This window comes from Alteromonas sp. ASW11-130 (assembly GCF_026183735.1).
Taxonomy (GTDB): Bacteria; Pseudomonadota; Gammaproteobacteria; order Enterobacterales; family Alteromonadaceae; genus Alteromonas.
Genome location: NZ_JAPFRE010000023.1, coordinates 1 through 57,671, shown reverse-complemented (window position 1 = coordinate 57,671; position 57,671 = coordinate 1). Strand labels below are relative to the sequence as shown.

The window sequence follows — 57,671 nt, the reverse complement described above, 5'->3', positions numbered from 1 at the left end:
GAGCCGGGGGCTAATGAAGATTTTACCCAGGGTTTGCGCATCAAACCTTTACGCTTAGCGTTACGGGCAATCAACCCCGCGGCAATGACATTTCGTGGGTTACTGGTGTTTGTACAGCTGGTGATAGCAGCAATAATCACCGCACCATCAGGCATTTTTCCTTCTTCCTGCTCGACTTGCTTGCTTATTCCCTTACTACTTAAGTCACTGGTGGACAAGCGTGCGTGAGGGTTAGAAGGACCGGCCATATTACGGCCAACACTTGATAGATCAAACGTCAGTACGCGCTCGTATTCAGCAGATTTCATATCCTCTGCCCATAACCCGGTTTGTTTAGCGTAGCGCTCTACTAATGCCACTTGCTTATCTTCGCGACCCGTTAACTTCAGATAATCAATGGTCTGTTCGTCAATATAGAACATCGCTGCCGTGGCACCATATTCAGGCGTCATGTTAGAGATTGTCGCCCGATCACCCAATGTCAGATGAGATGCACCTTCACCATAAAACTCGAGATAAGCAGAGACTACACGCTCTTTACGCAAGAATTCAGTTAGCGCCAATACAATATCGGTTGCGGTGATGCCTGGCTGGGGCTTACCGGTTAACTCCACTCCTACAATATCAGGTAAGCGCAAGTAGGAAGCGCGACCTAGCATTACACTTTCGGCTTCCAGACCACCCACACCCACTGCAATTACGCCTAATGCATCCACATGGGGGGTATGGCTGTCTGTCCCCACTAATGTGTCAGGGAAGGCGACCCCATCTCTGGCATGCACCACCGGTGACATCTTTTCCAGGTTAATCTGATGCATGATGCCGTTACCCGGGCCAATCACATCGACGTTTTTAAATGCAGTTTTAGTCCAGTTGATAAAATGGAAACGATCATCATTACGACGATCTTCAATAGCACGGTTCTTATCGAACGCGTCTTTTTCGAACCCTGCGTGTTCAACTGCTAACGAGTGATCCACAATAAGTTGCGTCGGCACAACAGGATTAACTTTAGATGGGTCGCCGCCTTTCGCAGCAATAGCATCGCGAAGGCCAGCCAAATCCACAAAAGCGGTTTGCCCTAAAATATCGTGGCATACTACGCGAGAAGGAAACCACGGAAAATCCAGGTCCCGCTTACGATAAATAATTTGTTTTAATGAGTCGCTAAGCGCTGCAGGATCACACTTTCTCACCAGGTTTTCGGCAAGCACTTTAGCAGTATAGGGGAGTTTGTCGTATGAACCGGGTTCAATGTCTTCCACAGCTTCGCGGGTATCGAAGTAATCCAGTGATGCACCGGGGAGCGGTTTGCGGTAATCGGTGTTCATGATGATATCCTGTTTCGAATGAGAAGAAGGCCAGATTAATGAGTCTGGCCTTGAGGTCTTGGCGTATTTAGATAAGGCTAGTCACGATCAGCAATGGGCGTAACCGAACGCAAATCTTCACCTGTGTATTCTGCCGAAGGGCGGATAATACGGTTATCTGCACGTTGTTCCATTACGTGCGCTGCCCAGCCTGTTAAGCGCGACATTACGAATATAGGTGTAAATAACTTGGTCGGGATACCCATGAAGTTGTAAGCAGATGCATGGAAGAAATCGGCGTTACAGAACAATTTCTTTTCACGCCACATAACTTCTTCACAGCGAACCGATACAGGGTAAAGCACCTCATCCCCAACATCTTTAGCTAGCTTTTCAGACCATTGTTTGATGATTTCATTACGGGGGTCCGATTCAGAATAAATCGCATGACCAAATCCCATAATTTTTTCTTTACGAGCGAGCATGCCCATCATCTCTTCTTCTGCATGGTCAGGCGAGGTGAATTTTTCAATCATATCCATCGCCGCTTCGTTTGCACCACCGTGAAGCGGTCCGCGTAATGAACCTATAGCGCCTGTTACGCAAGAATGCATGTCGGATAATGTAGACGCACATACACGCGCAGTAAAAGTCGACGCGTTAAATTCATGCTCGGCGTAAAGGATTAAAGACACGTGCATGACCTGTTCGTGTAACTCACTTGGCCTCTCGCCGTGAAGCATGTGTAAGAAGTGCGAACCGATCGAATCATTGTCGGTTTCAACATCAATGCGCACTCCATCATGTGAAAAACGATACCAATAACAAATGATACTTGGGAAACAAGCCAGCATTCGGTCAGTGACATCCTGTTGTTGTTCAAAGCTGGTTTCAGTTTCTAAGTTACCCAACATAGAGCAGCCGGTGCGTAACACGTCCATTGGGTGGGCATCTTTAGGAATACGTTCTAAAACGTCTTTTAATTCCTGGGGTAAGCCACGTAGCTTCTGTAGCGTTGTTTTATAAGCATCCAATTCTTGCTGATTAGGCAATTTACCTTTTAAAATCAGGTAGGCAACTTCTTCGAACTGGCATTTATCTGCCAAATCCTTTATGTCGTACCCGCGGTAAGTCAGACCAGAGCCTGTTTGTCCAACAGTAGAAAGTGCAGTTTTTCCCGCTACCTGGCCGCGCAATCCGGCACCGCTAAGTTGTTTTGCCATGAGTTAATCTCCGATTAATATTTTGTAGAGTTCTTTAGCTGCGCCGTTTTCATTGGCACAGTATTATTATTCTTTTTTATTTGTTCTTACCTTGCGCAAACAATCTATCCAATTTCTTTTCGTAGTCGTGGTAACCCAGATAATCGTACAGCTCCATACGCGTTTGCATCATATCGGTAACAGCTTTTTGATCACCTTTTTCAAGGATAGATGTGTATACCATTTCTGCTGCTTTGTTCATTGCGCGAAAGGCACTAAGTGGGTACAAGACCATCGCCACGCCCCATTCGCCCAATTCTTTTTTATTCCATAACTCTGTTTTACCGAATTCGGTGATGTTCGCGAGGATAGGCACATCCAATGCTTCTGCAAAAGCACGGTAGTGTTCTTCGGTTTGTACCGCCTCTGCAAAGATACCGTCCGCACCTGCGGCGACATACGCTTGCGCACGCTCGATAGCAGCATCAAGGCCTTCTTGGGCAAAAGCATCAGTCCGCGCCATGATGAAAAAGTCTGGATCTGTGCGGGCATCTACCGCTGCTTTAATGCGGTCAACCATTTCATCGGTCGAAACAATTTCTTTATTCGGACGATGACCACAGCGCTTCTGGGCCACCTGGTCTTCCATATGCACTGCTGCGGCGCCTGCTTTTTCCATATCTTTGATAGTTTTAGCGATGTTAAACGCGCCTCCCCAACCGGTATCGATATCCACCAATAGAGGAAGATCACAGGCGGAAGTAATTCGCTGAACATCCGCTATTACATCGTTCAAAGACGTCATACCTAAGTCAGGAAGCCCGTAAGACGCATTTGCCACTCCGCCACCGGAAAGATAAATGGCCTGATGGCCAATTTGTTTCGCCATAATGGCCGTATAAGCGTTAATGGTGCCTACTATTTGAAGCGGTGTGTTGTCAGCCAAAGCCTGACGGAATTTCTTACCTGGGCTCATTTCATTGTCCTTATAGGTTTGAATGATTGAGAAGTTTAGTTTGAATATTATTTTTTGAGTAAAGTATGTGACGTCGCATAAGAATTTCAGCCAGTTCTTCGTCCCGATTAGCAATGGCTTTTACAATATGCAAATGTTCGTCAAATGCAGTAGTCACACGGGGTCCTGCCATGCCTAACTGAACGCGGTACATACGTACCAGATGATAAAGGCCATTAACCAGTACCGAAATTAGATGCTGGTTCTTACTACCTTGAATAATGCGGTAATGAAAATCTACATCACCGGCTTCCTGATAATAAGACTCGCCAGCTTGCACTTGTTTATCAAAATGCGCATCAAGTAATTGCTGGAGGTTTTGAACTTCCGTATCAGTCATATTTTTAGCCGCCAGCCGAGCGGCCATACCTTCCAGTGATTCTCTCACCTGATATAACTGCTCTAACCCTTCTGGGGAAAGCGTAACGACTCGTGCGCCAACATTAGCTTTTCGTTCCACCAAATGACACGCCATCAGTCGATTTATGGCTTCCCGGATTACTGCACGGCTTACAGAATAGTTTGTCGACAGTTCAACTTCACTCAGTTTGGTGCCTGCGGCGATACGCCCTTCAACAATATCATTGCGCAGCTGTATATAGGTTTTATCGGCACTGGTAATGACTGTTTCGCTGGTAAAGTCCATAAATGACGTCAACAATAAGCTAAACTTTGTCGACAATATAAAGAAGGGTGGGCACTATGTCAAATTAAGGAATCATGCTTGTTTAAAAGTTAAAATCACCTTTTAACCATTTTAAATAGTCAAGTTGGCAGAAGGGCTATTGTTGAATTAGATGTAAATTGTCGACAAGCGGGGCTGGATAATGACGAAATTTCCAGCCCGTCTGCTTTATTGTAATATCTGGAACGCCCTGACTACCCGTGTTACGCCAGTGATGTTGCGCGCAATATCCACCGCTGATGTGGCTTCCTGGTTATTGACTCGACCAAGTAGAAATACTTCACTGTCTTCTACTACCACCTTTACCTGAAGTGCGGGAATGCGCTCGTCGGCCAACAATTGTGCGCGAACTTTAGAAGCAAGCCAGATATCATTCGCTTGAGTGGTAGCGGCAATGGGTTCACCAACACGAATTTGATTGTGGATTTTACTGATTGAATCTACTTTCTTTGCAGCGCGTAAGGCGTCTTCTATAAGCGAAGCTGAAGGCGCTTGACCTGTTAATAAAGCAACCCCGTTATACACATTCACCTGAAGATTCGTTAGTTCCTTTAACGCGTCATTTTGTGACCAGTTGAAAGCAACTTTGCCTTCAGACGTCTGATCGTCCAGTTGAGTGCCCACTGTACGTCTATCAGTTGCGACTTTCGCCGCTACTCCCGCTGCGCCTACGGCCACTACTGCGCATCCTTGAATAGATACAATCGATAGTATTACTGTGCATAGCGCAACTAGACGTTTGGCCCCTTTTTTTATCATCATTATTCCTCGTGGTCGGCGGGAAACAGGCTATCGTCTATACATTCGCATAAGTTATGGATAACAAGCAAGTGCACTTCCTGAATGCGTGCAGTGCGGTTAGAAGGCACCCGTATTTCGACATCATGGTCGTTCAAAAACCCCGCCATCTCGCCGCCATCTTTACCGGTTAGTGCTACGATAGTCATGTCGCGGGAAAGCGCTGCTTCCATTGCTGCAATTACATTACGAGAGTTACCGCTGGTCGAGATAGCCAGTAAAATGTCACCCGGTTGGCCTAAAGCTCTTACCTGCTTGGCAAATATTTCATCATAGCTGTAGTCATTGGCAATTGAAGTTAAGGTAGAGGTGTCAGTTGAGAGAGCTATGGCCGGTAAGCTAGGACGATCACGTTCGTATCGGTTTAGCATTTCAGATGAAAAATGCTGAGCGTCCCCAGCAGAACCACCATTTCCACAGCTTAGTATTTTATTACCTCGAATGAGGGCTTCAACCATCATAGTCGCTGCTTTTTCTATCGCTTCAGGTAACATTTCTGAAGCCGCTATTTTGGTTTGGATGCTTTCGGTGAAATTTGCTTTAATATTTTCAATCATAATTTTGTCTTGTTTATTTCTAACTTTTCACGCTGCTAAGATTGTGAGTTTAGCACTCTACATTCTGAAGCCAGTCAAGGTGTGTTGAGTTTACAGCGATAACATCTATTCGCATAGGGGTACTGGCTGGATTAAGACCCTGCCTAATTAAATATTGTTCAAAGGTAAGCCTGATTTTTGCTAACTTTGCTGATGTGACAAATTCCATGGCATTACCGTATAGGGTAGAGCGACGAAATTTAACCTCTACCGCTACCCAGTAAGCCTTATCTTTCATAACTAGGTCGAGTTCACCGTACCGACTATGAATATTCGCTGCCACAAATGTAAGCCCTTGGTTCTGTAAGTACAATCTGGCTTTATCTTCCGCGTTATCGCCTATCTGCTTCGTTTTAATCACTTGGCCTGCTTAAACAATGTCACTTTTTGATTGTTTATCCATGCCTGGGGAAGCGTTCTAATAATTTCGCCTTGCTCATTCATTGTAAGCTCCCCAGTCAAGCCTGAGACGGCTACCTGAGGCAGTAGGGCCATACTCGCTAAATTAGGCAACAGTTGGAATGCATCAATGCCAAATGCGAATAGTCTTGATTCCTGTGTGCTGCGATCTTGCCAAAAATTACTAATTTCTTCTTGCATCCTCTTTCGGGGATTATTCGGAAGCATCCATGGCATGTCCAAAAAGCGAACATTTTGTAAATCTCGCCATTGATTCTTTGTGCTGTCGTATTCCATTGAGCGTGAGGTGGCGTATACGGGCACTGTTTTCCCGTAAAATGGACTAATACTGGCCTCAATTATGGGATTTAACAACTCAGTTTGTTCAGGGGAGGCAAAGGCGACGATAGCATCTATGTCTTCACGGTTACGCGGCATATTGTACAATTCTTCGTTTACCATATAACGAATTTGATTAATACGCTTCTCACTTTGAGCCACACCCAGCGCCTGGGTAACGCTATCTCTCAGGGAGTTGTTATCGGTGTAAGTGACCTTAGTTAAACTAATTTTATTGCGACCCTTCCGTAACGCATTGAGTTCCTCCCAGCGGCTACTAAACGACATTAACATCCGCTGATAGATACTACTGTCTGAAGTGATAACTACGGGCGCTCGATAACCATTGAAAAATATCAAGTCTGCTAGCTGAGCGGCTTCGTCTTCTGGTGCAAGAGCGAAGTAAGCCGTTGCATGAGAACCGACATGTTGACGCGCACTATCTGTCGTTATTGCTGACCGAGTAAGGTCGTTTGTTAAACCTTCGGTGGAAAGCGGCATCGCGGTTTTATCTAGATCAATACGATTAAGTGCCAACATATTTGTGGATGGAGGCAGTTTTCCTTGTAGTGATTCTATTGTTTCTTTGATTAACGGCCCGATAACCCAGCGGCTTTCGCCTATCGCGTCGACCAAGTCGATAGCCGATTTACCGACGGTGTCTACAAAGTGTAAGGTTGGAACATTTCGGCGATTGGAATAGTTGGCGGTGTGCTCAAAATACGCGGCGACAATACCTTCTTTCACTGCGTTACCTGTTGCTTCAAGTCTTCCACTTAACGGAAGTAATACCACAATATTATCGGGCGCAGGCGGTGATATCTGTGTAGCCTTAGTGACTGCTTCTGGCCAATAATCTATAAGAGGGTGACCACGGAATACTCGTTTAAATTGCGTGATATCTTTACTGAGTTTTTTGGGTTGCAGCCCATAAGAAGCAACTAAGTCACGCAATGCAATATAGGGTCGTAATTTGGGAAACTCTTGTTGGGCTTTTTCCAGTTGTTCTTTCGGGATGCGGTTGGTCCACTCCCATATTTTCGCTACAGTGTCCTGAGTCGCCGCTTGGGAATGGATAAGCGCATTAGCTGCCGCTGCCCAATCCTGTAATCGAAGATAAAGCTCAGTTTGCAGTTGACGTTGTTGTTGACGAACCGTCTCATCATTCGAAAGGGGAGAAACTAGCGTTATCAGTTCGCTGGCCGAAGCCTCACTACTATTCATATAAAGTTGCGCGATTAACAAATTAGCGCGTTCGCTCAATTTGTCAGACAAGCTCCCACGCTCAATAGTTTTTAATAATACCTGCGCTTTTAATGCATCTAATTGATTGATATACATAGCCACCGCGTCAAGCAGTAGCGCATCCCGCTTCTCTTTATTTTGCTCATTTTGCCAGACCATTTTGGCTTGCTCTATGAGCTCTTCAGGCGTAAATGTGGCGTTAACCTGCTCCACTGGAGAGATGACCTCGGGAGCCACCTTTTTCACCTGCTGTACGGGAGAACTTGAACAGGCAGCTAATAAAACCAGCATAGCGCTGATGACGGCAGGTTTTATCGACGTTACTATACGGGGTAAATGCACTCAGGGGTCCTTGCGTTTTTACGTATCGATGCCAAGTTTAACGATTCCAGCCAGAAAAGCTATGGTCGCCACCGATAACTGTACCATCTTTGTCGTAATTACTGGTTGATTACAATGTATGATCCAATTAACTAACTGAAATAAGGTTACTATGTCAGCATCTGCTACCCTTTATATTGTTCCTACACCAATTGGTAATTTGCAGGATATCTCACAGCGTGCGCTGGATACGTTAAGAGAAGTCGATTGGATTGCAGCTGAAGATACCCGGCATACCCATAAATTATTGCAACACTTTGCTATTAACGCGCGTACTCTCTCCTTGCATGAGCACAACGAGGATAAACGGGCAGCAATGCTGTGTCAGCGTTTATTAGACGGTGAGTCCGTTGCGTTAGTGAGTGATGCTGGCACGCCCCTAATCAGCGACCCGGGATTCATTTTAGTAAGAAAATGTCGAGAAGAAGGAATAGTGGTGACGGCATTGCCTGGTCCTTGCGCTGCAATAACTGCTCTAAGCGCATCAGGCCTACCCACCGACAAATTTGTATTTGAAGGCTTTTTACCTGTCAAAATGTTGGCAAGAGAACAAGCGCTGGAAAACTTACAAAAGCGAACAGCCACATCGGTTTTTTACGAAGCCCCTCGTCGTATTGCGGAAACTATTGAGGTAGTAGAAAAAGTTTTAGGTACAAGCCGCCAGATCGTACTAGCCAAGGAAATTAGTAAAACATTTGAAACCTATATAAGTGGAAACGTAGAGAAAGTACGTGACTATCTAAGCCAGGACCCGGCCCATCAGAAAGGAGAATTCGTTCTGATAATCGCTGGCTGCGATGCAACGCCCTCGGAAATCCCTCCGGAGGCGCTTAAACTACTTACTTTGTTACAAACAGAGTTGCCGCTTAAAAAAGCCGCCGCCATTGTGGCCCAACAATATGATTTGAAAAAGAACCGCCTTTATCAAATTGGGCTGGAAATGAACGAACATTGACAAAATGCGTATTGTTTACCAAACCACTGATGGGAGACGATATGACAGTTTCAACGCTAAAAATTGATATTCAGGATGGCCGCTGGACCGTGGATATCTTTTCTCAAGGACAAGATAGCGGACAGTATGAATTAATATATCCGCAGCGCGAAGCTCAGGTAGAGCTTAGTGAAAATAACATGTACGGGTTCAATTACAGTATTTCAGCACCGAAGGGTACGCGTTACGCTATTTATCTAGATGAAAAACGCTTGATTGAAGGTGAGGTGAATGAATCTCAAGTTGCCAGAGGAAATAGTGTAATTTAACTGATAGTGGCCTTTGGTAGTTACGTTAGTCCAATCCGCGATAGTGATCGGTTAGTTACGAAAAAAGTTAAACCTCTAGCCAACGCGGATAACTGGGGTATTACGTTGGCTTTTCACCCCAACGTAATATTCAATAGAGGCTAGCTTTTTGACCGTCGGGCCAGATTTTTTTGTAACCTAAGCTTCCGCTAAAGTGCATCCGGCGGCTGGACGGTGATTACTATCGTGAAGTTTTGATCAGGACAACCGCGATTTAAAATCTTCATAGCTAAAACGACGTACTACATCAACCGACCCATCTGTGCGTAAAATAGCGATAGCAGGATGTTCTACGCCGTTGAAGAAGGTTGTTTTCACCATGGTGTAGTGCATCATATCTTCAAACTGCAAACGATCACCTATTGTAAGGGGGTCATCGAATGAATAGTTGTCAATAACATCCCCAGCTAAACAGGAATTTCCACCAAGTTTATACGTATGTGCTTTCACCCCTTCTTCACCACTGTGCATTACCGTTGGACGATATGGCATTTCCAACACATCAGGCATGTGCGCGGTGGCGGAAATATCCAGAATAGCAATAGACCCTTGGTTATCCACAATATCTACCACTTCAGCGATTAATGGTCCTGTATCCCAAGCTACAGCTGAACCGGGCTCCAAAATTACATCTAAGTGTGGGTAACGATCTTTAAAACTTTTCAGCGTTTTAATTAAATGCTCAACGTTATAACCCTTTTTAGTCATAAGATGGCCACCGCCTAAGTTTAGCCATTTTAGCTGCGGTAGCCATTTAGCGAAACGCTGCTCTATAGCACTAAGTGTTCTTTCGGTAGCAAAAGAATCGCACTCGCACAAATTGTGACAATGAAATCCTTCAATACCAGCCAGATCAAGGCCCTCCAACTCACTGGCGCGAATGCCCAAGCGCGAGCCTGGGGCAGCCGGATCATATAGAGGGGTGTTGGCTTCTTGATGTTCTGGATTTATACGTAAACCTACTGACAATTCACTTACATCAGCCTGATAGCGCTGCCACTGGCCAATACTGTTGAATGAAATATGGTTGACTAGATTCTTTAACGCCGCAATGTCCGTTGGTTTATAGGCAGGTGCATAAGCGTGCACCTCTTTTCCCATTTCACTGGCTAACTTGGCCTCCCACACAGAACTAGCTGTAGCCCCGTGAAGATACGGTTTTATAATGTCGAAACTAGACCACATGGAAAAACCTTTTAAGGCCAAAATGATACGCACACCAGAATCATTCTGTACACGTTTCATTAATTCCAGGTTACGAACAAGTTTTTCCTCCTCCAACACATAGCATGGAGAAGGAATATCAGAGCGTTTAGTTAAATCAGACAACCGAGCTACTCCACTTTTTACTTTTTACTTTTTACTTTTTACTAAATGGGCTTTGGTCACATTCAAGAACGTGCCAGGGTAAGCCATGCTCATTGAGCATTTCCATGAACGGATCAGGGTCAAATTGCTCCATATTCCATACCCCTGATTTTTTCCAGGTGCCATTGAGCATCAACGCAGCACCTATCATTGCCGGTACGCCTGTAGTGTAAGAAACGGCCTGTGCACCCACTTCTTCATTGCACTTGGCATGTTCGCAGTTATTGTAGATAAAAATGGTTTTTTCTTTGCCGTCTTTAATCCCAGTAATATATGTGCCTATACACGTCATGCCCGTGTAACCTTCAGCTAAGGAGCCTGGGTTAGGTAGTACGGCTTTAAGGAATTCAAGAGGAACAATTTTTTGTCCTTGGAATTCAACGGGCTCAATGCTGGTCATGCCAATACCTTCAAGCACACGCAAGTGATTTAGGTAAGCGTCACCAAATGTCATCCAGAAACGCGCGCGCTTCAAAGTGGGGAAGTGCTTAACCAGCGATTCAAGCTCTTCATGAAACATCAAGTATGAGGCACGTACCCCAATGTTTTGATAGTCCAAATCTTCTCTAACACTTAGTGGGTCGGTTTCTTTCCATTCACCGTTTTCCCAGAAGCGACCACGCTGAGTGATTTCGCGGATATTAATTTCTGGATTAAAGTTAGTGGCAAAAGCCTGACCGTGGTCGCCGCCATTACAGTCGACGATATCTAGATAATGGATCTCGTCAAAGTAGTGTTTTGCCGCATAGGCGGTATACACATTAGTGACGCCTGGATCGAAGCCACTGCCAAGCAATGCCATAATGCCGGCATCCTTAAATTTGTCCTGATACGCCCATTGCCAGGAGTATTCAAATTTCGCTACATCTTTGGGCTCGTAATTAGCAGTATCCAGATAGTCAGTACCGGTGGCCAAACAGGCATCCATAATTGGAAGATCCTGGTAAGGTAGGGCGAGGTTAATCACCAAATCAGGCTTAACTTCGTTGATGAGCTTTTCTACTTCACTCGCATTATCAGCGTCGACAGCGAATACGGCTTTAACTCGATCAGCACCTACTTCTTTTTGCAATGCTTCACATTTAGAGACTGTGCGGCTTGCCAGGTAGATTTCATCAAAATGTTGCGGCAAACGCGCACATTTTTTAACAGTTACGGCGGCCACACCGCCAGCTCCGATAATTAATACTCGAGACATAATTGTCCTTCCCAGGGCATTTAGAATTAGCGCTGAATGCTAGCAGACAATCCGCATTTGGCAAACTAAGTTACATTATTTTTAGATGATTACGCGGGGGCGTAACGATTCCAGCCAAAAAATAAACAAATCTATCCGTGGATGGGAGGCGATAAAACAATGCGTTGACCAATTCGGAAAAATGGATAAAGCAGGATCGTTTCTTCGTCATCAGGGGGGGATGCGTTAATGGCAATGGCATCAACTCTTTTTTTATTTTGAGTTTGTACCGTGACTGCATAGACAAGCACACTGTAACTATCCGTATGGGTAGTCGTGTCTATTATCCGCCATTGTAATTGTTCAATTAATTGTTTTTCGCTTTCTATTTGTACGCTTTCATCAGAAAATAGACAGCCCACACGGCCTGCTTCATAAACGGCCGCGAAAGGGTAGAGCACCTTAGTGTGAGGTAAAATCATTTCGCACAAACGCAAACTGCGACCCACCAAAATTTGTAATGGCCTGGGCAAGTCATCAGGACAATGGATCAAGGTGGCGGCCCTCCTTTAAATGGATCTCACGGAAGAGAGCGGCAGCTATAAAAAGCGCCAATCTAAATGGTTGAACAATTATCGTACAAATTTAGTACGCATATCGGATACGGTACTATTGCTAAAGTTTGAACGACCTTAGCGCTAATACAGATCACAAAATAATGCAATGTTGATGCATCTTAATTTTTAGTGGCAAAACGATTAATCTCGTGCACCTTGCAAACCGCCTGTATGAACTATCAGAATCTTAGCGCCTGAACGGAAGTAGTTGTCTTCAATAAGCTTTTTGGCAGCATAAAACAACTTTCCTGTATATACGGGTTCAATTAACAGCGTATTATTTTGAGCGAAGGTTTGACAAAATTGGGTTAACTCAGGAGAACGTTTTGCGTATCCGCCGTGATGATAGTCGTGGTTTATGCTCCAGTTGGTTGCCGATGAGGGTAATAGGCGTTCAACTTCCGTTTCCAGGTATCCTTTACCTTTCAATACTGCAATTCCCAGGGCGTGTTGGGAAATACTGAGCTTGGGAATAAGGCCAGCTAGCGTGGCACCCGATCCTACGGGTACTAAAACGTAATCAGGCTTAAAAGTAAGTTCCTCAATAATTTCGCCCACACCTTTCAATGCACTTAACTGTTTCCCTCCTTCCGGAATTATTTCGGCATCGGGATAACGTAATTTGATATTCAGAAGGTATTCGCTCGACTCCCGAAGCTGGTACTCTTTTTTACTCACAAACAGTAATTCACTATTCCACGATAATAGATCTTTAATCATGGGCGTGGGAGAGGCGGAATAATCACCTCTAATTATTGCGGTAAAAGGGATGCCTAATTCGTTACAAACAAAGCTTAGTGCATGTAAATGATTAGAATAGCCTCCGCCAAAGCTAACTACGCGTGAGGTGTGTTTGGGTAACTCATCTATTGCATATTTAAGCTTCCGCCATTTGTTACCCGAGATGACGGGGTGAATTAAGTCGTCTCGTTTAACAAAAAGGTTTAACTTATCCGCATGTTTCCAATTTGGTTGAAAAGGCTCACACGGTGAAGGGATTGAAAGCGCTAGTTTTTCTTCGATCATGCGTTTAACTTTGCTCACTTTGTAGATTTTGGTTATCGCACTGATTTGCATTAATGATTGTACACTTATGATCAGAGCAAAGCAGTATTGAGTATCTTCTCATATAGGAGCTTTCTATGAAGAAATCTACATTGATCATATGCAGCGCGATTTCATGTTTCGCAGCAGGCTCGGCGAACATAACTGAACAGGAACTCGCACTCGTCCCCAATGCCAAATTAGTCGGAAAAGGTACGTTAAATTATCTATTTTGGGATATTTACGACGCTTTTCTCTATGCTTCTGAAGGGACGTTTCAATATGACAAACCCTTTGCGTTAACCCTTGTCTACCGAAGAGATTTTGAAGGCAAAGAGATTGCAAAGCGCTCTATAGAAGAAATGGTTGAACAACATCTTTGCCAGTCTCCTCATTTTAAAAAATGGGAAAGTAATATGGCTAGTATCTTTCCCGACGTTTATGAGGGGGATGTGCTAACAGGCGTGCGAGGAGAAGAGGGGGATACCCGATTTTATTATAATGGCAACGAAATCGCTGAGGTAAGTGATCAGGCGTTTACCCAGTGCTTCTTTGCCATTTGGCTAGATGAAAAAACCTCAGAGCCAAAATTGCGACAACAGCTATTAGGGGCATCCAATGAATAAGGCTTTTCTGTGCGTGTTGTTGGCTCTTACTCTGTTGATAGAGGGGTGTGGTAGTTCGATGGAAGGTGAGCAATACGAAAAAATGGGGCCAGAACTTGACCTGTTCACCTTTTTTAATTCCAACGTCAAAGCGTGGGGCATTGTGCAAAATCGCTCAGGCAACGTTGTTCAACGTTTTACTGTAGATATAAAGGGAAGTGTACGCGATACCGAGTTGGTTCTAGAAGAGTCGTTTACCTATCACCAGGGGAAAGGCCCAACAAGTCGCACGTGGCGCATAAAAAAAATCAGTGAAGATAAATTTACGGGTAAAGCAAACGATATTCCCGGGGATGCAATAGGAACATCCCACGGAAATGCCTTCCATTTTACGTATCAAATGGATTTACCAGTTGAGGATGACACTTACAACGTTGTGTTTGATGATTGGTTTTTTGCTATAGATGATCAAACTCTAATTAACCGCTCCTATATTAGAAAGTTTGGCCTGGTCATGGCTGAAGTGACCATCTTTATGCGGCAACGCGATTAATGGTTTTTCGTGCTAATTTTTGGTAGTGTGATCGTAACACCTAAGCCTGTTTTCTGCATTTTTGGGTTATCTATAAACCATAAATTACCGTCGTGAAGTTTGGCTACCGCCCTTACCAGCGATAAACCTAACCCATTCCCTGACGAGGTGCGACTTTCTTCCGCCCGGTAAAAACGTCTTTCCAAATGGACGAATTGGTCACTAGACACGCCTGGCCCAGAGTCGTTAACGCTAATTCCGACGCAACGTTTATATTCTTTTACTACCACACTAATAGTAGAGTTGGCGCCAGCGTATTTAATACAATTATCAATAATGTTTGCGATGGCTTGAAAAATAAGATCTCTGTCTCCAATGATAACAACGGGATCAACATCCACCTCAATATTCATTTTCTTTTGTTCGGCTATGGGCTGATACAACGAAAGTACATCATTGACAATCACATCTAATTGCACGCGCTTAAATGCTCTTCGCTGATGTTGGGTTTCAATATCACCTATGCGCAGAAGACCATTAAACATTGCAAGCAGGCTATCAGTCTCTTGCAGACTCTTCTTCCGCAGATCGGGTTCTGGTATTTTTTCAAGGGTTGTGCGCAATCGGGAAAGGGGGGTACGCAAATCGTGAGCTATATTGTCAGTGACCGATTTGATATTGGTAAAAGACTCATCGATTTTCGTCAACATTCTATTGAACACAATAGCAAGTCGACTTAAGTCATCCCAATGGCTGTCCACATGAAGTCGGCGTTTAAGGTTACCTGTCTTCATTATATTATCTGCGGTTAACGCCATTCTATTTATTCGATTTACCACGTACCAAGCCACAAAATAGCTTAATACAACAATTGCTAATAAAAAGCCGATAAACACCCAGCTAAAGTAGCTGCCCATCCATTGCGCAGAATACAAGTGTTGGACATCTCGGGCGAGAAATAAAATGCGGTCTTTATTGAATTTTCTGATAGTTACCAAAAAGTGCTTAGAACGGGGGTTAAATTTCTCTGCATAGTTTTCAGAAATTAATTGGTTTAGACGTTTACTGACTTGAAAAATACTTCGTTGTTGCTTGACTTCAGGCCACTTTGAGAGGTTGCCCGCCAAAGGTTGAAGATTTTTATCGAACAGGCCAATCAGCGTGCGATTTTTCATCACGTTCACTTTGATTGAAACAGCCTGCTCCAATGCATCTTGACCGCCAAACCGATAGATGGAACCAAAAGTGAATTGTTCGTTTTCCAAAGCCGCATAGGCTTCTTTGACAAACACTTCATCATTCGCCAACGTCCAAAAATACAGTATGAAGATGACTGCCGCTACTGATAGGGCAGTCATTATTGCGCCTATCCTGAAGCTGGAGCTTCGGGTAAAGGCACTAATTGCACTCACGTTATAGCGTCCGAAATCCTATAGCCAGTTCCACGAACTGTTTCAATAAGCGGGACATTAAAGGTTTTATCCACCTTTTGACGCAATCGACTGATATGAACATCTATTACGTTGGTTTGTGGGTCAAAATGGTAATTCCAGACGTGCTCCAATAGCATACTGCGTGTTACCACGTGACCGCGATTTCGTAACAAACACTCAAGCAGTTGGAATTCTTTCGCTTGTAACTCTATTTCTTGCTCGCCTCTGGTTACGCGACGGTGAACAAGGTCGAGAGTTAGATCTCCCACCTGTAAGGTAGTTGTATCATGATGTTCACTACGGCCTGCCAAGCCTTCAGCCCGGGCGAGTAATTCTTCAAATGCAAAAGGTTTCGTGAGGTAATCACTTGCGCCTGCACGTAACCCCTGCACTCTGTCTTCCACTTGACTCTTAGCACTAAGCACTAATACCGGGGTGTTGTTACCCTGACCTCGAATAATATTAAGAATATCCATTCCATCAATTACAGGTAGCATGACATCAAGAATGATTAGGTCATAGTCATTAACTTGTGCCTCATGTAAGCCTGCGTCACCCGAATATCTTACTTCACAGCGGTGACCGGCCTCTTCGAATCCATGCTGGATATGTTCAGCGACAGTTTGGTCGTCTTCAATGAGCAGCGTTTTCATTAAACGATAATCCTTTGGAAAAAAAGCTTCAGCTATTGCTTCCTTTAGTACTGTTAAAAACCCATGACCCGATCACTTAAGTATTAAAAAGGTTTAATTATTTCACCCACCTCATAAATTTGAGTGATTTTTTTTATTATTGTATAAACCATAGTGACGACTAATAAGGGAGTTTTTTTACCTCAATAAATATACTGAGCCCCATGTGATAGTGTTCACACCGTAAGTGAATTGGTATCGAATTCAGCATGATAATGGAAAGGATGTATTCAATCATCCTGGCTAAGTAACCAGGTTTTACCTCTATATTTTCAATATATCCTACAAATATGCCATAGCGTCTCTACCTCATTTTTCCAATGGCATTTTTAATGCCTCATGGTATGACGTGATTTTCCATAAAATTAGTACACGTAGGCGTGCGTCGCTGGTTTTATACTGATTCCCGTTAAGGGTTATCTGCTAATAGATAGAGGAATAAATAGCGCAGTCGCTTTGATACTAATTGGCTTAATTCATTGGAGAAGGTAAGGATCTCACAACTCTGCTCACTATGACCAAGATAATGTAAAACGAGATAACTGCCCGACTAAGTAGGCATGCAACCCTGCACCAAAAGGCGATGGAGAAGAACCAGTTGATAATACTCTCGTGGGCTCGAGGCACTAGCCCTTTATAATAACGTCAAATAGATACTTTCCCCGAGCCCCACGCTTGAAGGTTGCAAAATAGACATGACCTGTAACGACTGAGCGTCTTGTCTTGGTTGGGGGCTTTCCGCTGAGCCCGTCCGGTTTTGATGGAGCGGAAGGCACGCTTAACGAACATTAAGATAAAATAGGCGCAACCATACATAAAAATGAATTTAAACTTTTATTACCCTTCTTGCCGGCGGGGAAAACGCATCGATTCGTTATAGGGGGTAAAGTTTTGCACTTCTCCATTGGCCGTGAGGGCTTGAATTTCTTTCCAATAAGCAGGTGACATTAAATCACCATGTAAACGTTTTAGCAGGTTTTTTAAATGCCTTTTGCCTACAATAAAATGTTCGAATTGCTCAGGGAAAACATCATTGGGCGCCACTGAAAGAGTGTCTATGGCAAAGGGATCGTCAGAGGTTGGCAGTTCTCTGAAGTTACGTTCGTGCATTAAACATATTTCATCGTAATCATAAAAAATGACACGACCATGCCGAGTAATACCAAAATTTTTATGCAGCATATCACCCGGAAATATGTTCGCTTTGGCGATCTGTTTGATACATAAACCTAACTCATTTACAGCGTGTTCAATTTTTTCAGGTGACGTTTCCTGATCAAGGTAAATGTTGAGTGGCGTCATTTTTCGTTCAATGTACAAATGGCGTATGATCAATTCATCTTCGGTTATCGCTATACTGGAAGCGCATGTTTGTTGCAGCTCTTCAAGTAGCGTGGGCGATATACGAGCTAATGGAAAACGAAAATTTACGTATTCATGGGTATCTGCCATTCGACCTACACGATCAGACATTTTGACTAAGCGATAACAATCTTTCACATGTTCTCGGGTAATCTTTTTACTTTCCGGAAATTCATCTTTAATAATCTTAAACACGACACCGTATGAAGGAAGATGGAAAACCATCATTACCAGCCCGCGTATGCCGGGAGCAGCCTCAAATAGATCGTCAGTTTGAGAAAGGTGGGCAAGGTAATTGCGGTAAAAGTCTGTCTTACCGTGCTTAAAATGCCCCAAAGCCATATAAAGCTCAAACGCTTTTTTATTCGGCAATAACTCATGCAAGAATGCTACGATTTCCGCAGGATTTTGCGTATCGGCCATAAAGTAGCTACGGGCAAAACCAAAAATGACACTTAGGTCTTTTCGGTCGGTCAGCAACGCGTCAACAAAGAGCTCCTGCTTTTCATTTGTTTGCATTGCTACCACAAAAGGAAGCGTCTCATCAGGCATGCAAATTCTTCCAATAAGATACGCAGCCTTTCCTCTATAAAATACCGGCTTTAGTAATTCTACCGTATGCACTCTCGCTAACTGCTTTCTATCAAGCCGTTTACGTAATGCTTTTTCCAATTGCCATTTGTCACGAGGGAGGTCTTCAAAAGGGATATTGAAACGATAAACGTTGAATATCGTATCGTACATTTTTGCTACGGTGGTTGTAGTGTCGAAGCTATTAATAACATGATGCCGATCTTTACCCGCTAAAAAGCACTGACTTGGATACACATACATTAAGCTGTCATCAATCTTCTGATGACGAAAAATCCTACCGATTACAGAATTATAAAACGTTTCGGCAAGCTCAAACTGCGGATGTCCTTCAAGTAACAGAGTAAATCGTAGCTTCATCTCCTGCCAGAACTGATCGTTTTTTTGGTGCACAGCCACCTGATGATAGATTTCTGCTACGGTGTCTGAAACACTTAAATCATATAGTGAAATGCGCTCTTTGGATGCATCCAGCGATTGTTGCCAAAGCCCTTTTTCGAAGCGTTCCTGGGCCCCCTTGGTGATGCGTGTAAACCAACGATAATTTTTGTCAAAGTGATGAATGATTTGATAAGCAACTTGTTTAGCTGAAATCGCAGTAGACATGTGTTATTTGTTATTCCCTTGTTCCAAGCGTTTACCATATCACAGGATGAAGGTGCATCCAGTGCAAAAAACCGTTGCAATCATGCATGATTGAGGTAATTTACCCTCTTCTCCATATAACTATAATCGCAAGATAAAAGTTGAGTTTTTATCTGCTCTGTCGTTTAAACAGGAAGTCATGTGAGTTTTAAAGTATTAATTTGCGATGATTCATCATTGGCACGGAAGCTAGCTAAACGGAGTTTACCCGAGGGTTTTGCCGCCGAAGTATATCAGGCCAGTAATGGCGCAGAGGCGATATCAGTTATTGACGAACATGGCATTGAAGTAATGTTGCTTGATTTAACTATGCCCGTACTCGATGGAGTAGGTGTACTGGAAGAACTCCGGCGTCGAATGCTGGATGTGTTTGTTGTGGTGGTGTCAGGTGATATTCAACCACTTATGCGAGACCGCGTCATGCAACTGGGTGCGCTGGACTTTATACCCAAACCCATTAATGCAGGCCAGCTACAACCTATTTTACGAAAGTTCGGGTTGTATTAGCGTGCACCTCGAAATAGCGGTCGTCCAATAATATGCGCAAATCTGACGGCAATGGAGTGAAATCCTTGCCCGAAGAGAGAAAGAGAAACGCATATACCGCGCGTTACTTTAGTTCGAAAGGTCGATGCATACCTTCGTCACGGCGGGTGGGGTAGAGCGTATTCTTTCTCGGCGTGGTTTGTACGCTATTACGAATTGGTATTCGTGGGCATAAGATAAACTTCTCTTACATTATTACGCTGTTCAGCTTCAATCGCGTAGGCCACGGCATCGGCGACATCTTCAGGTTGCAATTTATCTTCTTTTGGCTCATCAAAAAAGGGTGTATTAACCATCCCTGGACAGATAGTGGTACAACGTCCACCCCATTCCGCCATTTCTTCTGCTAAATTACGCCCAAACCCATAGGCGAACCATTTACTCGCCCCGTATATCGAACCTTTTATAGTCGCTCTACCCGCCGCTGAACTAGTAAGGATGAAATGACCATGGTTTTTCCTTAAGTGTGGAAGACTATATTTGGCGGTGTAGAGCAAGGCGTTAATATTGACATCTAACATCGACTGCCACTCTTCAATATCACCGTCCTCGGTACCAGCAGATGAAACCCCTTTGCCGGCATTAGCGAATACACAATCCAATTTCCCCAATGCTTCTGCCGCCTCATTGATAACCTGTTCAATGGCACCGGGGTCAGTAGCATCGGCCGGATAAATATTACAATTTTCGCTGCCCAGCTCTTCTTGTAGTGCCTTTAATTTATCTTCACTGCGAGCTGTAAGGGCAACCTTATGCCCGTGGGCCACGAGTTTCTTCGCTGTCGCAGCGCCAATACCACTGGATGCGCCTGTTATCAGAATAGTTTTTTGATTCATGAGCATTCCTATAAGTAAGTCCTTACAGTGTGTTCTGTTTCTGGCTGCTACTAGATCACTCCAACGAAAAATCAACGCTACGTATTAATAAAGTTAAATTTACTTAATGATAAAAGCGAAGGCAGAGTCTGTAGTTTTACTTTTACTTACCGATAAATTAACTGTTCGTTAACGGGTTTTCGCTCTTAGCCAACTAATTTATTTTTGCAGGATGCATCTCATCATGAGTTTTATGCAGTTTTAAGCTCATTAAGTTTTTATGTTTCACATTAATTTAATTTGAAGCAGTCGTAATGACAGAAATGGGATAGGTATGTTTAAAAAACTTCAATCGTTTACGTTAATTTCTGTGGGTCTTCTTGGCGCATCCGTTTCAACCGCAGCGCATTCTTCCAATAGTGAAGTCAATGACGCCCAAAACTTCAGTTTATTATTAAAAAATTCATTATCGGGTGCTATCAGTGCGAAAGCTGAAGAGCGTTATATCGTAGAATTTCACGCCCACAACGACGACGCGGATAACTATGCGGTTGCCAAAAAGAATGGCAAAGCCTTTAGCGAAAAAGTTGCGAAATCCGCTATTGCTGCGGTAAAAGGTAAGTCGCTGAAAGTGCTTAAAAAACAGAAAATGGTAGTGGCCAAATTAGACAAAAAAGCCGTAACCGAATTACTCAAAAACCGTGAGGTTAAGCGCGTATCGATTGACGCAAAACGTGAACTTATGGCCCAGTCAACGCCGTACGGTTATAACATGGTCGAAGCGAATCAATTAGTACAAAGCGATACCAGCGCACGAAAAGTATGCGTTATCGATACAGGTATTAATCGAGGACATAGTGATCTTCCTGATACCAATAACGGTTTAACAGGCATTAGCAATAACCCGGCGGTAGGGAATTGGTACACCGACGGGCATGGCCATGGTACTCATGTAGCCGGTACCATTAGTGCGCTTGATAATAGCTTTGGGATGGTAGGAGTTTATCCGGGGGTGAGTCTGCATGTCGTTAAAATTTTCGACGACAACGGCGGCTGGACCTATGCTTCAGATCTGATAGGTGCAATCAGTCAATGTCAGGATGCCGGTGCAAATGTTGTTAATATGAGTCTAGGTGGCAGCTATTCCTCGGCCGCGGAACGTGACGCTATGCAGGCATTTGAAAATGACGGCATGTTATTAGTCGCTGCGGCGGGCAACGCAGGTACTAGCGCTAAATCCTACCCAGCCTCATATGATGCGGTTATGTCAGTGGCGGCGGTGGAATCCAATGGCAACCGAGCGAGTTATTCGCAATATAATAATCAAGTGGAGATCGCTGCGCCCGGTTCGTCGGTGTTATCGACTTATCCGCTCGATAGATATGCAAACATGAGTGGTACATCGATGGCAACGCCGCATGTATCTGGTGCAGCCGCACTATTGTGGAGTTTTTATCCTCAGTGTACAAATTCAGAAATTCGCCAGGCGCTTACTGCTACCGCGTTGGATAAAGGTAGTGTAGGTAAAGACGACTATTATGGTTACGGTATTGTCAAAGCTAAACAAGCCTATGACTATCTTGCAATTAATGGTTGTGCAGCAAATGCACCAACCGCGCCAGAGGAACCTGAAAAGCCTGTCAGTACTTTTACAGAAGTTCATGAAGATATCTCTTTGAGTAAGAGAGGGTGGGTCTGGATGTCATGGAATGTCCCTGCGGGTACCGAAAGTATCAACGTTCGTACAGAAGGCGGAACGGGTGATCTGAAATTATTGGTAAGATATGAAAACGCACCCACGCTGTCGATTTATGATTGTATGTCATCGAACCCGGGAAATTCCGAAGAATGCACGATCAATAATCCTGCAGAAGGTAAATGGGTAGTAGGTCTTCGTGGTTGGAAGCCATTTAGCGGCGTCACGTTAACCTATACGCAGAATTAGTGCGCAGCGTTAAATAAACGAGGTCTCCTCTATTGAGGGGATTTTGTTTAGAGAAGCATAAATTGGTATTGTTGAATAAAAAATATCAAAAATAATCGAAATGCCAGTTGACATATAGACGTCTATACGGCAGATTGAAGGCATGAAAACAATAATTCGCACCACCGGCATGATGATGATTACCACCTCACAGAGGGCGGTTGCTGGTTAGTGTACGTATCAAAAGTTAACCAAAAACCCGCTCAAAAAGGAGCGGGTTTTTTTTTAGTTGCCATAGAGTCAGGGGAAAGGAGTAACAAATGAAAGTGTTGAAGTTTGGTGGCTCGTCTTTAGCCGATGCGCAAAAGTATTTGCGAGTAATGTCCATCAGCGTGGCAACGCATCAAACCGAGGGTGCGGCGGTGGTTTTATCTGCACCCAAAGGGGTGACCAATGCGCTGGCCTCATTGTCCGAACAAGCTGCAAAAGGTGAAGATTATCAGCCATTACTTTCGCTTTTCAAAGATACGGTCAATGGCATCGCCAGTGAGCTTAAGGCTGAACTCACTCTGTTTGATTACGATAAAGTCAATCGCTTTATCCGTGCTCAGTTAGATCAACTTACACAACAGCTGGAAGGTATTAAGTTGCTAAGGTGTGTACCTGATCCGGTGGCAGCGTGCATCCTTTCGTTTGGAGAATACATTAGCGTTACTTTGTTCACGGCGATGCTGGAGGCGTCGAACGTTAGCAATAGGTTACTGGATCCAAAAGACTTTATTTTAGCTGAAGGCGACTACTTAGATAGCATAGCGGATGTAGCGATGAGTAAAGCGCGCTTTTCTGATATCCCGGTAAACGGAAGCTACCTGCTCGTGATGCCTGGATTTGTGGCGGCGAATGAGCAAGGCGAAAAAGTCACATTGGGGCGAAATGGTTCAGATTATTCCGCAGCAGTGCTCGCTGCCTGTATAGACGCAAAATGCTGCGAAATCTGGACAGATGTTGATGGAGTATACAACGCCGACCCTAATCAGGTAGAAGGTGCCGTTTTACTCGATAAACTTACCTACCAGGAAGCGATGGAGCTTTCCTATTTTGGCGCCAAGGTACTTCATCCTAAAACAATAGGTCCCATAGCCCAACACCATATTCCGTGTTTAATTCGCAATACGTTAAACCCTGAGGCTCCGGGAACACTCATTTCTAATGAAGCGAGTGAAGTATGGACATCGGTTAAAGGTATATCGCAACTTGATGATGTAACCATGTTCAACGTGGCAGGGCCCGGCCTGAAAGGTATGGTTGGCATGGCCAGTCGCATATTCGAAGTCATGTCGAATGCGAATATTTCAATCAGCCTTATAACGCAATCCAGTTCTGAATACAGCATCAGTTTTTGTATCCACACTAAAGATGCCACCAAAGCCCAAAATTTATTAGAAGAGTCGTTTGCACTAGAACTTCAGAATCAACTGTTGGAACCTATCGAAGTGCGGCGGGATCTGGCTATAGTTACCTTGGTCGGGGACGGAATGAAACAAACAAAAGGCTTAGCCGCACGTTTTTTTAACGCGCTAGCGCAAGCTCGCGTCAACAATATTGCTATTGCGCAAGGCTCTTCAGAACGTTCTATTTCTACTGTTATTGAAGGTAATAAAGCGAAAAAAGCGGTACGGGTGGTACATCAGAATTTTTTTTCCAAAGGTCACAGCATTGACGTCTTCCTGGTAGGTTGCGGGAATGTCGGCAAAGAGCTTTTAAGCCAGATCGCTCGCCAGCAGCCAGCATTGGCGGATCGTAATATTAAACTTAAGGTTTACGGAATAGCCAATAGTAAAAAGCTTTTGTTAGACAGTAATGGTATTAACATTACCAATGATTGGCCTGGAAAGTTGAGAGATGCAAAAGATTCATTCAGCATTGACGTACTGCGTGACTTCGTCAACCTTAATAGCCTCGTTAATCCAGTCATCGTGGATTGTACAAGTAACGCGAGTGTTGCATCACAATACGTTGCCATGATGGAACAAGGCTTTCATGTTGTCACCCCCAATAAAAAAGCGAATACCGATACCTTGGCTTATTATCGTCAGCTCAGAGAAACAGCGCTTAACACCAGCCGTCAGTATCTCTATGAAACAACGGTCGGCGCTGGCTTACCTGTAATCGATAATTTACAAAAGTTATTCAGCGCGGGCGACACCTTACACCGTTTTGAGGGGATCCTGTCTGGTAGTTTGTCTTATGTTTTCGGTAAGCTGGAAGAAGGCATGACCCTCTCAAAAGCCACGCGTCTGGCCAAAGAAAATGGCTATACGGAACCGGACCCAAGAGACGACCTTAGCGGTATGGATGTCGCGCGGAAATTACTGATTATGGCGCGGGAAGCCGATCTTGAGTTAGAGTTGTCCGATATTGAGATTGAATCGGTGTTGCCACCGGGCTTTGGTGACAACAAATCTATTGATGAATTCATGGATACCCTAAGTGAACTAGATGAATCTTTTTCGGATCGGGTGGCAAGTGCGTCCAGTGAGCAAAAAGTTTTACGTTATATTGGCAGTATTGAGGGTAAAACGTGTAAGGTAAGCATCCTGGCAGTACCGCAAGACCATCCGTTGGCTGCCATTAAGGATGGCGAAAATGCATTAGCAATCAGTAGTGATTATTACCAACCGATGCCTTATGTAATTCGAGGCTATGGTGCAGGTGGAACGGTCACCGCTGCGGGCGTTTTCGCTGATATATTAAGGACTATGCCATGGAAGCAAACAAACCATTGATATGGCTAAGAGGTTAAATGAAAAGAATAACAGCGTATGCGCCCGCCTCAATAGGCAATGTCAGTTTAGGATTTGACGTATTGGGCGCTGCACTCGCGCCAGTGGATGGAAGCAAAATAGGCGACGAGGTGGAAATTAAATCTACCTCGGGGCCTGAGTTGTTTAACTTGTCAGTAGCCGGGGAATTTGCAGATAAATTACCTTCAAATCCCCGCCGAAATATCGTTTTTCAATGTTATCGGCGGTTTATACAAAGTGTTCAAAATAACAAAATCAACGAAACACCCATCCATTTTACCTTAAAGAAAAACTTGCCCATTGGCAGTGGGCTAGGTTCAAGCGCCAGTTCAATAGTAGCTGCACTGACAGCACTGAATGCATACTTTGACAATCCGCTTTCAGAAAATCAGCTATTAACCATGATGGGTGAAATGGAAGGGGAGATTAGCGGCAGTATTCATTACGATAATGTGGCTCCTAGTTTTTTAGGAGGGATTACGCTCATGACCGGCCTGAAAGATAAAGTTGCCGTCAAACTGCCAGTAATTTCAGAATGGTACTGGGTTATTTGCTACGCGGGTATCGTGGTATCCACGGCAGCGGCCCGAAAAATTCTTCCAACCTCATTCTCTATGCAAGACACCATAACCTTTGGTCGACAACTGGCTGTTTTTGTTGAGGCCCTGCACGCTCAAGATGCCAAACTGGCTAGCTCTGTTATCCATGATGTTATCGCAGAGCCACACCGTAAACGTCTTCTGCCTGGCTTTGATGAGGTGAAAAAGGGGTGTATTTCATTAGGCGCCAGCGCATTTGGCATTTCTGGCTCGGGTCCCACCGTTTTTGCGGTATGCGAAAGCCTTCCATTAGCACAGCAGGTTGAAAAATTACTTGCGCAACGATATATCCAGACTGATAAAGGGTTTACCAAAATCTGCACAATCGAAGAACACGGCACCACGGTAAGCGGTAAGCTGTAAAAAGTAAAAAGTAAAAAGTAAAAAGTAAAAAGCTAACCGTTGCACTATAACAAAAATGTATTTAGAGGTTGCGAAGTGAAATTAGTAAATTTAAAAGATTCAACAGACACAGCAACATTTGCCCAAGCTGTGAAACGCGGACTCGGTAAAAATCAGGGCTTATATTTTCCCACCAACATTCCAGTGCTGAAGAATATTGATAAAGTACTGGCAATGCCATTTGTTGAAAGAAGTTCCTTTATTTTGTCGACCCTGCTAGAGGAAGAGTTGGCTGATACAATTAGTGAAATTGTTCAACAAGCTTTTACTTTCCCAGCTCCCGTGGTCGAGCTAAATGATAAAATTTCAATATTAGAGCTATTTCATGGCCCAACTCTGGCGTTTAAAGATTTCGGCGGACGTTTTATGGCGCAATGTTTATCGCGTCTAACCAACAACGAGCCTGTGACCATTCTTACTGCTACATCGGGTGACACGGGGGCCGCCGTAGCCCACGCCTTTCACGGGTTGGAAAATATTAATGTGGTAATTTTGTTTCCGAAAGGAAAAATCAGTCCGCTTCAGGAAAAATTATTCACTACCTTAGGGGATAATATTCATACGGTGGCTATTGAGGGCGATTTTGATGCCTGCCAAAAACTGGTTAAAACGGCATTCGACGATCCTGATGTACGTGAGGGACTACATCTAAACTCCGCAAACTCCATAAACATCAGCCGTCTGTTGGCTCAAGTGTGTTATTACTTCGAAGCCCTAAGCCAAATTCCTGCTGAAAAGCGCGACCAATTGGTCGTTTCTGTTCCAAGTGGTAACTTTGGTAACCTTACCGCAGGTATAATTGCTAAAGCCATGGGCTTGCCTGTTAAACGTTTTATCGCGGCCACAAACGTAAACGATACGGTACCACGCTATCTGCAAAGTGGCACCTGGGAGCCAAAAACAACTGTAGCGACGATATCAAACGCAATGGATGTCAGTCAGCCTAACAACTGGCCTAGAATTGAAGCGTTAATAGAAAAAGGATACGTAGAAAAATCTATCCTGCACGGCTATTGTGTGGATGAAGATTATACCCAGATAGCCCTTCGTCAGCTGGCACACCAGGGGTACACTAGCGAACCTCATGCGGCGGTAGCGTATCGCGCGTTAATAAATAACTTAGGCGAGGGTGAAACAGGCTTGTTTTTAGGTACGGCGCATCCGGCTAAATTTCGCGAGACAGTTGAAAACGTGCTCGGTCAGCCAATTAGTTTGCCGCAAGCGCTTTCTGATGTCGCGACTAAAGACAGCTTAGCTGGAACATTGCCCAGCGATTACGAGGCATTAAAACAGCATATGTTAGGATTACTTAAACCTTAATGAACTGGGACACAGCATTAGCACAGGAAAAGCAAGAACCTTACTTTCAGCATATTATTCGTTCAGTCAGTGCACAGCGTCAGGCTGGAAAGGTGATTTATCCGCCAGCCGACGAGGTATTTTATGCGCTTTCCATTACCCCGTTAGACACGGTAAAAGTGGTGATTTTGGGACAAGATCCTTACCACGGTCCGGGACAAGCCCATGGGTTAAGCTTCTCCGTACAAAAGGGCGTTGCTTTTCCGCCTTCATTAAGGAATATGTTTAAAGAGCTGCAAACGGATATACCCGACTTCCAGGTTCCTTCACATGGCAATTTGACCTCATGGGCAGAACAAGGTGTATTACTACTTAATACGGTGTTAACCGTCGAACAGGGCAAGGCGCATAGTCATGCTAAACTTGGTTGGGAGCAATTCACCGATAGAGTTATACAGGTGCTTAACACGCAAACCCATAACACGGTATTTATGTTATGGGGTAGCCACGCACAAAAGAAGGGTAAAGATATCGACGCGACTAAGCACTTAGTGTTAGCTGCACCCCATCCGTCACCGCTTTCGGCACATCGTGGTTTTTTTGGCTGCAAGCACTTTAGCCAAGCCAATGCGTACCTGCAATGCCACGGTAAAAAACCTATTGAATGGCAACTGGAACGCTGAGGCCCGCCAGGCCGCCACTTTCTGGTTTCTATAAAGACAAAAAAGCTATCACGCAGTGATAGCTTTTTGCTAATTATCTTTCCAGGGCTTCTAGCTCATACTCGAATTCACAATCGTATTCGGCAAGTTCTTTTTCGAGTCTGAACCTATCTTGAAGTGCTTCTATTTCTCGCCACTTCCTCTTTTTACTTTTCGTTTTAGCAGGGCTGGTTTCAATATCAAGTAATGCAAATAAATCTGACTTATCCACATGGATCTCCTTCAATTATACCACTTACAACAAGTGTCAGAGTGAGTAGATATATCCCTCTGGGCAAATTTGTATCACAGCTGAGAAAAAAATAAAACATAAATGTTTACTTTTTATTAACAAATCGTGGCAACAAAATGACAAGTGTTTGGTGAAGGCGTGCATTTGCCAGACGGACTGGCGAATGCACCAAGCAGTAGATTGCTCTATTTGGGGGCGTTAGCGTGTTTAAAACGTGCAATTAATTGTTGTGTAGATGCATCGAAATTAGCCCCTTCGGTACGACCGGTAATCCCCGCCAACACCTTATTTCCCAATACTTTGCCTAGTTCCACGCCCCACTGATCAAACGAATTAAGCTGCCACACCACGCCTTGCACAAACACTTTGTGTTCATACATAGCAATCAGTGCGCCAAGTGTATGCGGGGTTAACGCATCGAATAGAATAGTATTACTGGGCTTATTACCGGGCATGGTTTTGTGATGAGCCAAACGAACTTGCTCAGCTTCACCCAAACCTTTATCGGTGAGGTCTTCAAAGCACTCCTCATAGGTTTTACCTTGCATTAATGCTTGCGCCTGACCAAAACAGTTCGAAGCCAACATCGCATGGTGAGTATCATCCTGATTAGGTACGTTTAATGGCAAGATAAAGTCAGCTGGGATAATGCCATGTCCTTGATGGATAAGTTGGTGGAAGCTGTGTTGACCATTTGTGCCTTCACTCCCCCATATAATAGGCCCGGTTGGATAGGTGACCCTTTCGCCCTGTTGCGTAACCATTTTCCCATTACTTTCCATATCCAATTGCTGAACATAAGCGGGTAGACCGCGCAAATAATGGTAGTAGGGCAGTAGAACGTGCGATTGTGCACCAAAAAAATTGCGATACCACACCCCCAACACCGCTAAGATGACTGGAAGGTTTCGCTCATTGGGGGCGGTGGCAAAATGCCTGTCCATTGCATGTGCGCCTTCCAATAACTGTTTGAAATTAGCAAACCCTAATGCAAGTGCAATAGGTAACCCAATCGCCGACCATAACGAATAGCGTCCGCCGACCCAATCCCACATAGGGAAGATATTTTCTTCTGCAATACCAAATTTTACTGCCGCCGATACGTTAGAAGAAACCGCCACAAAGTGCTTAGCCACATCTTCCTGAGAACCGCCCTCAGCTAAGAACCAGTTCTTTGCTGACTGCGTATTTTGCAAGGTTTCCTGGGTGGTGAATGACTTGGAGGACATCACCACCAGTGTTTCGGCGTGATCGAGCCCACTTAACACATCGTGAATATGACACCCATCTACATTCGCAACAAAATGAACGTGAATGCCGTTATGTCGATAGGGTTTAAGTGCTTCGGTCATTATTTTGGGGCCAAGAAAGGACCCGCCAATACCGATACTTACAACATGCTTAATAGCTTTGCCAGTATAGCCCGTATGCGCTCCGCTATGCACCGATTGGGTAAAGCTTTCAACTTTTTCCAATGTAGCTTTCACTTCAGGCATAACATCTTTGCCATTTACCAATATGGGTGTATCGGAAAAGTTACGTAATGCGGTATGCAATACCGCTCTACCCTCGGTAGTATTAATCGCCTCTCCAGCAAACATACTTTTGCGTTGCTCTTCCAGACCTTGGGCATCAGCCAATGAGAAAAGCGTTTGCATAACTTCATCAGTCACACGGTTCTTTGAAAAGTCCAGATAAAGTCCACAACTTTCCACCTGCATGCGTGCTGCACGATCGCTATCCTCGGCAAACCAGTCACGCATATGCTGTTCGCCGATAGAGGAGGCAAGTTTTTCAAGGTGGTGCCATTGGGGTAGTGCGGTTAATTCAGTCATAATCCTTTCCAACTTGTATGGCTAAATTCCAAGTTTCTCTTTTAACATTGATTCAAGCTTCACCTGATCGGCCGCGAAATTACGGATACCTTCAGCTAGTTTTTCAGTAGCCATTGCATCTTCATTCATTTCCCAGCGGAATGCTGCTTCGCTCAGCTTATTGCCAGGCACATCAGTGGCACCGTTATCTTTTAACACTGCTTCTATTTCACCCGGTTGGTTGGCCAGTTCTTCTAATAACTGCGGGCTAATCGTCAAGCGATCACAGCCAGCCAGCGCCTGAATTTCACCGATGTTACGGAAACTTGCGCCCATCACGACAGTTTTGTAGCCGTTAGCCTTATAAAAGTCATAAATTTTCGCCACCGATACCACGCCAGGATCTTCCTCAGGCGTGTATTCTTTCTTATCGGTATTTTGTTTGTACCAATCAAGAATTCGACCTACGAATGGAGAAATAAGGAATACACCTGCTTCCGCGCATGCACGGGCCTGTGCGAAACTGAACAACAAGGTAAGGTTACAATTAATGCCTTTTTGTTCCAGTGCTTCAGCAGCCCGAATGCCCTCCCAAGTGGATGCTACTTTAATAAGAATGCGTGATTTATCAATGCCTTCATCGCTATACAGTTGCACTAACCGTTCGGCTTTCTCAATGGTGGCCTGCGTGTTAAAAGACAAACGTGCATCCACTTCGGTTGAAATACGTCCTGGAATTAATGCTGAAATTTCTTTACCAATCATAACCGCAAGTTTGTCGGCAGCGTCAGTCAATTGCTGGTTATCGTCTTTTGATTGTAATTTTGCCCAGGCTACGGCATCGTCAATCAAACCGCTGTATTGAGGTAAGGATGCAGCCTTCAATAGTAGCGAAGGATTAGTAGTAGCATCAACAGGTTGATACTTTTTGATGGCCTCAATGTCGCCGGTGTCGGCAACGACAGTTGTAATTTCACGTAATGATGCTAGCTGATTGCTCATTCTTTCTCTCTGTCAAAAATTAATTGGTATCTGCTGACTTACTTCAACAAACGAATGAAATCCTGATGGTTTTTTTAACAAACACGTAAGGTATTACAGGGTAGGTTGTAAGACGGATTGCATCAGGTTTAACATTTGTTCTTTATAGCAGAGATGGCGCTATTTTTATACCCTTAGGCAATGGCGTGATATGATATCAACGTATTAATTATTTCAAAATCGAGCAAATTTAAAAATTTCAGGAGAATAGATGTTAGTCGTTGTTTCGCCAGCTAAAAATTTGGATTACGAATCAAATGTTCCAGTCACTCAGTATACCCAGCCTGAAATGATGGAACATACACAGAAGCTGGTGGAGGTATGTAGAGAATTATCCCCTGCTGATTTAGCCTCACTAATGAGCATTAGCGACAAGCTGGCCACCTTGAACGCTAATCGGTTCAGCAATTTTACGCTCCCATTTACCATTGAGAATGCTAAACAAGCGCTGTTCGCTTTTAACGGGGACGTGTATACAGGGCTAGATGCCTATTCATTAGATGACGACACAATTCATTACGCGCAGTCACATCTGCGTATTCTGTCAGGGTTGTATGGATTGCTAAAACCCTTGGACCTGATGCAGCCTTATAGATTAGAAATGGGGACGAAGCTAAATACCCCCGCTGGCCCAGACTTATATACCTATTGGGGCGATGCGATCACCCACAAAGTGAATGAAGCGATGCAGGCGCAAGGAGATAACATTCTGATTAATTTGGCTTCAAACGAGTATTTCCGTGCCGTCAAAAAGTCGAAAATTGAAGGTATGATTATTACGCCAGTGTTTAAAGATAAAAAGAACGGGCAATACAAAACTATAAGTTTTTTCGCCAAAAAAGCTCGGGGTATGATGGCGCGATATATTTTACAAAACCAGGTAAGCGATGTGGATGCCCTTAAATCTTTTGCGGATCAAGGCTATGCTTATAGTGAAGAACAAAGCAGTGCAACCCAACTTGTGTTTCTTCGAGAGGAACAATAAACCTGAGGACGGCTAAATGTATACACTTTACGGTTATCCCAATACTCGCTCCCTGCGTGTGGCATGGACTTTGGAGGAATTGAACATTCCGTACGAGTATCAATTAGTCGACCTGAGAAGAGGCGCACATTTAAGTGACGATTTTGCCGCACTTTCTCCTACCGCAAAAGTGCCTCTTCTAAAAACCCCCGAGGGGTTATTATCTGAATCAGCTGCCATAGTAACGTATCTGGCGGATAAACATGGCGCCGGTACGTTAATTCCTGAATCGGGCTCGTTTGCCCGAGGTCACTTTTCACAAATGTTATTTTTCTTAGTGGCAGAGTTAGAGCAACCCTTGTGGAACAAAGCTAAGCATACGTTCATTTTGCCCGAACAATATCGACTTAAAGATATGGCGGACTGTGCAAAGTTCGAATTTGAAAAAGCGTTAAAAGCCTTTTGTAGCCTATTAGAAAATAATGAATATATTGCAGGTGATTATTTTACGGTGGCAGATATTGTTGCTGGCCATATTTTATCCTGGGCAAAAAGTGAGGGAATGAATTTAACTTACGATCACGTACAAAGCTATGCAAAGCGCGTGGTAAAGCGACCTGCGTATAGCCGCGCGTGGGAACGAGAAAATACTTACTTAGCGGGTTAAAACAATACCCATAGCTACGCAGAAGTCTCCGGGATGGCCTAAATCATGCGTACTTTTGGTCGCTTTTTTGTCTCACGCAGCTCGGTGATTGAAGTGTAATTGATTTTTTCATCATTAGTTCTCAGAAAGTCAGCTTGAGGGGGAGCGAAAGTCACCCGTCCAAGTGATTGGTTTAGTAATTTGGAAATGACCGACTGAGGAAAACTTGTAGAAATAATCACTTTGATATCATTGGGTTGGAGCTTTTGCATTCGCTGGTTAAGTTGCTTTTTGAGATCAGCTACTCGTGGACCAAACGCCTCTTTATTACCCATGAAAAAAGGTTGACCGCTGTTCACCTTATTCACTGGATGCGCAAAAACCTGAAAAGTTTGTTCCCAATCGATGAGCTCGAGCATATCGTTCTTTTGGACCCACTCATTATCGATTGCAATGACCTGTGCATTTACCGTGTCATCGTCTAGATTCAAACTTGAGAATGAGCCAGCTAATAACGAAAACAACGGCGCTAGCGCCTCTTCGTCAATCGAATACCAAAAACGTAATGATGTGGTACTTGCACCTGCTCGCCGTTCACCTCCATATTTCGCTAGCAACTGGTTTATTGCCGCTGGGTTTGCATCAATATTGCCGAGGTTGAATATGTGCTCATAGAGGTGAGCAAGCCCTTGTTGGTTGGCATTATAAAGATGTCCAGCTTTGATATAGACGGCTACAGACGCCGGAGCTGATGCAGGTGAATGTAGCCTTGTAACAGGTATCTTATTATGAAGCTGAAAGGTTATCGGTTCCTGGCCAAAACTGAATAACGTACAGGCTAACGTTGTTATGGTAAACAGTATTTTTATCCCTAAATTATTGCTCGCCACTTTTCGTCCTTTTTGGTTATCGATACCTTTCTTTCGAGCGCGACTTACCGGATTAGCCGCAAAACTTCCTCTTCTTGCGAGGTTGTCACCGTCAGTACGTCAGTCCCGGTAATCTGAATGGCAACATCTACGTACTGATTGTTGTACCCATCAAACATAGAACCCGTCCATCGATTACGCTGCATAGGATCTTTTTGAATATGTTTAATAAGATTCAGACCCGTTGAGTCGGCAGTGTCGTGCTTGTATATAGTGGCTGATTTATTCGTCATGTCGAACTTAATCACTGCTGGCTTCTCGGCATGCGACCATAAGCCGGCGATAGTCGGTTCGCTAGAGTGTTTTTCTATTCGTTCGAGTAGCAATGCCAACTCTTTTAATACAAGTTCAGGTTCGTCTTTTTGTACATAGTGACTACCCTTAGTGGTTGCTATATAACGCCCCTGTGGAAAGGTCGATACCCATGCATGTTGAAGCTCGCCCCAGCGCTTTCTGGCTTCGTCTGTGTGAAAAATATACTTCGGTTCTTCGACTTGCTGTGTACTGGCTATTAGCGTAACAGGGATATCACCAATATCATCAAAATCCTTCGCCTCTTTTTTACTCCAGACCGCATCCAAAAAACAATGGCCATTAATAAGCGTGTAATCTTTTTGCTTTATTCTTTCGATTTCAGCTGGACCATTGACAGGGTCAATGTCAATGACCATCTCCACGTCCTTCGGATTTTCTGGGTCGACAAGTAACATACCTAGTACATTCTCAGGGTAGGTGGCGGCATAATTTCTGGCCGTGGCACCGCCCAGAGAGTGCCCGATATATACAAACGGCATATCGACATCCAGACGTTTAAGAACCTGCTGTACTTCATCCACAAGATCCTTACTGGAACGGTTACTCTCACACATTTCAGAGTTACCTTCGCCAAGGCGGGAAAAGCGGATTGCGGTTATTTCATCTGGCAAGTCATGCCACAATGAGTCCCAGCCCGCCATACCGGTCAAAGCGCCGGCATCAAATAACACCCAGGTATCACCCTCACCCTTGATCTCAAATTCGAGGTGTTTACCGTCAATAACTAACGATTGATTAGCAAATGAACTTGTAGAAAAGAGTGTAAAGAAAATAACAGCAACCGCTTTTAACATGAAAAATAGTCTTTTTAAACAGAATGTTAAGTTACAAGAACCATAGCATAATCGGAGACTTGTTACTATCTACAAGAGTTTTTTGAGGGGGGGAATGTAACCGTCTTGCGCTAAATCTACGTTTGGTATGTCCAGAGGGAACAATATGGCGATGCTCACATGAAATTAAACTTCTTACTGAAGAAGGTAAACAGCGACGTATCGGGGCAGCCAATAAAAATGGGCGTCAGATCTCGACTGCCTTCTTATTCGACGTATTGGCATGAACAGTTGTTGATTCTGAATATGGGCCTATCAAGCATAACCTGTGCTGATGCTCTATTCGATAGTGATTTATCGCGCAGATTTTTGTTATCAATATGGTCGACAAGGTAGGTATGTGCGCCGCTACACTTTGTCCGACTCCCCCTTACTCGCGTAAGCGTGTAAAGAGTAGAAAAGTCCTCCGGCTGGGTGAGTACACGCCATGATAAGTTGGTGTGAAAGTGAATTAAAAAGGAAGTGGAGGACAGGGTTATTGTTTTTAACCCAATCCTCGTTGCAATCCATTGTGTTCGATAGATTGCTTAGTCGGGGTTTCTATATTAAGGCGTTTAATCTAGATAGATTTTTTGCTGAAACTTAAGTTGTTTGCTGTCATTACCTGATTGAATATTAATGACAAAACGGTAGGTTTCAGCATCGTTCACGGCCAAAGTGGCAAGATAGTAAATGGAGTCTCCCTCTTTTACTTTTCTGAATTTCAGTTCTTTTGCCGTACCTATCAGGTTGGTGGCTTTACCAGACAGTGCAACATCCAGCGCTTTTTTACTATCCTTATCCAGCACCGCAATATTAACTAAGGCGTTATATCGGCTACGTACGAGCCCATAATTACGGGCGACCTCGGGGGTGAAGAATGTGCTGTTTACAACCATGTAGTGCACTTCATAATCATCCAAGATTTGCTTTTGTTCAGCGTGAGCCAATCTCACGTTGAACAACACAAATACAATTGTGATGAACGAAAACGCTCTACAGAATCGTTGGGCAAAAAGTGTCATAAATACCTCAATATAAACCAAAGGTATCTTGAATCAGAAGCTGCAAAAACTGCAAGGCAACAATCGCGACAAGAACCGACAAATCTAACCCTCCTATAGGAGGTATCACCTTTCGGATGGGGGCAAGGAAGGGCTCTGTTAATTGATGTAACACATATTCTATAGGATTCTGACCCTGCGACACCCAACTTAAGATTGCGCGAATGATCAGTACCCAGAACATGAGTGACAAGGCTTCTTTAATAACATCAAAAAACGCAAATAAGATAAACCCGACCACGTGGATCGCGCCGCTTCCAAATACAAATGACAAGGTCGCGACTTTGATAAAAGATACGAGCAAAGCCAGCACAAAAGTGGCAGTGTCGAACCGTCCTATAGAAGGAATAATCCGTCTTAGTGGTCCAACAATAGGATGGGTGGCCTTAACTACAAATTGGCTTAAAGGGTTATAAAAATCGGCACGCACCAATTGCAGCCATAACCGTAAAATAACCACCATCAAATACAAATTAAACAATGTACTGATGAGAAATACCGAAGCGTTCATTTCAATAAACTTCCTGAAAATTATTAAAGTTGTTTTGCCATTTCGTCAGCACGGGCGACGGCTGCTTGCATTGCTTTTGATATAATACTTTCCAATCCATTATCAATAAGTGTATTCACCGCAGCAGCAGTCGTTCCACCTTTTGATGTGACCTGGGCACGTAGCTCGCTCAGTTCTAATGCTGGGTTTTGACACACCATTTCCGCGGCGCCTAACATGGCTTGTTGTACCATTTGTCTTGCGTCGTCTTTGTTAAACCCCATGCGCATGGATTCTTCCTGCATAGCTTGCAAGAACAGGAAAAAATACGCCGGGCTGCTGCCCGCCGCCGCGATTACCCCATTAATATCATCTTCTTTATCAACCCAAATGGTCTCGCCCACGCTGCCCATCACATCGTCAACGTAATGTCTGTTGGCTTCACTCACATTGTCATCTGCATACATTCCAGACATACCTTTGCCCAGCAAGCTAGGTGTGTTTGGCATAATACGTACAACAGGGTACTCACCACCTAACATTTCCTGTAGGCGAGCCACCTTCAGACCCGCCGCGATAGACAGAAACAATTTGCCTTCAAGCGCATTATTTTTCTGAAGGTCGGCACACATCTCGCCCATAATTTGTGGCTTAACGGCAAGTACAATCGCATCAGCAAACTGACAGGCATCATCGTTGGACTGGGTAATTTTGATGCCAAAATCGTGTTCAAGCTTTTCCAGTTTTGGCATGCTAGGATTGCTTGCCATAATATGATCAGCAGGGTAACCAGAGTTGATCAAGCCGCTGATGATACTGCGTGTCATATTGCCTGCACCGATAAATGTCAATTTTTTGTGTTGCATGAAAACCCTTTTTGGTTACTAACTCGTCTTAAATGATTTGCATGATGGCGATAATGAAATAATAAGGTAATAAGGTAATAAGGTAATAAAAAATTAGTTACGCGCGCCAAATATAGCCGTCCCAATTCGTACCATCGTCGAACCATGCTTAATTGCCGCTTCAACATCATCGCTCATACCTACGGACAGGGTATCAAAATTGCTCAGCTTTGTACGATATTCACTGAATAATTCCGCCAACGCCCCAAGCGTTTGTTCCTGCTCCTCGGTCTTCATTTCGGCTTTAGGAATCGCCATCAGCCCTCGTAAAGTTAGATGGGGGAGGGAGTTCACAATTTCAATAAGTTCAGGTAGGTCTTTAGGTTGTACACCTGATTTTGAATCTTCATCGTTGATGTTAACTTGTATACAACAATTCAAAGAAGGCAAGGTGGTAGGACGTTGATCGTTCAACCTACGCGCAATTTTGGCTCGGTCAATTGATTGGACCCAATGAAAATTTTCAGCGACTAATTTCGTTTTATTCGACTGGATAGGGCCAATCATATGCCACTCAATGTCAGTAAGATGTTGAAGTTGATTAATCTTTTCAATGCCTTCCTGCACATAATTTTCGCCAAATAAACGGTGTCCGGCTTCATACGCTTGGTTGATATCAGATACCGGTTTTGTCTTGCTAACGGCTAGTAATCTAACCGAGTTTCGGGGACGATTAGCACTATCAGTGGCCTGTTCGATCCGTACATAGGCGGATTTCAGCCGTTCTGCTATTGTTTGCATTAGTCACCATTCGTTTTGGGGAGATAGCCGTGGATATTACCGAACTTTTAGCTTTCAGTGTAAAAAATAAAGCCTCCGATCTGCACTTATCAGCTGGCTTGCCTCCGATTATTCGAGTTGACGGCGAGATGCGCCGCTTAAATGTTCCAGAACTTGACCACAAACAAGTTCACGCGCTGGTTTATGAAATCATGAATGATCGTCAGCGTAAAGAGTACGAGGAAAACTTAGAAACCGATTTTTCTTTTGAAGTGAAAGACTTATCGCGTTTTCGAGTGAACGCGTTCGTACAAAATCGTGGCGCGGCGGCTGTACTACGTACTATTCCAAGCCAGGTGTTAACATTAGATGAACTGGGCGCGCCTTCGATTTTTAAAGACATTATTAACCAGCCGACTGGATTAGTTCTGGTAACAGGGGCTACGGGCTCGGGTAAAAGTACCACCCTCGCTGCCATGGTTGATCATATCAATTCGTATAAACGAGAACATATTCTTACAATTGAAGATCCAATCGAATTCGTGCACGAAAATAAGCTGAGCATTCTGAACCAACGTGAAGTGCATCGTGATACCTTAAGTTTTTCAAATGCGTTGCGCTCGGCGTTACGCGAAGACCCCGACGTGATATTGGTGGGCGAGCTACGCGACCTTGAAACCATTCGCTTAGCGATGTCAGCAGCTGAAACGGGTCATTTGGTGTTCGGTACGCTGCATACCAACTCTGCACCGAAAACGATAGACCGTATTATTGACGTGTTCCCGGCAGAAGAAAAAGCCATGGTGCGTTCTATGCTTTCTGAGTCGTTACGTGCAGTCATCTCGCAAACGTTACTTAAAAAAGTCGGCGGGGGGCGAGTCGCCGCGCACGAAATTATGGTGGGAATACCAGCAATTCGTAATCTTATTCGTGAAGATAAAGTGCCGCAAATGTACTCTGTTATCCAAACCGGACAGGCCCATGGCATGCAGACGATGGATCAATGTCTGCAAAGACTGGTGGCTATGGGTGTGATTACGCATCAGGACGCTGCGGCTAAATCGATAGATAAAGCTAAAATGGGCTAACGTTAAGGAGTAACCATGCTGGACTCTTATTTAGAAAAAATGGTGGAAACCTCTGCTTCAGATTTATTTGTTACCGCAGGCTTTCCGGTGAGCGCCAAAGTGAATGGTAAAATGACCCCATTCAGTGACGAGCCTTTGTCTGATGCAGAAGCGCTGCAACTGGTGCATGAAGCAATGGACGATACGCAACAAAACACCTTCCATGCCAGCAAAGAGTGTAATTTTGCTATAGCGCGGGAAGGGGTAGGGCGTTTTCGTTGTAGTGCCTTCTGGCAACGGGATAATGCCGGTATGGTGGTACGTCGAATCGTTACGCAAATCCCCCAGGCCGATTCGCTGGGATTACCGCCAGTATTGAAAGATATCATCATGGCAAAGCGCGGGTTAGTTTTGTTCGTAGGGGGGACAGGTACCGGTAAATCTACCTCTCTGGCAGCATTAATTGGGCATCGAAATGAGCATTCTCATGGGCACATACTGACTATCGAAGACCCCATAGAATTTGTCCATGAACACCGCAACTGTGTGGTCACCCAGCGAGAAGTGGGAATTGATACCAAGTCATTTGATGATGCGCTGAAAAGTTCGCTACGCCAGGCTCCTGATGTCATCCTGATTGGTGAAATACGCTCCATGGAAACCATGGAATATGCCATGTCATTCGCTGACACTGGCCACTTGTGCGTGGCTACGCTTCACGCCAATAATGCTAATCAGGCCATTGAACGGATCATGCATTTAGCACCGAAAGACATGCACGATAAGTTAAGGTTTGATTTAAGTTTAAATATTCGAGCCATTGTTGCTCAACAGCTCGTACCTACTAAAGATGGGAACGGGCGTGTGGCCGCAATTGAAATTCTGCTGAATTCGCCTTTAGTTTCAGATCTAATTCAACGAAACGAGATAGGTGGTTTAAAAGAAGCAATGAAAAAAGGTAAGGAAATGGGAATGCAAAGCTTTGATATGGCGCTATATGAGCTGTATAAAGCGGGCAAAATTGAGCTAGACCAAGCCTTACACCATGCTGACTCACCCAATGATTTACGTCTAATGATTAAACTGGATACGAAAGAAGGTTCGGGTTTGGGATCGTTGTCAAATGTGTCAATTGATATGGATTAGGCATGAAAAAACTGTTTTCCAGCGATGACAGATTTTTAGTCCAACAAGTTCGCAGTGAACTCGAAGCATTGGATATTCCTTATTTAATGAAAAATGAGTTCACCAGCGGGGCCATGGGTGAGCTGCCCTGGCAAGACGTCATGCCGGAAATATGGTTAATCGATGAAGAATGGGAACCTAAAGCGCGAGAGCTTGTCTTTGCTCTGGTAGAGCATACCAAACCGGGTGAAGATAAAGTGTGCGCGCAGCTATGGCGCTGCCCACACTGCCAGGAAATGAATGAGCCAGAGTTTGATGTGTGTTGGCAGTGTGAAGGCGAACCGCGAGTCTTGCCACTTAATTAACTAATTCATAACACACCTTTAATGAATGCCCTTATTCTGCTTTAATCTCTTATAAGCAGACCAAAGACTAAAACGTATGACTATCCTATTAGTATGTTTATTTATCGCAACCTTAATGCCTATTTTAGCCAAAGCTCCCTTAGCCTATGCACAAAACAAAATGCAGGGTGGCTATGATAATAGGCACCCACGGGGGCAACAGGCTAATCTAAAAGGCTTTGGTGCGCGGGCTAAAGCTGCACATGAGAACTGTTTCGAAGCGCTTGTCATGTTTGCGCCCGGTGTGCTGGCGTGCGTCGCTACTGAAACACTAGGTTCAATGGTAACTAATTTGGCAATCGTTTTCGTGATAGCCAGAACTATCTATCTATTTGCTTACTGGTTTAATATTCACTTATTGCGAAGTTCAGCCTGGTTAGTGGGTTTTGGTGTGTCATTAGCACTGATATATTTCGCCATTCCTTAATTCGTTATTATAGATAGGCTCCAACAAAGGTATGTAGATCTTTCGCGTTAAGGTTTGCCGTGGGTGCCGTGCCTTTTTTTACGGTCTGACGCGGCAGAAAATGCCAATGTATTATTTTATATAAACCAATTATAACCTTGTTTAAATAGGCAGAAAACTTAGCTCCCGGGGTTTCTTTACCTAATCGTCTGCGTTTAGGTATGTCACAAGTTACATCCTGTAACAACTCAACTGTTCTTAACGTAATTAAAGTTGGTACTCTTTGGTAAAAGGTTTTTTAAACTGAGTACACGATGAACACTAAAAAAGCAGGTGGCCTTTCTGCCTTATATGCGGGTTGTGCTTATATATTTGGATTTGCTGTTTTATTGCTTTTTCTTTCTCCTGAACACGCGGAAGGATGGTCACGTGAGCAGCATTTAGCGTTTCTTCTCGACAATAACACCCTCGTTCATATATGGAATAGCGTTATATATACTGTATTTGGTATTGCGCTTATTTTCCTTACTTTAGCTTTAGATGCGCGTATTGCGCCAACGCAAAGTATATTCAAAAGCACTGCTAAAATATTAGGGTTCATTTGGGCCGGGCTTCTTATCGCAAGCGGAATGATTGCAAATGTAGGCATGGGAAAGGTGGCAACGTTGGTTACCTCAGAACCGGATATGGCAATACAGCTATGGCAAACATTGGGAGTGATTCAGGATGGTCTGGGCGGGGGCGTAGAAGTCATCGGTGGACTCTGGGTATTCATGTTAAGCATTATCGCTTTAAAAACGGGTATTTTTCCCAAAATTTTTAACTGGTTTGGTTTGATAGTAGGAACCGCAGGTTTAATTACCATCTTGCCGGGGCTCGGGCAATTCGGGGCAATTTTCGGTCTTGGTCAAATTGTATGGTTTTTATGGTTAAGTGGTTTGTTTTTTAAAGAGAGTCCGGAAGCAATAGGGAACGGATAGTAATTATTTGATTGCCCGGATTGATATTACTTTTGCAATAACTGTTTTTGCCCAGGCTTCATATCAAACGATTGACGTTAAAACTTCATTGTGTACCGAACGAACAGCATTCTACTTGCGTGCGGCGTAACATGTGAGGAGGTCCCGATTTTCATCGGGATGACGAATTGAGGTAACGAACTGAAGTGACGAAGTTGTTTAGCGCTCACCGCTATACCGTCATCGTGATGCACATCACGACCTCCTAATATCTATCGTCATCGTGATGCAAATCATGACCTCCTAAGATTTACCGTCATCGTGATGCACATCACGATCTCCTAACATTTATCGTCGTCGTGATGCAAATCACGATCTCCTAACAATTTACCGTCGTCGTGATGCAAATCACGATCCCCTAATATCTATCGTCATCGTGATGCAAATCACGTTCTCCTTCTCAAACGACCAACACCCAAACTTCATCGTGTACCGAAAAAAAGCAGTCTTTTTGCGTGCGGCGTAACATGTGAGGAGGTCCCGATTTTCATCGGGATGACGAATTGAAGGGACGAATTAAAGTTTGGAAATTGATTAGCGCTCACCGCTATACCGTCGTCGTGATGCACATCACGATCTCCTAATATCTATCGTCATCGTGATGCACATCACGACCTCCTAACATTTATCGTCATCGTGATGCACATCACGATCTCCTTCTCAAACGATCAATACCCAAACTTCATCGTGTACCGAAAAAAAGCAGTCTTTTTGCGTGCGGCGTAACATGCGAGGAGGTCCCGATTTTCATCGGGATGACGAATTGAGGTAACGAATTGAAGTTTGAGTTGATTAGCGCTCACCGCTATACCGTCGTCGTGATGCACATCACGACCTCCTAATATTTATCGTCATCGTGATGCAAATCACGGCCTCCTGCTCAAACGACCAACACCCAAACTTCATCGTGTACCGAAAAAAAACAGCCTTCTTGCGTGTGTCATAACATGCGAGGGGGTCCCGATTTTCATCGGGATGACGAACGGACGAACGGGATGACAGACGAACGGACGGGATGACGAATGGACAAACTGACACGTTCGGCGTAAATGTGAACTGCACAATACATCCTATAGGTTGGGGGTTGTGTAATGAACCGAAACCCGCTAGTTTTCATTGTGGAGACCTGTCTAAGTACGTACCATTTAAAAAGCCTTTTTTTTGAATTAATTAGAGTGAATGAGTGATCGACACCGACATTACCTCAGCAGCCAATGACAACGCCTCGCGCACTGTCAGCATGTCACCCGCTATAGCCGTTATCGGCATGCTATTAGGGTTCTTTTTAAGTTTCGTTTTGCTAAATGGCGACGCCCAAGGCCGGGTAAATTTATTTTATCTATTACTTATTTTTCTGCTGTTTCCAGTAGTGGGTTTGATCACGTCAGTGGTGTCCTTAATTAGCGGTAAGGGGCTAAATCTGGCGCGAGTTGTGAGTAAACTTTCGTTTTTAGGTATTTCACAATCGACAGTTTTACGGCAACTACGACAGCGTCATTTGGATAAACATTGGTTTTTCCTGCAAAGTCAGTTCGCAATGCTGGCTTATTCGCTGGCCGGAATTTTAACCTTATTGATATTACTACTGGCCACAGATATCAATTTTGTATGGCGAAGTACCCTATTAACCGCGAGTGATATTTACCCAATATTAAAATTCGTCGCCTCGCCCTGGTGGTTTTGGGAGTCAGCACAGCCAACTATCGAATTACTTGAACACACGCAGGATTCCAGACTCACTCAGCTTTACGAAACACCGTCTAACCTCGCACAATGGTGGCCTTTCATTTTGGCCACGCAGATATTTTACACGTTTATATTAAGAGGTCTGCTGCTCGTCATTAGCCGTTCGATAATAAAACGTAAAATGGATAGTGATTTCGAACAACAATTACATCAACGTATTAATCAGAATAAGCGTCGTCAACCGGAACGCTTTGTTCTTGCTGAGGTGAATCATCAGTTGCCTTCAAGTTATGCGGTGGTAAATTGGAGCGCATTACCAGACGCGATCGTGTCGCAATTGGAAGTTGCCACGGGCCACCAAAAGCTAATGGCAGGGCCACTTGCAAGTGAAGCTGAACAAAATCAGGCTGAACAATACTCTCAAAGTAAGTTGGTCCTGGTAAAGGCATGGGAGCCGCCTTTAGGAGAACTGCAAGATTTTCTGCAACATGGTCAAGGATTCCTTTACCCAGTGAATTACCACAAGCAGCATGTGCGCGATGCAGATAAAAAACATCTGGATGAATGGCGTCGTTTTTGTCGAGAACTCAAAAATTGGCAACTATTTCAACCCGCCCACAATGCGGTGAATAATAGCGAGATAGATACATGAGAGCGAATAATCAGGCTCGCTTTGCGGTGGTCGGCCACCCTAATAAAGGTAAATCGTCTATTGTTTCAACGTTATCGCAAAATGACGATGTGGTTATATCTAGTCGAAGCGGGACCACTGAAAAGGCAGAAGGTATTTCAATAACCACTGCAAACGGGGGGTATCAGCTCATTGATACCCCTGGATTTCAACGCCCAGTTAAAGTACTGCGGTGGCTTAAGGAACAAGGAGCCAACGCCAGTGAACGTGCAAAGGTATTAGCTAAATTTGTAAACGATAGTCAGTGTCGTCAGCAGTATCCTGATGAAGTGGAATTACTTCGCCCCATAGTAGAGGGGGCTGCAATCTTGTATGTAGTGGATGGGTCACATCCTTATGGCGCTGAATATGAAGCTGAAATGGAAGTGCTGAGGTGGAGCGGCCAACCCTCTATGGCACTTATCAACCCCATAGAAAGTGTAGAGTACATAAAAGAGTGGGAAAACGCGTTATTGCAGTATTTTAAGTCTGTTCAGGTGTTTAACCCGATGAAAGCAGACTTTGAAAAACAAATTACCTTGCTGAAGACATTTTCCTATTTAAATCCAGTATGGACCGAAGGTTTAGATAAAACCATTGCAGATTTGCTACAACAGCGCAAACAACAGTTAAACCAGAGTATTGCCTTACTGAGCCGGTTGGTCGAAGATTTATGCCAGCATCGCGAAAGTCAAAAAGTTCTGACCACCCAGCAAGCACAAAAAATTAAGCCCCTTTTGGAAAAACAATATCAGCATTGGATGCGTGAGCGGGAGTTGCAATCGGTAAAAGAATTAATGGCAATTTATGGTCACTTTCAAAGCGATGTAATAACCGACCAGATCGATCTCCCCCCTGATTTATTTGATTGTGACCAGTGGTTCGCCTGGGGATTGGATAAGAGGCAACTGGTGTACGCCGCCACCGCTACTGGCGCCTTGGGAGGCGCAGCCTTGGATGTGGCCGTCGCTGGTTCAAGTTTTATGCTTGGGGCATTGGGGGGAGGGTTGATCGGAGCGTCAAGTGCATGGTTCGGTGCGGATAAGCTCGCCGATATGTCGGTGCAGGGGCTCCCCGTAGGCGGATACGAAGCCAGGTTTGGGCCGATGAAAAACCGTAATTTTCCCTATGTGGTTATCGGACGCTTTGTTCATTTACACGCCCAGATCTCACAACGAAGCCACGCCAGTCGTGAAGCTTTGTCAATCGACGCAAATGACTTTCAGCAACGGGTTCAAAGCCTTGAAAAAAGTACGCAACGGGAGTTGCACCAAGAGTGTGAACGTTTGATTAAACAACGGCCCACTGACGACTTGGAAAGTGCACTAAGGCCCTTGTTCGAGAAAAACTGACCCTATTACTGGCGGGCAATATTTCTAATTTGGTTAAATGCTTTTTCGGTAACCGTGCTACTGTTGCCCCCCGTACTTGCGGTGAAGACAACGATAACGGTATCAGAAGCCGCGTCATAACGGGCAACGCTTTGATAGCCCGGCAGCCACCCGGTATGTTCGTAAAAATAGGGATAAATGCTGGCTTCATCCTCACTTAGTAAGGTACCCCTATTTAACGCGCCTATAAACACACCAATATCGTCAGCAGAGGCGACCATTGAGCCGCCAGGAATGGTATATTCCTGCGCTTTCATATCCCGACCATCCCAAAAACCTGTTACGAGTGCTTCCTGGGGGGCATCAGCTTGTTGTAAAAAAGTGTTTTGCAAGGCAAATGAATTGAGGATTTCATGCTGAATATACTTCTCATGGTTAAACCCTAACGCAACGTCCATCACCATGCCGAGCAGTAAATAGTTGCTATTAGAATATTCATAATGGGCATTAGGTGAAAAATCGGCGGGTTTGTCTTGAATGAATTTTAGCATGGCTGAGGTGTCGGTATGGGGATGATCCCATGAGAAACCGGGTTGGCTGTCAAAGTCAGGAATACCGCTTCTATGCTCAATCACTTGCTTAAGCGTCGCAGTCTCAAGATTAGCAATGTTTGATGCCAATTCTGGTAACCAAATTGCTACAGTGTCTTGCAAATTTAGCGTATTTTCATTCGCTAGCTTTGTGGCTGCTACCGCCATAAACAGTTTACTAATACTGGCTATTTTAAATAAGGGCTGGTTTTGTATGTCAATTCCGGATGCGACGATATGCGCTTCCTCCTCACCCTTTTGAGAAAGCAAAATAATACCCGAAACGTCATTATTTTCGACTGCATTATCGGCAACTTGTTGCAGTGTAGAAGGCGCTGACGCAGCAGCGGATATCGTCGTTGGTTGTGTAGTAGAGTGAGGCTGCGTGGTGTTACTCTCGCCACAACCAGCAAGAATAAGAAAAGTGATTATCGTAATGAAATAATCACGTAAAATACGCATGTTGGGGTAGCCCGATCAAAATATTGGTTCAATGCTAGCACAAAAACCAGACATTTCTACTTTGTCGGTAAAGCGATTTAGCTATATTGGTTCTCTGCCCAACTGGTAAAAATGACGCAAGCAGAAACGCTATCCACTTTGTCTTTTGTGAGCTTTTTATAGCCCCCTAACTCGAATAACATGGCACGGGCGTCAACTGTAGTTAAACGCTCATCCCAGGTTTCGACTTTTAGGTTAAAGCGACCATTAACTCTGTTGGCGAACTTTTTCGCTCGTTGTGTAACATCCTGTTCGGTACCATCCATATTTAACGGCAGGCCAACCACCGCGAGGTCAGGCTGCCATTGTTCGATAATTCGCTTTAACGCATCCCAATCAGGAACCCCATCGCGTGCTTTTAAGGCTGCAAGTGGTGCCGCTGTACCTGTTACTTCCTGCCCTATGGCGATGCCAATGCTTTTGGTGCCAAAGTCAAACGCTAACACTGTGCGTTGACCCATATCAGGCACGTCCGCTCTCCGGTGCCAACTGCCACACATCAATACCCAATTTATTAACCGCGGCCTGCCAACGCTTGTGAATGGGAGTGTGAAAAAGAATATCGGGGTCAGCTTCAATGGTAAGCCAGGCGTTATGCTGCATTTCTTCTTCCAGCTGACCGGCTGTCCAGCCAGCATAACCTAATGCGATAACGGAACTTTGCGGCCCACTTTTATTGCCAATTGCGGTAAGTATATCCTTCGAAGTGGTTACCATAATATCACTGCTAAGCGCCAGGCTTGATGCCCATTTTCCTTCATGGGTGTGCAGCACAAAACCGCGTTCCTGGCTGACAGGCCCGCCAGCCAGAATAATTTGGTCTTCACGGTCTTCGGTTACAATTGCATCTTTGTCTGTTTGTTCTAGCAACTGCTTAAGGTTCATGGTGGAGGGTTGATTAACCACAATACCCATCGCCCCATCATCGTTGTGTTCACATACATAAGTGAGTGAGCGCGAGAAATAAGGATCCTCCATAGATGGCATGGCGATCAAAAAATGGTTTTGTAAGCTTTTTAACTCCGTCATGAATTCCTCGTTACTGTTTGATACGACGCTCTACCGCATCGAACAGTTTGCCCATAATATTAACGTTAAAATGCGCCTCAATTTCTCTTACGCACGTGGGGCTGGTTACGTTTATTTCTGTTACTTTATTTCCGATAACATCCACGCCCACAAACAACAATCCTTTTTCTTTCACGACTGGGGCAATTTTCTCTGCAAGCTCGCGATCAGATTCTGACAGCGGCTGTGGTCGACCCGTTCCGCCAGCCGCCAGGTTGCCTCTTGTTTCTCCTTGGGTGGGTAAACGCGCAAGGGCATAGGGGATAACTTCACCATCCACGATTAAAATGCGTTTATCCCCCTCCCTGATTTCTGGCAAATATTCTTGCACCATCATATAGCGTTTGTTCAACTGCGTTAGGGTTTCGATCACCACACCCAAATTATTGCCATCTTCTTTAATTCTGAAGATAGACGCGCCGCCCATACCATCTAAAGGCTTACAAATAATATCTTTATGTTGCTGATGAAAGGCTCTGATAAGTGCGGGATGACGCGTAACCAACGTGGCCGGAATTAAGTCAGGAAACCAGGACGTAAATAACTTTTCGTTGAAATCCCGCAAACTGGATGGTTTATTTACCACCAGCGAACCCGCTTCCTCGGCCAAGGTCAAAATCTGAGTGGCGTACAGGTATTCACTGTCAAATGGCGGGTCTTTGCGCATTAAAAAAACATCGATATCGGCCAGCTTCATGTGTTGGCTATCTGCCAGTGTATAGAAATCGGTAGCCTGATCTTTAACCGACACGTGTCGCCCAATTCCCATCGGTAAACCATTTTCAAGATATAAATCACTCATCTCGAAATAATAAATAGTTGCGCCGCGACGCTGTGCTTCCAGCATCATTGCAAAACTGGTGTCTTTATGAGGTTTGATGGACGCGATTGGGTCCATCACAATGCCGACAGAGTAACTCATGATAGTGATTTAAATACTGTTAATTTTGGCTTAGGGCATACTATGGCGATTGCTTTTGATTTTTCAAGCGATAAGGGACACTAAAAGTCGCCGTGCAGGGCCTGTAATATGCTTAAACTAGTTAACGCGGCAGTCTCTGTTCGAAGGACACGAGGCCCCATGCTTACAGTCAAATACCCACTTTCCTGCGCCTGATGGACTTCATTCTCTGAAAGCCCCCCTTCCGGCCCAATTAATAACTGATACCCGTGGGAATGATAGGCCAGCTTTGTAATCGGATCCCGTGCTGTGGGTGAAAGGGTAACACGCTGGGCCTTAGTGGACTTTGCTAACCACTGACTCAACCCTGTGGGAGCGTTTAGTTTAGGTAGGGTGTTGCGGCCACTTTGCTCACACGCCCCATAAATTATTTTATGCCATTGCTGCTGCTTTTTTTCCCAACGTTTTTCATCTAATTTGACGGTACAGCGTTCCGTGATAAGTGGAGTAATTTCAGTTACCCCCAACTCTACCGCTTTTTGCAATACCATTTCCATACGATCACCTTTCGAAATACCCTGTCCCAAATGAAGGTATAAAGGTGATTCTTTGCTTAATGATAAGCAGGCATCTGCTTCAACTATTACCTGACGTTTGGCAACGCTTATCAGCTCGGCGCTATATTCATTGCCGTCACCGTTAAATAGAACAATGGGGTGGCCCGGCTTTAGACGAAGCACATTGGCTATATGGTGTGTAGCTTCAGCGGTTAATTCAAACTCTGTGTCGATGACAATCGGCTGTGGGTGAAATATGCGGGGAATACGCATGAAGAGAATCCAACAATATCAATCTAGCTGCGCATAATACTGACAATTGCTACCAGCGTGCAATAACTTGCGCACATTTGGGGAAAATTGGCCGAGAATAATTCAAGCGGACACAAAGGTCCGCTCGAAATACTTGGGAAGAAAACTACTTCGTTTCAGATGAAATTAATTAGCGTGCAATGCCTTGGATTCGGTTTTGGCCATTACTTGGACTGGTTTGGTCACGATATTCGGATTGTTCCGTCTTGCATGAACAGTATTTTTACCTTTATCGGTTGACAATGCGTACGCTAATAACAACAAAACTACTAAGAAAAGAACAGTTATAAATAACATTTTCAAGTCCTTTAAAAATATTAACTATCAATGGCGGCTTTAGTTCGAAAGGGCATGCATGCCGCTTCGGAGACAACAGAACGAAAGCGGGCGCGATTATACCCTACCTATGCCTGCTCACGCCATTGCTAAAACACGTATTTCCTTCATTGACGTTAAGTAAAAAATATAGTCAAAAAATGATTTAATTCCAGTTTGGGAACCCATTTCTCAGCTTTTTTTTAAGCAACCTTGATAAATCAACGTGTTAGCTGGTTGCTTATTTTTTTGCTTGTCCAAACGTCTGCAAAGAATAGTATTGATAGGTGACAAAGTTGTTACGGATCATGCCTTTTTTCATATTTTTTTTAAGATCTGGTGATCATAATTGGGTATAAGTTTTAATAAAGGTAATGAAACATCTTGATTCATTGATGTTTTTAATAAACAACTAGAGTGTATTGACCTTAACTGATCGAGAGTGGTTTATTATGATGGCTTTCAGGATAAAAGTGCGACACGTAACCTAGTGACTTAGTGATTTAGTAATTTAGCCATCTAAGTAAGTGGTAACCAAACAAAGCACGAGGACACGCTATTTAACAATGAAACGCAGTGTTGGGCGCACCTTCGCCCAACATTAGGAAAGGTGAATTACTTTATTAGTACATTGCACCATTTAATCCGCTCATCCGTGCGCAACAACGCATGGTAAAATTAGACAACAAAGGTCAACACGCTTTACTAACAAATTAAAATTATGGGGGCAGCAGAACTGCAACGCTATGGAAGAAATATTTTCAAAGTTTACCGCTGAAGATGTGGAACGCTATATAAACGTCTATGCGATACCATGGGCGATCAATATCGCCATGGCCGTTATCATTTTCGTTTTAGGCCGCATTATTGTTTCCGTTGTCATGTCGATGATTACTAAATTAATGGCGCGTTCTAAATATGACCAAATGCTAATTGATTTTTTAGAGTCAATTATCAGCGCTGTGCTGATGCTGTTCGTAATCGTCGCCTCGCTAGACCAACTTGGTGTGAACACCACCTCGCTGGTAGCCATTTTGGGTGCAGCAGGTTTAGCCATTGGTTTATCGCTGCAAGACTCGTTAAAGAATTTCGCAGCAGGCGTGATGTTACTGGTGTTTAAACCGTTCAAAGCGGGAGATTTTGTTGAGGTGGCTGGCACAGCGGGCTCGGTGCAGAAAATTGGTATTTTTACCTCTTTGCTTACTACGCCTGACAACAAAGAAATTATTATTCCTAATGGAAAAATATACAACGATAACATCACGAATTATTCGGCAAAAGAAACCCGTCGTATCGATATGGTGTTTGGAATTGGTTATGACGACGACTTGCTCAAAGCAAAACGCATATTAGAAGACATCATTGAGCAGGAAGACCGCATTCTTGAGGAACCTGAACCATTAATCGCGGTGTCCGAATTAGGAGATTCGAGTGTTAATTTTAATGTTAGACCTTGGGTAAACTCCGCTGATTTCTGGGCGGTTAAATACGCCATCACCGAAGCCGTGAAACTGCGTTTTGACCAAGAAGGTATTTCAATTCCGTTTCCACAAATGGATGTGCATTTTTATAAAGAAGATGAAGAGGAAGAGGGAAAAGGAAATAAAGAAGAACAAGAAAAAGATAAGGTGAAGGTAAAGCCGCAAATGTAATAATGTAATAATGTAATAAAACAAACGCCACTCCTGTGAGTGGCGTTTTAGGTTTTACGTATCGTTATTTACAATCAGGTCGTCTTGGTGCTTGTTGATAAAGCGCATTCGCTTCGCTCATATTCGCTTGCAAGTTCTGAATACGCGAGCTGGGGGCAGGGTGAGTAGACAGTAATTCTGGGGGGCGGTTACCTTCGCTGGCTGCATCCATGTTGTGCCACAGCGAAACAGATTCCTGTGGATTAAACCCCGATTGCGCCATTAGCGTAAGTCCAATCAGGTCTGCTTCAGATTCATGACTTCTGCTGTAAGGCAATTGTACACCTACCTGAGCGCCTAAGCCCATGGCGGCCATAATTGGCCCCGAATAGGGCACTTCGTTGGCAGCTAACACCTGTCCCACTACTTGCGTAGTTAATTGGCTAGCAGTGCCGATAGACATACGTTCATTACCATGATTGGCAATAACATGGCCTACTTCGTGACCAATGACAGCGGCAAGTTGGTGCTGATTCTCAGCCACTTTCAATAAACCCGTATAGACCCCTATTTTACCGCCCGGCAGGGCGAATGCGTTCACTTGCTCATCGTCGAATACAACCACTTCCCACTGCCCTGCAAACACCTCCTGGGGCACATTAGCAGTGATAGAGCGAGCTACACATTCTACATAAGAATTCGCCACCCGTTTATTCGATATCTTCAGTTCTTCTTTCATACTTGTAAAAGCTTGCTGACCCATGGCTGACATTTGGTCTTCCGGGAACAGCAGCAACTGATTACGGCCTGTTGGCGAAGTGCCACAGGCACTAAGCATTGCGACAAGTGACGCAGCGCCAATCTGTTTTACCCATTTCTTCATAAAGGTTTCCTTTTGGTTTACTGCTACCAGGGCAGTCAAAAAAACGTTGATGCGTTGCTGCTATACGAAGTATTTAGAAATTTGGCTTCATTAATACAACATGACATTAACTTAAGTAAAAACGAAAACTTAAAAGTTTTCAAGATATTAAGTGGTAATGCGAGGTGAGCGTTGAAACAACATTGGCGCTCAGAAAGTAATATGCAATCTGAAATAACAACTTAACGTAAAGAAATAGATAGTTTATTAATTTACGGAGCATTTAATGGCAAAGATACTGGTACTTTATTATTCATCGTACGGACACATTGAAACCATGGCAGAAGCGGTAGCCGAAGGAGCAAGAGGGGCTGGCGCAGAAGTGGATATCAAGCGGGTGCCCGAAACCGCGCCTGAGGAGGTGGTTAAAAACGCGGGGTTCAAAATTGATCAGAAAGCACCTATCGCTAAGGTAGACGACCTCGCCAATTACGACGCCATTATTGTGGGCGTTGGCACCCGTTATGGGCGCATGGCCTCACAAATGGCCGCGTTCTGGGACCAAACCGGCGGCCTCTGGCAAAAAGGTGCGCTAGAGGGCAAAGTGGCATCTACCTTTACTTCTACAGCGAGCCAGCACGGTGGACAAGAAACCACGCTAGTGTCAAATATGACCACCTTTTTTCACATGGGGATGGTGGTAGTGGGCTTACCTTACTCCTATGAAAAGCTAGCACAACTTGAAGAAGTGGCAGGTGGTACGCCTTATGGCGCAACGACATTAGCGGGCGGCGATGGTTCTCGACAGCCTAGTGAGATTGAATTAGGTGGTGCGCGGTATCAGGGTAAGCATGTAGCAGAAATTGCAGCTAAATTAGCCAAAAATTAATTGGACAAAAAACCTTGTGTTTTACCTCATTGAGCCCGTGATATTCTTACAACAACCAGTTTAAGAATAGCGAGGCTCAATGCTTATTTCAAATCATAACTCCTGGCGCAATGCCACGGACGCGCAACGCAATGACGAAGTACAACACTTATTATCGCAAGGGCTAAGTACGCGTTTTGATTTTATCGATATCAAGCAGTTTGAGTGTGCCGGGCTTTCTAACCCTATAGCTCGTTTTAAACATCGGCAGACCGGTATGGTGATGCACCTTATTCCGGGGAGTGATGATTTTAAGCTAGGCATTTCGCCTGAATTTTATGCTACAGCTAAACAAAACCAGTGGATGGACATCGACGAAAATGACTTTGAACAAAAGTTTCCCCATTCAGTGCCTCCTTTTCTAATCGGCGAATTCGTTATCACGGAAGCGCAGTGGAAAGCTATGGATGGGAATAAGCTTTTTAAGGAGTATGGCGAAGACCACGGCGTGGATGCGGTCAAGCGCGAAGATGTTCGTGAAGTCGCTAAACGCGTTGGGTTACGCTTACCTAGTGAAATAGAGTGGGAGTACGCCTGTAAAGCGGGCACAAATACGTTGTTTTATTGGGGAAATGAACCTGATGATGATTATGCATGGACGAGCAATACAGTCACCTTTCCTGCAGAAGGCTACTTCACAATAGCAAGGCAGCATCAAAAGAAACCGAATGCTTTTGGATTGGTAGCAATGTTAGGCAACCAAAATGAATGGGTTGAAGATGACAAACACCTGTACGGCGTGCGCCAGTCGTCTAATGCTCCCTATTATTCTGCTAATGCCGATTCCGACGGTATTTTGCGTGGTGGTTGGATATGTTACGACTGGGACTTATGTCGCTCAACCACACGGATCGCCTGTGGTGCAGCCGACGGGGGGTGCAGTGCAAGGTTAGCTGTTGGCTTGAGTGAATGTGTTAGTGACTAAAGTGGCTTTTGCAAAAATATTCGCAATGCTTTTACTGCTGTGTTTACTAAAGGGCTGTATCACGTCGCCTTTTGCCCATTGCAGTGCGCGCGCAAGTGAAAATTCTCTCTCTTGTAGCGCAGATACAGTTACCGAAGCTGCACATACGCTGCAAAGCTTCGCTAACACCAAATGCTGTGCTGGGAAAGCCGTGTTAAAAGCGCCTAACGTTGAAGCCATACCCAGAGACACTCAAACGTATGTGAACAATAGTTGGGTAAAATTTAATGGAGGTTACTACTACAGGTTAGCCGCCACATATTCATGTGACGGGGCAGAACCTTAAACCTTGGTTTATTTTACGTTTTTTAGTCGCATGCTAGTGGCTGCCTTATGTTCACTGGCATGTAAAAAGCTTCTTGCGCATCGCGCCACTATACATAGCTTTAAGTGTGATGGAATAAGGCTTTGTGTATCCCGCGGTCTTACCCTGCGCCCTCGTTTTCAGGGGTAAATCTATTGTATATCCACCACTCAGGCAAATAGTCGTTTTTATGTTTAAGTGTCCAGCCGTGACGGTCATAACCGAGGCTGGCCGCAGCGATAATGGCTGAGGGAAAACGTGTTTGCGTCGGATCGATGGGAACGCCGTTGGCTTTGCAAGCGCTTCGATGGGCCTGGGTAGCACGGATAATCGCCTGTTCGAATCCGTCTTCGTCTTCCTTGGCAAGATAATAAAAAGGCACCACGCGGGCTTGGGCGTGAGGCTGCAAATCAGAAGAAAAAACTTCATTTAGTTGCGTAAATAAGCGGTCGTGGTCGCCGTTTTTATCAAGCATTTCTTTAATATAATTTACCTGGAATCTTGCCAAATCTGCAAACTCGGGCTCAAGTTGTGCGGCGGTTTCCGGATCATATTTGAGTAAAATTGCGACTAGGTCGTCTCTGCGCATGCTAATTGATTCAAATAACCGAATGCTCCATCCGCTATATTTGGGGGGGGGATAATGTGGGTCTAGTTTACCGGTTACCCCTGCTACCGTAATTGCTTTAGAACTATCTGGTTGTTCAATTAACGCTGCCAGGGCGGAAAAACTGGTGTGAAGGTTATGAAGGACGGCTTCCCAGTCAGATTTATCTTGGGTTAGCTCATATATAACAAGGGAAAATTCAAGAAGAGATCGATACTCTTTAAACAAACGCTGTAACAAAAAATTAAATTTATTTCCATTTACTTCTATCGAATAGGCGATGGATTTCATGATCCTAGTGAAGACGTAGTTTTTTATATGTTCAAGGCGTTGCTCCTTGCTTTGTTTCGGTGTAGCAATATGGAATTTGATATGCAACTCTTTCAAAATATTATTTCCTTACGAACCTCATTAAAGATACTATCTCAAGCCCCTAAAGGCCTGTTGGTGGATTTTTACTTAAAAACACACTTTTCGTAAAACCTGCGAACGAACCAGTTTGGTCGTAAATGGCCTTGCTAATAGCGACATATTCGAAGTTGTTACGTTCCATGGCATTGATAATTGAGTTCATGTCGTCTGGAACAACTTTTCCATTTCTCACCATTCTATTTCGCTTATTCACCATATCTTTATACAAACTATTCCAATACTCTTGCGAACCTTGTTGGGCATAATGTTGCTTATCAGTAGTAAGGCGTTTGCCTAATCCCGAGCCGCCGCCTTTGGCTTCAATGGCAACCCATCTGATTTCGCCATTCAGTAATTGGACTGGCCAGTTACTTTTTATTATGACTAAAAGAATGCTTCAGCATCGCGCCACTATACATAGCTTTAAGTGTGATGGAATAAGGCTTTGTGTATCCCGCGGTCTTACCCGGCGCCCTCGTTTTCAGGGGTAAATCTATTGTATATCCACCACTCAGGCAAATAGTCGTTTTTATGTTTAAGTGTCCAGCCGTGACGGTCATAACCGAGGCTGGCCGCGGCGATAATGGCTGAGGGAAAGTTTAGTTGCGACGGTTCGATGGGAACGCCGTTGGCTTTGCAAGCGCTTCGATTGGCCTGGGTGGCACGGATAATCGCCTGTTCGAATCCGTCTTCGTCTTCCTTGGCAATATAATAAAAAGGCACCAAGCGGGCTCGGGCGTGAGGCTGCAAATCAGCAGAAAAAACTTCGTTTAGTTGCGTAAATAAGCGGTCGTGGTCGCCGTTTTTATCAAGCATTCCTTTAATATAATTTACCTGGAATCTTGCCAAATCTGCAAATTCGGGCTCAAGTTGTGCGGCGGTTTCCGGATCATATTTGAGTAAAATTGCGACTAGGTCGTCTCTGCGCATGCTAATTGATTCAAATAACCGAATGCTCCATCCGCTATATTTTGGGGGGGGATAATGTGGGTCTAGTTTACCGGTTACCCCTGCTACCGTAATTGCTTTAGAACTATCAGGTTGTTCAATTAACGCTGCCAGGGCGGAAAAACTGGTGTGAAGATTATGAAGGACGGCTTCCCAATCCGATTTATCTTGGGTTAGCTCATAGATTTCTGAAAAATCTTTGACCAGAAATCTGTAATCGTTAAAAAGTATACCTAATAAAAAGTTAAAACTTTGTGAGTTAGTATCTACTTTATTTGCTATAGAATCGAAACGACGCCTTACCAAATAATTTTTCAGAAAATCAAGATGCTGATCCTTTGTTTGCTTCGGGGGCGCAATATGGAATTTTATATGAAGCTGTTTTAACAAAATATCATCCTCTTCAGTTAGCCTCAAAATCACTACAAAGACCCCTAAGGGCCTGTTGGCGGCGGTGACTTGGTTGAAAAAATGCTTTTTGTAAAACCTGCGAACGAACCAGTTTGGTCGTAAATGGCTTTGCTAATAGCGACATATTCGAAGCTGTTGTCTTCCATTGCCCTTATAAGGGAGTCCATATCGTCTGGAACAATCTTGCCCTGTCGTTCCATTCTATTTCGCTTATCCACCATATCTTTATACAAACTATTCCAATACTCTTGCGAACCTTGTTGGGCATAATG

The 57,671-nt window shown here is 44.2% G+C and carries 57 protein-coding genes (1 of these 57 running past the window's edge); 22 read left to right on the top strand and 35 right to left on the bottom strand.

From position 1 onward, the window contains the following. The 8 genes from acnD to OPS28_RS08240 form a co-directional block, all read right to left on the bottom strand. Positions 1–1,331, bottom strand: partial view of a Fe/S-dependent 2-methylisocitrate dehydratase AcnD gene (gene acnD / locus OPS28_RS08275; protein ID WP_265608987.1) — the 5' portion only. It extends 1,264 nt beyond the left edge of the window; only the first 1,331 of its 2,595 coding nucleotides appear in the window; its start codon is at positions 1,329–1,331; its stop codon lies off the left edge, out of view. A 77-nt stretch (positions 1,332–1,408) separates the two neighbouring features. Continuing rightward, a complete protein-coding gene (prpC, locus tag OPS28_RS08270) occupies positions 1,409–2,533 on the bottom strand; it encodes a bifunctional 2-methylcitrate synthase/citrate synthase (RefSeq protein ID WP_265608986.1) in 1,125 nt (374 codons plus the stop codon). Between the two features lie 76 nt (positions 2,534–2,609). Beyond that, the gene (gene prpB, locus OPS28_RS08265) at positions 2,610–3,488 is read right to left on the bottom strand and encodes a methylisocitrate lyase (protein ID WP_265608985.1); all 879 of its coding nucleotides are present in this window, start codon (positions 3,486–3,488) and stop codon (positions 2,610–2,612) included. Between the two features lie 10 nt (positions 3,489–3,498). Next, positions 3,499–4,173 (bottom strand): GntR family transcriptional regulator, encoded by a 675-nt coding sequence (locus OPS28_RS08260; RefSeq protein ID WP_265608989.1) that lies wholly within the window; start codon positions 4,171–4,173, stop codon positions 3,499–3,501. 207 nt (positions 4,174–4,380) lie between these two features. Beyond that, entirely contained in the window at positions 4,381–4,974 is a 594-nt protein-coding gene (gene dolP, locus OPS28_RS08255) for a division/outer membrane stress-associated lipid-binding lipoprotein (RefSeq protein ID WP_265608984.1), read from the bottom strand. Next, the gene (locus OPS28_RS08250; protein WP_265608983.1) at positions 4,974–5,567 is read right to left on the bottom strand and encodes a phosphoheptose isomerase; all 594 of its coding nucleotides are present in this window, start codon (positions 5,565–5,567) and stop codon (positions 4,974–4,976) included. The genes dolP and OPS28_RS08250 overlap by 1 nt, the downstream gene beginning before the upstream one ends. A gap of 49 nt (positions 5,568–5,616) precedes the next feature. Continuing rightward, a complete protein-coding gene (locus OPS28_RS08245; RefSeq protein WP_265608982.1) occupies positions 5,617–5,967 on the bottom strand; it encodes a YraN family protein in 351 nt (116 codons plus the stop codon). Further along, entirely contained in the window at positions 5,964–7,931 is a 1,968-nt protein-coding gene (locus OPS28_RS08240) for a penicillin-binding protein activator (protein ID WP_265608981.1), read from the bottom strand. The genes OPS28_RS08245 and OPS28_RS08240 overlap by 4 nt, the downstream gene beginning before the upstream one ends. Positions 7,932–8,082: 151 nt before the next feature. Between OPS28_RS08240 and rsmI the strand changes: the two genes are divergently transcribed. Both rsmI and OPS28_RS08230 read left to right on the top strand, forming a co-directional pair. Continuing rightward, on the top strand, positions 8,083–8,925 hold the full coding sequence (gene rsmI, locus OPS28_RS08235; RefSeq protein WP_265608980.1) for a 16S rRNA (cytidine(1402)-2'-O)-methyltransferase: 843 nt from the start codon (positions 8,083–8,085) through the stop codon (positions 8,923–8,925). Between the two features lie 41 nt (positions 8,926–8,966). Next, complete coding sequence (locus OPS28_RS08230) at positions 8,967–9,233, top strand: hypothetical protein (protein WP_265608979.1); 267 nt, start codon at positions 8,967–8,969, stop codon at positions 9,231–9,233. A gap of 237 nt (positions 9,234–9,470) precedes the next feature. Here the strand turns inward: OPS28_RS08230 and nspC are convergent, their stop codons facing one another. From nspC to OPS28_RS08210, 4 genes are all read right to left on the bottom strand, one after another. Then, complete coding sequence (nspC, locus tag OPS28_RS08225) at positions 9,471–10,601, bottom strand: carboxynorspermidine decarboxylase (protein WP_265608978.1); 1,131 nt, start codon at positions 10,599–10,601, stop codon at positions 9,471–9,473. A gap of 31 nt (positions 10,602–10,632) precedes the next feature. Beyond that, on the bottom strand, positions 10,633–11,838 hold the full coding sequence (locus OPS28_RS08220; protein WP_265608977.1) for a saccharopine dehydrogenase family protein: 1,206 nt from the start codon (positions 11,836–11,838) through the stop codon (positions 10,633–10,635). Between the two features lie 131 nt (positions 11,839–11,969). Beyond that, positions 11,970–12,371, bottom strand: a complete 402-nt coding sequence (locus OPS28_RS08215) for a hypothetical protein (RefSeq protein WP_265608976.1) — start codon at positions 12,369–12,371, stop codon at positions 11,970–11,972. A gap of 204 nt (positions 12,372–12,575) precedes the next feature. Continuing rightward, complete coding sequence (locus OPS28_RS08210; protein ID WP_442863979.1) at positions 12,576–13,460, bottom strand: 1-aminocyclopropane-1-carboxylate deaminase/D-cysteine desulfhydrase; 885 nt, start codon at positions 13,458–13,460, stop codon at positions 12,576–12,578. Between the two features lie 116 nt (positions 13,461–13,576). Here OPS28_RS08210 and OPS28_RS08205 point away from each other — a divergent pair, with 116 nt between their 5' ends. Continuing rightward, on the top strand, positions 13,577–14,104 hold the full coding sequence (locus OPS28_RS08205) for a chalcone isomerase family protein (RefSeq protein ID WP_265608974.1): 528 nt from the start codon (positions 13,577–13,579) through the stop codon (positions 14,102–14,104). Beyond that, positions 14,097–14,636 (top strand): DUF3833 domain-containing protein, encoded by a 540-nt coding sequence (locus OPS28_RS08200; protein ID WP_265608973.1) that lies wholly within the window; start codon positions 14,097–14,099, stop codon positions 14,634–14,636. Before OPS28_RS08205 ends, OPS28_RS08200 begins: the two co-directional genes overlap by 8 nt. Here the strand turns inward: OPS28_RS08200 and OPS28_RS08195 are convergent. From OPS28_RS08195 to aceK, 3 genes are all read right to left on the bottom strand, one after another. Next, positions 14,633–15,973 carry a HAMP domain-containing sensor histidine kinase gene (locus OPS28_RS08195; RefSeq protein WP_265608972.1) on the bottom strand — a complete coding sequence of 447 codons (1,341 nt, stop codon included), beginning with the start codon at positions 15,971–15,973 and terminating at the stop codon, positions 14,633–14,635. The genes OPS28_RS08200 and OPS28_RS08195 overlap by 4 nt on opposite strands. 50 nt (positions 15,974–16,023) lie before the next feature. Continuing rightward, positions 16,024–16,701 carry a response regulator transcription factor gene (locus tag OPS28_RS08190; RefSeq protein ID WP_265608971.1) on the bottom strand — a complete coding sequence of 226 codons (678 nt, stop codon included), beginning with the start codon at positions 16,699–16,701 and terminating at the stop codon, positions 16,024–16,026. Between the two features lie 876 nt (positions 16,702–17,577). Next, positions 17,578–19,299, bottom strand: coding sequence for a bifunctional isocitrate dehydrogenase kinase/phosphatase (aceK, locus tag OPS28_RS08185; protein WP_265608970.1), 1,722 nt, complete (start codon positions 19,297–19,299; stop codon positions 17,578–17,580). 180 nt (positions 19,300–19,479) lie between these two features. Here aceK and OPS28_RS08180 point away from each other — a divergent pair, with 180 nt between their 5' ends. Then, positions 19,480–19,845: a response regulator gene (locus tag OPS28_RS08180; RefSeq protein ID WP_265608969.1), complete on the top strand. Its 366-nt coding sequence runs from the start codon at positions 19,480–19,482 to the stop codon at positions 19,843–19,845. A 188-nt stretch (positions 19,846–20,033) separates the two neighbouring features. Here OPS28_RS08180 and OPS28_RS08175 read toward each other — a convergent pair whose 3' ends face one another. Next, the gene (locus OPS28_RS08175) at positions 20,034–20,720 is read right to left on the bottom strand and encodes an SDR family oxidoreductase (protein WP_265608968.1); all 687 of its coding nucleotides are present in this window, start codon (positions 20,718–20,720) and stop codon (positions 20,034–20,036) included. A 313-nt stretch (positions 20,721–21,033) separates the two neighbouring features. Here OPS28_RS08175 and OPS28_RS08170 point away from each other — a divergent pair, with 313 nt between their 5' ends. From OPS28_RS08170 to ung, 5 genes are all read left to right on the top strand, one after another. Next, a complete protein-coding gene (locus OPS28_RS08170) occupies positions 21,034–22,644 on the top strand; it encodes a S8 family serine peptidase (RefSeq protein WP_265608967.1) in 1,611 nt (536 codons plus the stop codon). 299 nt (positions 22,645–22,943) lie between these two features. Continuing rightward, the gene (thrA, locus tag OPS28_RS08165; protein WP_265608966.1) at positions 22,944–25,409 is read left to right on the top strand and encodes a bifunctional aspartate kinase/homoserine dehydrogenase I; all 2,466 of its coding nucleotides are present in this window, start codon (positions 22,944–22,946) and stop codon (positions 25,407–25,409) included. 17 nt (positions 25,410–25,426) lie between these two features. Then, the gene (gene thrB, locus OPS28_RS08160) at positions 25,427–26,389 is read left to right on the top strand and encodes a homoserine kinase (protein ID WP_265608965.1); all 963 of its coding nucleotides are present in this window, start codon (positions 25,427–25,429) and stop codon (positions 26,387–26,389) included. Positions 26,390–26,464: 75 nt separating this feature from the next. Then, positions 26,465–27,748, top strand: a complete 1,284-nt coding sequence (thrC, locus tag OPS28_RS08155) for a threonine synthase (RefSeq protein ID WP_265608964.1) — start codon at positions 26,465–26,467, stop codon at positions 27,746–27,748. Next, positions 27,748–28,410 carry a uracil-DNA glycosylase gene (ung, locus tag OPS28_RS08150; protein WP_265608963.1) on the top strand — a complete coding sequence of 221 codons (663 nt, stop codon included), beginning with the start codon at positions 27,748–27,750 and terminating at the stop codon, positions 28,408–28,410. The genes thrC and ung overlap by 1 nt, the downstream gene beginning before the upstream one ends. Before the next feature lie 73 nt (positions 28,411–28,483). Here ung and OPS28_RS08145 read toward each other — a convergent pair whose 3' ends face one another. From OPS28_RS08145 to tal, 3 genes are all read right to left on the bottom strand, one after another. Beyond that, entirely contained in the window at positions 28,484–28,660 is a 177-nt protein-coding gene (locus tag OPS28_RS08145; RefSeq protein WP_169209826.1) for a DUF3545 family protein, read from the bottom strand. Positions 28,661–28,866: 206 nt separating this feature from the next. Further along, the gene (gene pgi, locus OPS28_RS08140; RefSeq protein ID WP_265608962.1) at positions 28,867–30,516 is read right to left on the bottom strand and encodes a glucose-6-phosphate isomerase; all 1,650 of its coding nucleotides are present in this window, start codon (positions 30,514–30,516) and stop codon (positions 28,867–28,869) included. Positions 30,517–30,537: 21 nt separating this feature from the next. Continuing rightward, a complete protein-coding gene (gene tal, locus OPS28_RS08135) occupies positions 30,538–31,497 on the bottom strand; it encodes a transaldolase (RefSeq protein ID WP_265608961.1) in 960 nt (319 codons plus the stop codon). Positions 31,498–31,747: 250 nt separating this feature from the next. Here tal and yaaA point away from each other — a divergent pair, with 250 nt between their 5' ends. Both yaaA and OPS28_RS08125 read left to right on the top strand, forming a co-directional pair. Continuing rightward, positions 31,748–32,521 carry a peroxide stress protein YaaA gene (yaaA, locus tag OPS28_RS08130; protein ID WP_265608960.1) on the top strand — a complete coding sequence of 258 codons (774 nt, stop codon included), beginning with the start codon at positions 31,748–31,750 and terminating at the stop codon, positions 32,519–32,521. A gap of 16 nt (positions 32,522–32,537) precedes the next feature. Then, positions 32,538–33,167, top strand: coding sequence for a glutathione S-transferase family protein (locus OPS28_RS08125; RefSeq protein WP_265608959.1), 630 nt, complete (start codon positions 32,538–32,540; stop codon positions 33,165–33,167). Between the two features lie 38 nt (positions 33,168–33,205). Here the strand turns inward: OPS28_RS08125 and OPS28_RS08120 are convergent, their stop codons facing one another. The 6 genes from OPS28_RS08120 to OPS28_RS08095 all read right to left on the bottom strand — a co-directional run bounded on the left by OPS28_RS08120 (position 33,206) and on the right by OPS28_RS08095 (position 38,402). Beyond that, entirely contained in the window at positions 33,206–34,036 is an 831-nt protein-coding gene (locus OPS28_RS08120) for an insulinase family protein (protein ID WP_265608958.1), read from the bottom strand. A gap of 44 nt (positions 34,037–34,080) precedes the next feature. Further along, complete coding sequence (locus tag OPS28_RS08115; protein WP_265608957.1) at positions 34,081–35,184, bottom strand: alpha/beta fold hydrolase; 1,104 nt, start codon at positions 35,182–35,184, stop codon at positions 34,081–34,083. A gap of 593 nt (positions 35,185–35,777) precedes the next feature. After that, positions 35,778–36,227, bottom strand: a complete 450-nt coding sequence (locus OPS28_RS08110; RefSeq protein ID WP_265608956.1) for a DUF4426 domain-containing protein — start codon at positions 36,225–36,227, stop codon at positions 35,778–35,780. A 7-nt stretch (positions 36,228–36,234) separates the two neighbouring features. Beyond that, positions 36,235–36,777 (bottom strand): YggT family protein, encoded by a 543-nt coding sequence (locus tag OPS28_RS08105; protein WP_265608955.1) that lies wholly within the window; start codon positions 36,775–36,777, stop codon positions 36,235–36,237. Positions 36,778–36,800: 23 nt separating this feature from the next. Then, entirely contained in the window at positions 36,801–37,622 is an 822-nt protein-coding gene (gene proC, locus OPS28_RS08100; RefSeq protein WP_265608954.1) for a pyrroline-5-carboxylate reductase, read from the bottom strand. Between the two features lie 93 nt (positions 37,623–37,715). Beyond that, a complete protein-coding gene (locus tag OPS28_RS08095) occupies positions 37,716–38,402 on the bottom strand; it encodes a YggS family pyridoxal phosphate-dependent enzyme (RefSeq protein ID WP_265608953.1) in 687 nt (228 codons plus the stop codon). A 29-nt stretch (positions 38,403–38,431) separates the two neighbouring features. Here OPS28_RS08095 and OPS28_RS08090 point away from each other — a divergent pair, with 29 nt between their 5' ends. The 7 genes from OPS28_RS08090 to OPS28_RS08060 all read left to right on the top strand — a co-directional run bounded on the left by OPS28_RS08090 (position 38,432) and on the right by OPS28_RS08060 (position 46,110). Then, positions 38,432–39,469: a type IV pilus twitching motility protein PilT gene (locus tag OPS28_RS08090; protein ID WP_265608952.1), complete on the top strand. Its 1,038-nt coding sequence runs from the start codon at positions 38,432–38,434 to the stop codon at positions 39,467–39,469. A gap of 15 nt (positions 39,470–39,484) precedes the next feature. Beyond that, positions 39,485–40,594: a PilT/PilU family type 4a pilus ATPase gene (locus OPS28_RS08085; RefSeq protein WP_265608951.1), complete on the top strand. Its 1,110-nt coding sequence runs from the start codon at positions 39,485–39,487 to the stop codon at positions 40,592–40,594. Positions 40,595–40,596: 2 nt separating this feature from the next. Further along, a complete protein-coding gene (locus OPS28_RS08080; RefSeq protein WP_265608950.1) occupies positions 40,597–40,938 on the top strand; it encodes a putative signal transducing protein in 342 nt (113 codons plus the stop codon). 76 nt (positions 40,939–41,014) lie between these two features. Continuing rightward, entirely contained in the window at positions 41,015–41,404 is a 390-nt protein-coding gene (locus tag OPS28_RS08075; RefSeq protein ID WP_265608949.1) for an MAPEG family protein, read from the top strand. Between the two features lie 293 nt (positions 41,405–41,697). Further along, positions 41,698–42,363 carry a hypothetical protein gene (locus tag OPS28_RS08070; protein ID WP_265608948.1) on the top strand — a complete coding sequence of 222 codons (666 nt, stop codon included), beginning with the start codon at positions 41,698–41,700 and terminating at the stop codon, positions 42,361–42,363. Positions 42,364–43,585: 1,222 nt separating this feature from the next. Next, on the top strand, positions 43,586–44,740 hold the full coding sequence (locus OPS28_RS08065) for a DUF2868 domain-containing protein (RefSeq protein WP_265608947.1): 1,155 nt from the start codon (positions 43,586–43,588) through the stop codon (positions 44,738–44,740). After that, positions 44,737–46,110 (top strand): GTPase/DUF3482 domain-containing protein, encoded by a 1,374-nt coding sequence (locus OPS28_RS08060; protein ID WP_265608946.1) that lies wholly within the window; start codon positions 44,737–44,739, stop codon positions 46,108–46,110. Before OPS28_RS08065 ends, OPS28_RS08060 begins: the two co-directional genes overlap by 4 nt. A gap of 5 nt (positions 46,111–46,115) precedes the next feature. On the opposite strand, the gene OPS28_RS08055 is transcribed toward OPS28_RS08060, so the two are convergent. The 6 genes from OPS28_RS08055 to OPS28_RS08030 all read right to left on the bottom strand — a co-directional run bounded on the left by OPS28_RS08055 (position 46,116) and on the right by OPS28_RS08030 (position 50,315). Then, positions 46,116–47,141, bottom strand: a complete 1,026-nt coding sequence (locus tag OPS28_RS08055) for a serine hydrolase domain-containing protein (RefSeq protein WP_265608945.1) — start codon at positions 47,139–47,141, stop codon at positions 46,116–46,118. A 77-nt stretch (positions 47,142–47,218) separates the two neighbouring features. Further along, on the bottom strand, positions 47,219–47,650 hold the full coding sequence (ruvX, locus tag OPS28_RS08050; RefSeq protein ID WP_265608944.1) for a Holliday junction resolvase RuvX: 432 nt from the start codon (positions 47,648–47,650) through the stop codon (positions 47,219–47,221). After that, positions 47,643–48,209 (bottom strand): YqgE/AlgH family protein, encoded by a 567-nt coding sequence (locus OPS28_RS08045; protein ID WP_265608943.1) that lies wholly within the window; start codon positions 48,207–48,209, stop codon positions 47,643–47,645. Before OPS28_RS08045 ends, ruvX begins: the two co-directional genes overlap by 8 nt. 10 nt (positions 48,210–48,219) lie before the next feature. Further along, positions 48,220–49,170 (bottom strand): glutathione synthase, encoded by a 951-nt coding sequence (gene gshB, locus OPS28_RS08040; RefSeq protein WP_265608942.1) that lies wholly within the window; start codon positions 49,168–49,170, stop codon positions 48,220–48,222. A gap of 80 nt (positions 49,171–49,250) precedes the next feature. Beyond that, positions 49,251–49,979, bottom strand: a complete 729-nt coding sequence (locus OPS28_RS08035; RefSeq protein ID WP_265608941.1) for a 16S rRNA (uracil(1498)-N(3))-methyltransferase — start codon at positions 49,977–49,979, stop codon at positions 49,251–49,253. A 165-nt stretch (positions 49,980–50,144) separates the two neighbouring features. Next, positions 50,145–50,315 (bottom strand): hypothetical protein, encoded by a 171-nt coding sequence (locus tag OPS28_RS08030; RefSeq protein WP_265608940.1) that lies wholly within the window; start codon positions 50,313–50,315, stop codon positions 50,145–50,147. Positions 50,316–51,079: 764 nt separating this feature from the next. Here OPS28_RS08030 and OPS28_RS08025 point away from each other — a divergent pair. Beyond that, on the top strand, positions 51,080–51,985 hold the full coding sequence (locus OPS28_RS08025; RefSeq protein WP_265608939.1) for a mechanosensitive ion channel family protein: 906 nt from the start codon (positions 51,080–51,082) through the stop codon (positions 51,983–51,985). 64 nt (positions 51,986–52,049) lie between these two features. Here the strand turns inward: OPS28_RS08025 and OPS28_RS08020 are convergent, their stop codons facing one another. Beyond that, on the bottom strand, positions 52,050–52,847 hold the full coding sequence (locus OPS28_RS08020) for a M48 family metallopeptidase (RefSeq protein WP_265608938.1): 798 nt from the start codon (positions 52,845–52,847) through the stop codon (positions 52,050–52,052). Between the two features lie 265 nt (positions 52,848–53,112). Here OPS28_RS08020 and wrbA point away from each other — a divergent pair, with 265 nt between their 5' ends. Both wrbA and OPS28_RS08010 read left to right on the top strand, forming a co-directional pair. Continuing rightward, positions 53,113–53,715: an NAD(P)H:quinone oxidoreductase gene (wrbA, locus tag OPS28_RS08015; protein ID WP_265608937.1), complete on the top strand. Its 603-nt coding sequence runs from the start codon at positions 53,113–53,115 to the stop codon at positions 53,713–53,715. A 79-nt stretch (positions 53,716–53,794) separates the two neighbouring features. Continuing rightward, positions 53,795–54,679, top strand: a complete 885-nt coding sequence (locus tag OPS28_RS08010) for a formylglycine-generating enzyme family protein (RefSeq protein ID WP_265608936.1) — start codon at positions 53,795–53,797, stop codon at positions 54,677–54,679. A gap of 464 nt (positions 54,680–55,143) precedes the next feature. Here OPS28_RS08010 and OPS28_RS08005 read toward each other — a convergent pair whose 3' ends face one another. The 3 genes from OPS28_RS08005 to OPS28_RS07995 form a co-directional block, all read right to left on the bottom strand. After that, the gene (locus OPS28_RS08005) at positions 55,144–56,016 is read right to left on the bottom strand and encodes an Imm49 family immunity protein (RefSeq protein ID WP_265608935.1); all 873 of its coding nucleotides are present in this window, start codon (positions 56,014–56,016) and stop codon (positions 55,144–55,146) included. A 486-nt stretch (positions 56,017–56,502) separates the two neighbouring features. Continuing rightward, complete coding sequence (locus OPS28_RS08000) at positions 56,503–57,411, bottom strand: Imm49 family immunity protein (RefSeq protein ID WP_265608934.1); 909 nt, start codon at positions 57,409–57,411, stop codon at positions 56,503–56,505. Positions 57,412–57,422: 11 nt separating this feature from the next. Further along, a partial coding sequence (locus tag OPS28_RS07995) for a hypothetical protein (protein ID WP_265608933.1) occupies positions 57,423–57,671 on the bottom strand: 249 nt, incomplete at its 5' end.

Coding starts and splice junctions, on each gene's coding strand:
- OPS28_RS08010 (WP_265608936.1), top strand. CDS start 53,795: ATGCTTATTTCAAATCATAACTCCTGGCGCAATGCCACGGACGCGCAA.
- OPS28_RS08045 (WP_265608943.1), bottom strand. CDS start 48,209: ATGACGGAGTTAAAAAGCTTACAAAACCATTTTTTGATCGCCATGCCA.
- OPS28_RS08080 (WP_265608950.1), top strand. CDS start 40,597: ATGAAAAAACTGTTTTCCAGCGATGACAGATTTTTAGTCCAACAAGTT.
- rsmI (WP_265608980.1), top strand. CDS start 8,083: ATGTCAGCATCTGCTACCCTTTATATTGTTCCTACACCAATTGGTAAT.
- proC (WP_265608954.1), bottom strand. CDS start 37,622: ATGCAACACAAAAAATTGACATTTATCGGTGCAGGCAATATGACACGC.
- OPS28_RS08030 (WP_265608940.1), bottom strand. CDS start 50,315: ATGTTATTTATAACTGTTCTTTTCTTAGTAGTTTTGTTGTTATTAGCG.
- OPS28_RS08260 (WP_265608989.1), bottom strand. CDS start 4,173: ATGGACTTTACCAGCGAAACAGTCATTACCAGTGCCGATAAAACCTAT.
- OPS28_RS08210 (WP_442863979.1), bottom strand. CDS start 13,460: ATGATCGAAGAAAAACTAGCGCTTTCAATCCCTTCACCGTGTGAGCCT.
- OPS28_RS08025 (WP_265608939.1), top strand. CDS start 51,080: ATGGAAGAAATATTTTCAAAGTTTACCGCTGAAGATGTGGAACGCTAT.
- OPS28_RS08070 (WP_265608948.1), top strand. CDS start 41,698: ATGAACACTAAAAAAGCAGGTGGCCTTTCTGCCTTATATGCGGGTTGT.
- thrA (WP_265608966.1), top strand. CDS start 22,944: ATGAAAGTGTTGAAGTTTGGTGGCTCGTCTTTAGCCGATGCGCAAAAG.
- OPS28_RS08170 (WP_265608967.1), top strand. CDS start 21,034: ATGTTTAAAAAACTTCAATCGTTTACGTTAATTTCTGTGGGTCTTCTT.
- ung (WP_265608963.1), top strand. CDS start 27,748: ATGAACTGGGACACAGCATTAGCACAGGAAAAGCAAGAACCTTACTTT.
- OPS28_RS08190 (WP_265608971.1), bottom strand. CDS start 16,701: ATGAAAACGCTGCTCATTGAAGACGACCAAACTGTCGCTGAACATATC.
- OPS28_RS08035 (WP_265608941.1), bottom strand. CDS start 49,979: ATGCGTATTCCCCGCATATTTCACCCACAGCCGATTGTCATCGACACA.
- wrbA (WP_265608937.1), top strand. CDS start 53,113: ATGGCAAAGATACTGGTACTTTATTATTCATCGTACGGACACATTGAA.
- OPS28_RS08175 (WP_265608968.1), bottom strand. CDS start 20,720: ATGAATCAAAAAACTATTCTGATAACAGGCGCATCCAGTGGTATTGGC.
- prpB (WP_265608985.1), bottom strand. CDS start 3,488: ATGAGCCCAGGTAAGAAATTCCGTCAGGCTTTGGCTGACAACACACCG.
- tal (WP_265608961.1), bottom strand. CDS start 31,497: ATGAGCAATCAGCTAGCATCATTACGTGAAATTACAACTGTCGTTGCC.
- OPS28_RS08200 (WP_265608973.1), top strand. CDS start 14,097: ATGAATAAGGCTTTTCTGTGCGTGTTGTTGGCTCTTACTCTGTTGATA.
- pgi (WP_265608962.1), bottom strand. CDS start 30,516: ATGACTGAATTAACCGCACTACCCCAATGGCACCACCTTGAAAAACTT.
- OPS28_RS08220 (WP_265608977.1), bottom strand. CDS start 11,838: ATGTCTCGAGTATTAATTATCGGAGCTGGCGGTGTGGCCGCCGTAACT.
- OPS28_RS08110 (WP_265608956.1), bottom strand. CDS start 36,227: ATGACACTTTTTGCCCAACGATTCTGTAGAGCGTTTTCGTTCATCACA.
- OPS28_RS08055 (WP_265608945.1), bottom strand. CDS start 47,141: ATGCGTATTTTACGTGATTATTTCATTACGATAATCACTTTTCTTATT.
- OPS28_RS08115 (WP_265608957.1), bottom strand. CDS start 35,184: ATGTTAAAAGCGGTTGCTGTTATTTTCTTTACACTCTTTTCTACAAGT.
- OPS28_RS08075 (WP_265608949.1), top strand. CDS start 41,015: ATGACTATCCTATTAGTATGTTTATTTATCGCAACCTTAATGCCTATT.
- OPS28_RS08250 (WP_265608983.1), bottom strand. CDS start 5,567: ATGATTGAAAATATTAAAGCAAATTTCACCGAAAGCATCCAAACCAAA.
- OPS28_RS08125 (WP_265608959.1), top strand. CDS start 32,538: ATGTATACACTTTACGGTTATCCCAATACTCGCTCCCTGCGTGTGGCA.
- aceK (WP_265608970.1), bottom strand. CDS start 19,299: ATGTCTACTGCGATTTCAGCTAAACAAGTTGCTTATCAAATCATTCAT.
- OPS28_RS08085 (WP_265608951.1), top strand. CDS start 39,485: ATGCTGGACTCTTATTTAGAAAAAATGGTGGAAACCTCTGCTTCAGAT.
- thrB (WP_265608965.1), top strand. CDS start 25,427: ATGAAAAGAATAACAGCGTATGCGCCCGCCTCAATAGGCAATGTCAGT.
- OPS28_RS08095 (WP_265608953.1), bottom strand. CDS start 38,402: ATGCAAACAATAGCAGAACGGCTGAAATCCGCCTATGTACGGATCGAA.
- OPS28_RS08060 (WP_265608946.1), top strand. CDS start 44,737: ATGAGAGCGAATAATCAGGCTCGCTTTGCGGTGGTCGGCCACCCTAAT.
- OPS28_RS08230 (WP_265608979.1), top strand. CDS start 8,967: ATGACAGTTTCAACGCTAAAAATTGATATTCAGGATGGCCGCTGGACC.
- prpC (WP_265608986.1), bottom strand. CDS start 2,533: ATGGCAAAACAACTTAGCGGTGCCGGATTGCGCGGCCAGGTAGCGGGA.
- gshB (WP_265608942.1), bottom strand. CDS start 49,170: ATGAGTTACTCTGTCGGCATTGTGATGGACCCAATCGCGTCCATCAAA.
- OPS28_RS08020 (WP_265608938.1), bottom strand. CDS start 52,847: ATGAAGAAATGGGTAAAACAGATTGGCGCTGCGTCACTTGTCGCAATG.
- OPS28_RS08105 (WP_265608955.1), bottom strand. CDS start 36,777: ATGAACGCTTCGGTATTTCTCATCAGTACATTGTTTAATTTGTATTTG.
- OPS28_RS08195 (WP_265608972.1), bottom strand. CDS start 15,973: ATGACTGCCCTATCAGTAGCGGCAGTCATCTTCATACTGTATTTTTGG.
- yaaA (WP_265608960.1), top strand. CDS start 31,748: ATGTTAGTCGTTGTTTCGCCAGCTAAAAATTTGGATTACGAATCAAAT.
- dolP (WP_265608984.1), bottom strand. CDS start 4,974: ATGATGATAAAAAAAGGGGCCAAACGTCTAGTTGCGCTATGCACAGTA.
- OPS28_RS08205 (WP_265608974.1), top strand. CDS start 13,577: ATGAAGAAATCTACATTGATCATATGCAGCGCGATTTCATGTTTCGCA.